At 72.7% G+C, this 52191-nt stretch carries 62 protein-coding genes (1 of these 62 only partly in view); 33 read left to right on the top strand and 29 right to left on the bottom strand.

Annotated elements, in window-relative coordinates:
* The 3 genes in view from ACKUB9_RS05240 to ACKUB9_RS05230 are tightly spaced (at most 14 nt apart) and all read left to right on the top strand, a layout consistent with a single transcriptional unit that may run on beyond the window.
* Positions 1–395: the 3' portion of a YceI family protein gene (locus ACKUB9_RS05240; protein ID WP_407520022.1), read on the top strand. 214 nt of this gene lie to the left of the window's left edge; the window shows 395 of its 609 coding nt (coding positions 215–609); the start codon falls outside the window, past its left edge; its stop codon occupies positions 393–395.
* A 14-nt stretch (positions 396–409) separates the two neighbouring features.
* Positions 410–1018, top strand: a complete 609-nt coding sequence (locus ACKUB9_RS05235; RefSeq protein WP_407520021.1) for a cytochrome b — start codon at positions 410–412, stop codon at positions 1016–1018.
* Positions 1015–1608 carry a YceI family protein gene (locus ACKUB9_RS05230; protein WP_407520020.1) on the top strand — a complete coding sequence of 198 codons (594 nt, stop codon included), beginning with the start codon at positions 1015–1017 and terminating at the stop codon, positions 1606–1608. The genes ACKUB9_RS05235 and ACKUB9_RS05230 overlap by 4 nt, the downstream gene beginning before the upstream one ends.
* 492 nt (positions 1609–2100) lie before the next feature.
* Here ACKUB9_RS05230 and fae read toward each other — a convergent pair whose 3' ends face one another.
* The 7 genes from fae to ACKUB9_RS05195 form a co-directional block, all read right to left on the bottom strand.
* Entirely contained in the window at positions 2101–2616 is a 516-nt protein-coding gene (gene fae, locus ACKUB9_RS05225) for a formaldehyde-activating enzyme (protein WP_238233316.1), read from the bottom strand.
* A gap of 212 nt (positions 2617–2828) precedes the next feature.
* Entirely contained in the window at positions 2829–3731 is a 903-nt protein-coding gene (locus ACKUB9_RS05220) for a triphosphoribosyl-dephospho-CoA synthase (RefSeq protein WP_407520094.1), read from the bottom strand.
* 17 nt (positions 3732–3748) lie between these two features.
* Entirely contained in the window at positions 3749–4663 is a 915-nt protein-coding gene (locus tag ACKUB9_RS05215; protein ID WP_407520019.1) for an ATP-grasp domain-containing protein, read from the bottom strand.
* 47 nt (positions 4664–4710) lie between these two features.
* Positions 4711–5685, bottom strand: a complete 975-nt coding sequence (mch, locus tag ACKUB9_RS05210; protein WP_407520018.1) for a methenyltetrahydromethanopterin cyclohydrolase — start codon at positions 5683–5685, stop codon at positions 4711–4713.
* A 116-nt stretch (positions 5686–5801) separates the two neighbouring features.
* On the bottom strand, positions 5802–7040 hold the full coding sequence (locus ACKUB9_RS05205) for an ATP-grasp domain-containing protein (RefSeq protein WP_407520017.1): 1239 nt from the start codon (positions 7038–7040) through the stop codon (positions 5802–5804).
* Between the two features lie 23 nt (positions 7041–7063).
* The gene (locus ACKUB9_RS05200) at positions 7064–7957 is read right to left on the bottom strand and encodes an NAD(P)-dependent methylenetetrahydromethanopterin dehydrogenase (protein WP_407520016.1); all 894 of its coding nucleotides are present in this window, start codon (positions 7955–7957) and stop codon (positions 7064–7066) included.
* Positions 7958–8071: 114 nt separating this feature from the next.
* Positions 8072–9022 (bottom strand): beta-ribofuranosylaminobenzene 5'-phosphate synthase family protein, encoded by a 951-nt coding sequence (locus ACKUB9_RS05195; RefSeq protein ID WP_407520093.1) that lies wholly within the window; start codon positions 9020–9022, stop codon positions 8072–8074.
* A gap of 333 nt (positions 9023–9355) precedes the next feature.
* Between ACKUB9_RS05195 and ACKUB9_RS05190 the strand changes: the two genes are divergently transcribed.
* The 19 genes from ACKUB9_RS05190 (at position 9356) to ACKUB9_RS05105 (ending at position 23188) form a co-directional block, all read left to right on the top strand.
* Positions 9356–10468 carry a formyltransferase gene (locus tag ACKUB9_RS05190; protein WP_407520015.1) on the top strand — a complete coding sequence of 371 codons (1113 nt, stop codon included), beginning with the start codon at positions 9356–9358 and terminating at the stop codon, positions 10466–10468.
* Complete coding sequence (locus ACKUB9_RS05185) at positions 10462–12093, top strand: formylmethanofuran dehydrogenase subunit A (protein ID WP_407520014.1); 1632 nt, start codon at positions 10462–10464, stop codon at positions 12091–12093. Before ACKUB9_RS05190 ends, ACKUB9_RS05185 begins: the two co-directional genes overlap by 7 nt.
* A 2-nt stretch (positions 12094–12095) precedes the next feature.
* A complete protein-coding gene (fhcD, locus tag ACKUB9_RS05180) occupies positions 12096–13031 on the top strand; it encodes a formylmethanofuran--tetrahydromethanopterin N-formyltransferase (protein WP_407520013.1) in 936 nt (311 codons plus the stop codon).
* A 24-nt stretch (positions 13032–13055) separates the two neighbouring features.
* Positions 13056–13859 (top strand): formylmethanofuran dehydrogenase subunit C, encoded by an 804-nt coding sequence (locus ACKUB9_RS05175; RefSeq protein WP_407520012.1) that lies wholly within the window; start codon positions 13056–13058, stop codon positions 13857–13859.
* 165 nt (positions 13860–14024) lie between these two features.
* Entirely contained in the window at positions 14025–14309 is a 285-nt protein-coding gene (locus ACKUB9_RS05170) for a BrnT family toxin (RefSeq protein ID WP_407520011.1), read from the top strand.
* Positions 14287–14601, top strand: a complete 315-nt coding sequence (locus tag ACKUB9_RS05165) for a BrnA antitoxin family protein (RefSeq protein ID WP_407520010.1) — start codon at positions 14287–14289, stop codon at positions 14599–14601. Before ACKUB9_RS05170 ends, ACKUB9_RS05165 begins: the two co-directional genes overlap by 23 nt.
* Before the next feature lie 61 nt (positions 14602–14662).
* Positions 14663–16222, top strand: coding sequence for a sensor histidine kinase (locus ACKUB9_RS05160; protein WP_407520009.1), 1560 nt, complete (start codon positions 14663–14665; stop codon positions 16220–16222).
* Positions 16223–16270: 48 nt separating this feature from the next.
* On the top strand, positions 16271–16975 hold the full coding sequence (locus ACKUB9_RS05155) for a response regulator transcription factor (protein WP_407520008.1): 705 nt from the start codon (positions 16271–16273) through the stop codon (positions 16973–16975).
* A gap of 243 nt (positions 16976–17218) precedes the next feature.
* A complete protein-coding gene (pqqA, locus tag ACKUB9_RS05150) occupies positions 17219–17308 on the top strand; it encodes a pyrroloquinoline quinone precursor peptide PqqA (protein ID WP_012335429.1) in 90 nt (29 codons plus the stop codon).
* A gap of 72 nt (positions 17309–17380) precedes the next feature.
* Positions 17381–17470, top strand: a complete 90-nt coding sequence (gene pqqA, locus ACKUB9_RS05145) for a pyrroloquinoline quinone precursor peptide PqqA (protein ID WP_012335429.1) — start codon at positions 17381–17383, stop codon at positions 17468–17470.
* A gap of 72 nt (positions 17471–17542) precedes the next feature.
* Positions 17543–17632, top strand: a complete 90-nt coding sequence (gene pqqA, locus ACKUB9_RS05140; RefSeq protein WP_012335429.1) for a pyrroloquinoline quinone precursor peptide PqqA — start codon at positions 17543–17545, stop codon at positions 17630–17632.
* A gap of 72 nt (positions 17633–17704) precedes the next feature.
* Positions 17705–17794: a pyrroloquinoline quinone precursor peptide PqqA gene (pqqA, locus tag ACKUB9_RS05135; protein ID WP_012335429.1), complete on the top strand. Its 90-nt coding sequence runs from the start codon at positions 17705–17707 to the stop codon at positions 17792–17794.
* A gap of 43 nt (positions 17795–17837) precedes the next feature.
* Positions 17838–18737 (top strand): pyrroloquinoline quinone biosynthesis protein PqqB, encoded by a 900-nt coding sequence (pqqB, locus tag ACKUB9_RS05130; RefSeq protein ID WP_407520007.1) that lies wholly within the window; start codon positions 17838–17840, stop codon positions 18735–18737.
* Between the two features lie 144 nt (positions 18738–18881).
* Positions 18882–19682: a pyrroloquinoline-quinone synthase PqqC gene (gene pqqC / locus ACKUB9_RS05125; RefSeq protein ID WP_490390946.1), complete on the top strand. Its 801-nt coding sequence runs from the start codon at positions 18882–18884 to the stop codon at positions 19680–19682.
* Entirely contained in the window at positions 19679–19975 is a 297-nt protein-coding gene (gene pqqD / locus ACKUB9_RS34460; protein ID WP_490390945.1) for a pyrroloquinoline quinone biosynthesis peptide chaperone PqqD, read from the top strand. The genes pqqC and pqqD overlap by 4 nt, the downstream gene beginning before the upstream one ends.
* A gap of 10 nt (positions 19976–19985) precedes the next feature.
* A complete protein-coding gene (gene pqqE / locus ACKUB9_RS05120; RefSeq protein WP_407520006.1) occupies positions 19986–21125 on the top strand; it encodes a pyrroloquinoline quinone biosynthesis protein PqqE in 1140 nt (379 codons plus the stop codon).
* The gene (locus ACKUB9_RS05115) at positions 21122–21820 is read left to right on the top strand and encodes a hypothetical protein (RefSeq protein ID WP_407520005.1); all 699 of its coding nucleotides are present in this window, start codon (positions 21122–21124) and stop codon (positions 21818–21820) included. Before pqqE ends, ACKUB9_RS05115 begins: the two co-directional genes overlap by 4 nt.
* A complete protein-coding gene (locus ACKUB9_RS05110) occupies positions 21801–22166 on the top strand; it encodes a hypothetical protein (protein WP_407520004.1) in 366 nt (121 codons plus the stop codon). The genes ACKUB9_RS05115 and ACKUB9_RS05110 overlap by 20 nt, the downstream gene beginning before the upstream one ends.
* Positions 22167–22264: 98 nt before the next feature.
* Positions 22265–23188, top strand: coding sequence for a cyclase family protein (locus tag ACKUB9_RS05105; RefSeq protein ID WP_407520003.1), 924 nt, complete (start codon positions 22265–22267; stop codon positions 23186–23188).
* Positions 23189–23191: 3 nt separating this feature from the next.
* Here the strand turns inward: ACKUB9_RS05105 and ACKUB9_RS05100 are convergent, their stop codons facing one another.
* Entirely contained in the window at positions 23192–24016 is an 825-nt protein-coding gene (locus ACKUB9_RS05100) for a quinoprotein dehydrogenase-associated SoxYZ-like carrier (RefSeq protein WP_407520002.1), read from the bottom strand.
* Between the two features lie 314 nt (positions 24017–24330).
* Between ACKUB9_RS05100 and folP the strand changes: the two genes are divergently transcribed.
* The 5 genes from folP (at position 24331) to ACKUB9_RS05075 (ending at position 26818) form a co-directional block, all read left to right on the top strand.
* Positions 24331–25116, top strand: coding sequence for a dihydropteroate synthase (gene folP / locus ACKUB9_RS05095; RefSeq protein ID WP_407520092.1), 786 nt, complete (start codon positions 24331–24333; stop codon positions 25114–25116).
* A complete protein-coding gene (gene folB / locus ACKUB9_RS05090) occupies positions 25113–25481 on the top strand; it encodes a dihydroneopterin aldolase (RefSeq protein ID WP_407520091.1) in 369 nt (122 codons plus the stop codon). The genes folP and folB overlap by 4 nt, the downstream gene beginning before the upstream one ends.
* Positions 25474–25953, top strand: coding sequence for a 2-amino-4-hydroxy-6-hydroxymethyldihydropteridine diphosphokinase (gene folK / locus ACKUB9_RS05085; protein ID WP_407520001.1), 480 nt, complete (start codon positions 25474–25476; stop codon positions 25951–25953). Before folB ends, folK begins: the two co-directional genes overlap by 8 nt.
* A 116-nt stretch (positions 25954–26069) precedes the next feature.
* Positions 26070–26354, top strand: a complete 285-nt coding sequence (locus ACKUB9_RS05080) for a hypothetical protein (protein ID WP_407520000.1) — start codon at positions 26070–26072, stop codon at positions 26352–26354.
* Complete coding sequence (locus ACKUB9_RS05075; protein WP_407519999.1) at positions 26351–26818, top strand: PIN domain-containing protein; 468 nt, start codon at positions 26351–26353, stop codon at positions 26816–26818. The genes ACKUB9_RS05080 and ACKUB9_RS05075 overlap by 4 nt, the downstream gene beginning before the upstream one ends.
* 118 nt (positions 26819–26936) lie before the next feature.
* Here the strand turns inward: ACKUB9_RS05075 and ACKUB9_RS05070 are convergent, their stop codons facing one another.
* From ACKUB9_RS05070 to ACKUB9_RS05035, 8 genes are all read right to left on the bottom strand, one after another.
* Positions 26937–27482 carry a PQQ-dependent catabolism-associated CXXCW motif protein gene (locus ACKUB9_RS05070; protein WP_407520090.1) on the bottom strand — a complete coding sequence of 182 codons (546 nt, stop codon included), beginning with the start codon at positions 27480–27482 and terminating at the stop codon, positions 26937–26939.
* The gene (xoxJ, locus tag ACKUB9_RS05065; RefSeq protein ID WP_407519998.1) at positions 27482–28345 is read right to left on the bottom strand and encodes a rare earth element methanol dehydrogenase accessory protein XoxJ; all 864 of its coding nucleotides are present in this window, start codon (positions 28343–28345) and stop codon (positions 27482–27484) included. Before xoxJ ends, ACKUB9_RS05070 begins: the two co-directional genes overlap by 1 nt.
* Positions 28345–28956: a c-type cytochrome, methanol metabolism-related gene (locus tag ACKUB9_RS05060; RefSeq protein ID WP_407519997.1), complete on the bottom strand. Its 612-nt coding sequence runs from the start codon at positions 28954–28956 to the stop codon at positions 28345–28347. The genes xoxJ and ACKUB9_RS05060 overlap by 1 nt, the downstream gene beginning before the upstream one ends.
* 137 nt (positions 28957–29093) lie before the next feature.
* Positions 29094–30896: a lanthanide-dependent methanol dehydrogenase XoxF5 gene (gene xoxF5 / locus ACKUB9_RS05055; protein ID WP_407519996.1), complete on the bottom strand. Its 1803-nt coding sequence runs from the start codon at positions 30894–30896 to the stop codon at positions 29094–29096.
* A gap of 415 nt (positions 30897–31311) precedes the next feature.
* Positions 31312–32298 carry a quinoprotein relay system zinc metallohydrolase 2 gene (locus ACKUB9_RS05050; RefSeq protein WP_407519995.1) on the bottom strand — a complete coding sequence of 329 codons (987 nt, stop codon included), beginning with the start codon at positions 32296–32298 and terminating at the stop codon, positions 31312–31314.
* Positions 32299–32312: 14 nt separating this feature from the next.
* Positions 32313–33053 carry an ABC transporter ATP-binding protein gene (locus ACKUB9_RS05045; RefSeq protein ID WP_407519994.1) on the bottom strand — a complete coding sequence of 247 codons (741 nt, stop codon included), beginning with the start codon at positions 33051–33053 and terminating at the stop codon, positions 32313–32315.
* On the bottom strand, positions 33034–33768 hold the full coding sequence (locus tag ACKUB9_RS05040) for an ABC transporter permease (RefSeq protein ID WP_407519993.1): 735 nt from the start codon (positions 33766–33768) through the stop codon (positions 33034–33036). Before ACKUB9_RS05040 ends, ACKUB9_RS05045 begins: the two co-directional genes overlap by 20 nt.
* Positions 33769–33802: 34 nt before the next feature.
* Entirely contained in the window at positions 33803–34780 is a 978-nt protein-coding gene (locus tag ACKUB9_RS05035) for an ABC transporter substrate-binding protein (RefSeq protein WP_407519992.1), read from the bottom strand.
* Positions 34781–34999: 219 nt separating this feature from the next.
* Between ACKUB9_RS05035 and ACKUB9_RS05030 the strand changes: the two genes are divergently transcribed.
* Complete coding sequence (locus ACKUB9_RS05030) at positions 35000–35377, top strand: 4a-hydroxytetrahydrobiopterin dehydratase (RefSeq protein ID WP_407519991.1); 378 nt, start codon at positions 35000–35002, stop codon at positions 35375–35377.
* A 6-nt stretch (positions 35378–35383) separates the two neighbouring features.
* Here the strand turns inward: ACKUB9_RS05030 and ACKUB9_RS05025 are convergent, their stop codons facing one another.
* The 5 genes from ACKUB9_RS05025 to ACKUB9_RS05005 form a co-directional block, all read right to left on the bottom strand.
* On the bottom strand, positions 35384–35605 hold the full coding sequence (locus tag ACKUB9_RS05025; RefSeq protein WP_407519990.1) for a hypothetical protein: 222 nt from the start codon (positions 35603–35605) through the stop codon (positions 35384–35386).
* A gap of 115 nt (positions 35606–35720) precedes the next feature.
* Complete coding sequence (gene sorU, locus ACKUB9_RS05020; RefSeq protein ID WP_407519989.1) at positions 35721–36065, bottom strand: SorU family sulfite dehydrogenase c-type cytochrome subunit; 345 nt, start codon at positions 36063–36065, stop codon at positions 35721–35723.
* Positions 36062–37282, bottom strand: a complete 1221-nt coding sequence (gene sorT / locus ACKUB9_RS05015) for a SorT family sulfite dehydrogenase catalytic subunit (RefSeq protein WP_407519988.1) — start codon at positions 37280–37282, stop codon at positions 36062–36064. Before sorT ends, sorU begins: the two co-directional genes overlap by 4 nt.
* Positions 37283–37388: 106 nt before the next feature.
* Positions 37389–38261, bottom strand: coding sequence for a metallophosphoesterase (locus ACKUB9_RS05010; protein ID WP_407519987.1), 873 nt, complete (start codon positions 38259–38261; stop codon positions 37389–37391).
* The gene (locus ACKUB9_RS05005; protein ID WP_407519986.1) at positions 38258–38869 is read right to left on the bottom strand and encodes a cation efflux transmembrane domain-containing protein; all 612 of its coding nucleotides are present in this window, start codon (positions 38867–38869) and stop codon (positions 38258–38260) included. The genes ACKUB9_RS05010 and ACKUB9_RS05005 overlap by 4 nt, the downstream gene beginning before the upstream one ends.
* A gap of 150 nt (positions 38870–39019) precedes the next feature.
* On the opposite strand from ACKUB9_RS05005, the gene croR reads away from it, so the two are divergent.
* Complete coding sequence (gene croR, locus ACKUB9_RS05000; RefSeq protein WP_407519985.1) at positions 39020–39484, top strand: 3-hydroxybutyryl-CoA dehydratase; 465 nt, start codon at positions 39020–39022, stop codon at positions 39482–39484.
* A 33-nt stretch (positions 39485–39517) separates the two neighbouring features.
* Positions 39518–40327 (top strand): TrmH family RNA methyltransferase, encoded by an 810-nt coding sequence (locus tag ACKUB9_RS04995; RefSeq protein WP_407519983.1) that lies wholly within the window; start codon positions 39518–39520, stop codon positions 40325–40327.
* A gap of 49 nt (positions 40328–40376) precedes the next feature.
* Here the strand turns inward: ACKUB9_RS04995 and ACKUB9_RS04990 are convergent, their stop codons facing one another.
* Positions 40377–40814: a hypothetical protein gene (locus ACKUB9_RS04990; RefSeq protein ID WP_407519982.1), complete on the bottom strand. Its 438-nt coding sequence runs from the start codon at positions 40812–40814 to the stop codon at positions 40377–40379.
* Between the two features lie 167 nt (positions 40815–40981).
* Here ACKUB9_RS04990 and crtI point away from each other — a divergent pair, with 167 nt between their 5' ends.
* The 3 genes from crtI (at position 40982) to ACKUB9_RS04975 (ending at position 43445) form a co-directional block, all read left to right on the top strand.
* Positions 40982–42556, top strand: a complete 1575-nt coding sequence (crtI, locus tag ACKUB9_RS04985) for a phytoene desaturase family protein (RefSeq protein ID WP_407519980.1) — start codon at positions 40982–40984, stop codon at positions 42554–42556.
* Positions 42553–42972, top strand: coding sequence for a DUF2141 domain-containing protein (locus ACKUB9_RS04980; RefSeq protein WP_407519979.1), 420 nt, complete (start codon positions 42553–42555; stop codon positions 42970–42972). The genes crtI and ACKUB9_RS04980 overlap by 4 nt, the downstream gene beginning before the upstream one ends.
* A 242-nt stretch (positions 42973–43214) precedes the next feature.
* The gene (locus ACKUB9_RS04975) at positions 43215–43445 is read left to right on the top strand and encodes a hypothetical protein (RefSeq protein ID WP_407519978.1); all 231 of its coding nucleotides are present in this window, start codon (positions 43215–43217) and stop codon (positions 43443–43445) included.
* A 79-nt stretch (positions 43446–43524) separates the two neighbouring features.
* On the opposite strand, the gene ACKUB9_RS04970 is transcribed toward ACKUB9_RS04975, so the two are convergent.
* From ACKUB9_RS04970 to ACKUB9_RS04940, 7 genes are read right to left on the bottom strand one after another with little or no spacing between them, the layout of a single operon-like run.
* Positions 43525–44229, bottom strand: a complete 705-nt coding sequence (locus tag ACKUB9_RS04970) for a response regulator (protein ID WP_407519977.1) — start codon at positions 44227–44229, stop codon at positions 43525–43527.
* A complete protein-coding gene (locus ACKUB9_RS04965; protein ID WP_407520089.1) occupies positions 44226–46943 on the bottom strand; it encodes an ATP-binding protein in 2718 nt (905 codons plus the stop codon). Before ACKUB9_RS04965 ends, ACKUB9_RS04970 begins: the two co-directional genes overlap by 4 nt.
* A gap of 9 nt (positions 46944–46952) precedes the next feature.
* A complete protein-coding gene (locus ACKUB9_RS04960; RefSeq protein WP_407519976.1) occupies positions 46953–47558 on the bottom strand; it encodes a K(+)-transporting ATPase subunit C in 606 nt (201 codons plus the stop codon).
* 20 nt (positions 47559–47578) lie between these two features.
* Positions 47579–49669, bottom strand: a complete 2091-nt coding sequence (kdpB, locus tag ACKUB9_RS04955) for a potassium-transporting ATPase subunit KdpB (RefSeq protein ID WP_407519975.1) — start codon at positions 49667–49669, stop codon at positions 47579–47581.
* 59 nt (positions 49670–49728) lie between these two features.
* Positions 49729–49917 (bottom strand): hypothetical protein, encoded by a 189-nt coding sequence (locus ACKUB9_RS04950; protein WP_407519974.1) that lies wholly within the window; start codon positions 49915–49917, stop codon positions 49729–49731.
* Positions 49918–49919: 2 nt separating this feature from the next.
* Positions 49920–51635 (bottom strand): potassium-transporting ATPase subunit KdpA, encoded by a 1716-nt coding sequence (gene kdpA / locus ACKUB9_RS04945; protein WP_407519973.1) that lies wholly within the window; start codon positions 51633–51635, stop codon positions 49920–49922.
* A 22-nt stretch (positions 51636–51657) separates the two neighbouring features.
* A complete protein-coding gene (locus ACKUB9_RS04940) occupies positions 51658–51747 on the bottom strand; it encodes a K(+)-transporting ATPase subunit F (RefSeq protein ID WP_407519972.1) in 90 nt (29 codons plus the stop codon).
* Positions 51748–52191 lie beyond the last annotated feature (444 nt).

Genomic DNA, 52191 nt, shown 5'->3' with positions numbered 1-52191 from the left:
CGAAGAACCCGGCCGCCGCGACGCTGTCGATCAGGATCCCGGTCGAGTCGGTGAGCACCACGAGCGCCAAGCTGACGGGCGAGCTCAAGGGCGAGCAGTGGCTCGACGCGGCGAAGTACCCGGAGATGACCTTCGTCTCGACCAAGGTCGCGCCCGTGGGCAAGGACAAGGCCAAGGTGACCGGCGACCTGACCCTGCACGGCGTGACCAAGCCCGTCACCCTCGACGTCACGCTGGTCGGCGCGGGCGTGAACCCGCTCAACAAGAAGGTCACGGTCGGCTTCGAGGCCACGGGCGTCCTGAAGCGCTCCGAGTACGGGGTGAAGACCTACCTGCCGATGATCGGGGACGACCTGCAACTGACGATCGACGGCGCGTTCGAGCGCCGCGACTGACCGGATCTGCGATCATGGCCGCCACCGCGCGCGGCAGGCGCTACTCGATCGTGGCGATCCTGCTCCACTGGGCCAGCGCCCTGTGCGTGCTCGTCCTGATCGGGATGGGCCTCGTCATGACGCACGCGGCCCTGGCGCCGATGCGGCAGTTCGAGCTCTACCAGTGGCACAAGTCCCTCGGGATCACGGCCCTGGCCCTGACCGCGCTGCGGCTCGCGTGGCGCGCGGCCCATCCGGCACCCCCGCTCCCGGCCGCGATGCCGCGGCCGGAGCGCTGGGCGGCCTCGTCGACCCACGTCCTGCTCTACCTCCTGCTGGTCGGCCTGCCGCTGACCGGCTGGGCCGTCGTCTCGCTCTCGCCGTTCAACATCCCGACGGTGCTGTTCGGCGCCCTCCCCTGGCCGCACCTGCCGCTGGCGGAGGTTTTTTCCGATCCGGCCTGGGCCGAGGGCGTGGTGAAGCGGGTGCATGCCTACGGCGCGTGGCTGCTGACGGCCTTCCTAGTCCTCCACGTGGCCGCGGCTTTGCGCCATCACCTCATCCTGCGCGACGACACCCTGCGCCGGATGCTGCCTCTTCCGGCGGCTCCATCGCGCTCCGAACCCATGGGTACGACCCGATGATGTCTCTTGGTCTCCGGCTCGGCATGGCCGTCGCGCTGCACAGCGCCGTGCTGCTCGGCGCCGCGCTGCCGGCGCTCGCTGCCGATTGGGCGGTCGACCCGGCCCGCAGCTCGATCCGGTTCTCCGGCGTTCAGGTCGGGACGGCCTTCAGCGGCCGCTTCGAGCGCTTCGAGGCCCGGATCGCCTTCGATGCGGAGAAGCCCGAGGCGGGCCGCGCCACGGTCCTGATCGACCTCGCCAGCGCGCGGACGGGCGATGCGCAGCGGGATCAGGCCCTGCCCCAGAAGGACTGGTTCGACGTCAGGTCCGTTCCGCAGGCCCGGTTCGAGGCGACGCGGTTCGTCGCCAGGGGCGGCGGGGACTACGATGCGGTGGGCACGCTCACGATCCGCGGGGCGAGCCGCCCTCTGACGCTGCCGTTCCACCTGGATCTGGACGGCGGGCAGGCGCGGGCCACCGGCCGCGTCACCCTGGTGCGGACCGATTTCGGCGTCGGTCAGGGGGCCTGGGCCTCGGGTCAATGGGTCGGCCTCGATGTCGGCGTCGACATCGATCTCGTCGCCCGTATCCAGGCTCCTGCCGGGCAGTAGCGGGCTCGGACCGGCGCGCACGGTCGCTGACGGTGTGGCGGCCGGCAATGGTCTGCGCGTGGCGTTCACCAGCTTGCCGAAGCCGACACCGACGACAGGGTCTTGCCACGACGTTGCGTGCCGGAACTCCCACTGTCCCGGACGACTGCAGCATCAGCGGAAGGAGATCCGGGAGCCAGCACAAGACGTCGCGAAGCATCTGCCTTGGCAACGGTGCTGAGAGTCGGAGCCGCTTCGCGGCACATCTTTCCTGGGTCCCGGATCTCCTTCCACTTCGTTTCAGTCGTCCGGGAAAAGGGAAGGGTATGACGGCCGTGGGCGCTTCCGTGCCGCCTGCGTCGCGATCCCCCAAACGGAACGGGAGGGCCGAAGCCCTCCCGCAAGATCGCGTCAACGTCCGAGGAAGATGGAGGCCAGTCGCTGGAACAGCCCCTTCGGTGGAGGCGGTGGGGGCGGCGGTGGGGCCGCGTGCTGCTCCGGACGGTTTCCTGTCTAGGAAACGTTGGCGGCGAAGGGGTGCTGCGCGGTCTTGTACTGCTGCGTGACCTCGGCGGCGGTCGGCGAGCCCTTCACGGCGCGCTCGATCGACAGCTTCGTGGCCTCGTAGTTGTACTTCTCGATCTTCGCGTCGTCGGCGGCTTCCCAGTGGATGAACACGCCGACCAGGATGTAGAGATCGTCCGCCTCGCTCGCCGGGATGGTGCCCTCCGACACGCAATCCTGCACGGCCTTGGCGACGGCGTGCTGGGCCGGGCCGAACATCTGGACGGCCTGACGGGCGTCGTTGATGGTGACCTTGTTGAACAGCAGCGTGTTGGGCTTGCACGGCAGGTTCGGCGCCACCACCGCGAGCAGGCTGGTGAAGCCGTGCTTGTTGTTGGTGAGGCTGTTGCAGAAGGCGGTCTCGGCGGCGCTGCCGCGCGGGCCGATGATGAGGTCGATGTGGGCGACCTCGTTGCCGTCGCCGACGAGGGCCTCGCCCACCATCACCTTGTTGATCGTCGCCATGCGGGGTTTCTCCCAGGAGTCGATGAAATCAGCCGCTCCCCAAACGGGCGCAGCTCTGAACCCGCCATCCTTGTTGCGGCGTCCGGCTGGCGCCGAACCGGTTACCCGGACAGCGCGCGGACCCTACAGCGGTGCCGGACATCGAACAAGCCGCCAAGTCCGCGGAGCATCACGATTTTCGCCAATATTGGCGGCACCAGCCGAGGGTCCGATTAGGACTTATTGGCAGGTTGCCTTTCGGTCGGTTCAACCTTCGGAACTTCGCCGGCTTTGCTGCGCAGCAGCATGTCGAGGAAGAGCGTCGCGACGGTCAGATCGGCGCTGGTTCCGGGATTGAGACCGGCCTGTTTGAGGTGCCGGTCGTGGGCCATCAGGGCCTCCACCGCCCCCTCCCCCAGCGCGAGACCGGCCAGCGCCGCCTGCGCCTCCGCCCGGACCGCCTCCGCCCGCGCGGGGCCGTACTTCCGGGCGATGTGGCTGTCGGGAAAGGCCGTGAGGTAGGCGAGGTGGACGGCCGTGGTGGTCCAGGGCTCGGCGAGGCCCTGCGCCCGCGCGCGGGCGAGGGCCGGCAGACCCGTTTCGAACAGGTCGGCGAAGTCGTTCACGTAGGCCTGCGCGATGCGGTCGCGGGGCGCCGCCTCCGCCATCGCTTCGCCCAAGGGCGGCGGCGGGCCGCCCGCGGCGACGTCGTGGCGTGCCGCGCGCCCGAGCCCCCCGGGATTGGCCAGCCGGATCGCCGCGAACACGCCCGCCGCATCCTCAGCGTCGAGCCCGCCGAGGATGGCGCGCAGGCCCTCCCGCAGGGGGCCGGGCCGCTCGGCCGCGGCGGCGAGCGGCGCGCAGAGCAGCACGATGCCGAGGTTGGTGTTCTGGCCCACCCGCGCGAGGGTGGCGGCGACCGCCCCCTCGACCCGCGCCCCGACCCGGGCGCCCGCCCGCGCGAGCGGGCCCGCCGAGACCGCGGCGCTCGCCTCGAAATCGGCGAGCGTCATGCGGTGGCCCGCGGCGTAGACGTGGACGTTGCCGACCTTGAGCGCCGCCAGTTCGGCCCGGCAGGCCGCCCGGTAGGCCTCCGCCACCGCCACCGGCGCGAGGGCGGGCGCCCCGTCCGTCATGGCCGTCATCGGGCCGGTCACCCCTGCGCGACGAGGCGGGGGCCGGGCGCCCGCGCCCGCACCGCCGCCAGGAAGCCCCGCGCCACGGTCTCGGCGATGTCGACCGCCGTCACCTGCTGCAGGCCCGACCATGCCGGCATGCTGTTGACCTCCAGCACGAGGAAGCCGCCCTCCCCGTCCTCCACGAGGTCGATCCCCGTGTAGTCGACCCCGACCGCGCGGGCGGCGGCCTCGGCGAGGTCGGCGGCGCGGCCAGGGATCGCCCAGGGCAGCGGCCGCCCGCCCCGGTGCACGTTGGTGATCCAGCCGTCGCCCTCGCGGATCATGCCCGCCACCGCGCGCCCGCCGCAGACGAAGACCCGGTAATCCTGCCACGCCCCGTCGCGCCGGGCGATGTAGCGCTGCAGGTAGTAGACGCGGCCGACGAGTTCCTCGGGCGGCAGCTCCTCGGGCCGCTCCACGAGCTGGAGCCCTTCCCCTTGCGAGCCGAACAGGGGCTTGAGCACCAGCGGCCGGCCGGGGCCGGCCTCCCGCGCCACCAGGGCGGCGGCGGCCTCGCGGCGCGAGAGCACGAAGGTCTCGGGGGTCGGGATGCCGTGGCGCGCGAGCAGCAGGCTCGTCATCGCCTTGTCGACGGAGCGCTCGATGGCGGTCGGACTGTTCCACACCACGGTGCCGGCGGCCACCAGCGCGTGCAGCACGCCGAGCCGCAGCGTCGTCGCCTCGAAGGTGCCCCCCGCGATGGTGCGCAGCAGGACCCCGTCCGGCAGGCCGTCGAAAAAGCCCAGCACCCGCAGCGGCTCGCCCGCCCCCGTCGCGATGGTCACGTCGGCGAGCGAGACCAGCACCGGCTCGGCCCCGAGCCGGGCCAGCGCCGCGCCCAGGCGCGCCTTGTGCCAGGCGCCGTTGTCGGCCGCGAGGGCGATCCGCATCCGAGAAAGTCTCCTGATCGGGACGGCGCAGCCTCCCTGCGGGCGGCTCAGCCGAAGGACCGCGCCACCATCTCGGGCATCAGCCGGCCGGCGCGGTGGCTCGTCCCGGTGCGCACCGAGGTCACCACCACCTCGGCCGGGCTGAAGAGGTGGGAATCGATGGCGTAGAAGTCGCCGTTGAAGCGCGCGAAGATCTCCGCGAAGGGCGCGCCGTGGTCGCGCGAGGTCGTGCTCGGCAGCGCCTCGGCGAGGCCCCGGGCGGCGGCATCGTCCGCATCCACGTAGAGCTGCACCCGTCCGCCGTAGATGATGGCGTCGTTGGTGCGGCCCATCGCCTGGATGAAGTCCGGATGGGGCGGGCTCAACGGGGCGGCGCCGATCCCGTCGACGATGGCCGTGAGGTCGAAGCCCACGGAGTGCGCCTTGTGCAGGGCCACCTCCAGCACGCGGGCCACCACCTGGGTCGAGCCCGCGAGGCTCTGGGTCGGCGCGTAGATGAAGGTCACGTCCTCCGGCTTGACGCTGGCGGCCTCCGCCACGCGGGCGACGACGGCGGCCGGCGGCGGGCTGGCGGATTCGAGCACCAGCGCGATCTGCGCGGCGTTGTCCCGGTAACGAAGTTCCTCGAACAGGTGCTCCACCGCGGCGGCGGCGCGGCCGGGGCCGGAGCCGAGGGCGAAGAAGCCGGACGAGCCGCCCTCGTCCTGGAGGCTCCAGCCGGCGTACTGGCTGCCTAAGCAGGCGAGCACCGGATCGGCCGCGTGCACGGTCACCGTGAAGGGCCACGCGGCCACCGGGCCGGCGGGCGCCACCGTGACGGTGCCGAGGCCGCCGAGGCAGATCTCGGCGATGCGCCGGCCGGCCTCGATCGAACCGAGGGCGCCCGCGCCCGCATCGACGAGGCGGGCCTCGCCGCGGTTCGCCGTCACGGCGAGGCGCAGCCGCGGGGCGTCGGTGACCAGGGCCTCGACGAGGGGCGTCGCCAGCGCGTTGACGCTCGGGCGGACGGTGGTGGAACTCATGACGGGATCTCCCTCGGGGCGTCGTCCGGTGAGGTGCCGCCGCAGGCGCTGCGGGCGGACGGTGACCTAATCAGGTTTGGGAACGAGGTCCCAGGATTTTTCCGCGGGATCGTCCGTCACCACCCCGCGGCCCAGCCCGTCTCCGCGGCGGAGGACGCCTCGTCCCTCCCCGCACGCCCCGCCGGGTGCGCCCGGTCCACCGCCAGGAAGGCACCGGGCAGGAGGGCGCGCACGGCCGCGAGACGAGGGGCGAGGGCGTGACGGGCCGCGGCGGCGTCGCGCCCGGCGGCCCGCACCGTGCAGACCGGGGCGCCGGCGGCGATGCGGCTGCCGGGCCGCGGCCGGTCCATCACGAAGTCCGGCCACGCCAGCGGCGGCACGCCCTCGAGGGTCCGGTCGGCGTAGCAGATCCGGGTCGCCGCCGCATCCGCCGGCGGGACGAGGTCCGGCCCGAGCCGCCCGCAGGCGGCCTCGATGTGGCGGGCGAGCAGCGGCGCGGCGCGGCGGTCGAGCACGTCGAGGGTGGCGCCGGGACGCGGATTGATCTCGAGCAGCCACCACGTCTCGCCGTCCACCGCGAGGTCGGCGCTCGCGAGGCCGCACAGCCCGGTCTCCGCCACCAGCGCCGCGACGGCAGCGGTCGCCGCGGCGCGCACGGGGGCCGGCATGTCGCCCGGATCGACCGCGCCGGCGTAGCGGAAGGGGCGCGCCCGCGTCGGCGCCGCCCATTGCGCGGTCGCGGCGAGCACCCGCAGGGCGCGCCCGTCCGCCAGGATGTTGAGCGAGAGCGCCCGCCCCGGCACGCGGCGCTGCAGGTAGGCGCCGGGCGGCGGCGGCCCGGCGGGGGCCGGCCGGATGTGTCCGCCCCCCGAGCCGCCCCGCCGCTTGAGCAGCCAGGATTCCGGATCCGGGACGGCCGCGAGGGAGACCGGCGGGTGGGGGATGCCGAGCCGGGCGCAGAGGCCGGCGAGGTGCAGCGGGTCCTTGAGGCGGCGCACGCAATCCGGCGCGGCGCCGAGCAGCCGGTGGCGGGCGGCGATGGCGGCCATCAGGGCGGGCGCGCCCTCGAAGCCGCTGCCGAGCACCACGCCGAGCGGCGTGCCGGCCGCACCGGCGAGATCGTCGAGGGCCGCGAGCAGGCTGCGGGCGCCCGGCCCGGCGCCGAAGCGGCCCGTCACGAGGCGGTGGGCGGCGGCGAGCGCGAGCGTGTCCGCGTCGCCGAACAGGTCTGCCACGAAGGGGCGCAGGCCCGCCCGCCGCGCCGCCGCGGCGAGCGCCCGCCCGGACTGGGCCGCGATCAGGACCGCATCGCCCTGCCGTGCCATCCCCTGCCCCGCCATCCCCTGGCCTGCCATGCCCCGGCCCGCCGATCCCGCCGTCAGCCGGCGATCTCGACGGCGAGCCGAAAGGCGTCGCGGAAGTCGAGGCAGAGGGGCTCGGACGAGTCCAGCATGCGCCGGAACAGGCCGGCCTGGGTCCGGTACTTCACGTCGCCCACCGCGAGCGCGCCGATGCCGACCCCGCGCCCGCCCGGCAGCGGCGCGCAGGCGGCGTTGACGTCGATCCCGGCGATGCCGGCCGGCGGCACGGCGTTCACGTCGGAGGCGACCTTGAGCCTCGGCGCGTGGTCCAGATCCTCCGCCGACAGGATCGCCACCCCGGCGGGGCCGGCCGACAGGATCACGTCGGCCTCCGCGATGGCCGCGCGGCGCGCCTCGGCGCTGGAGCCGTCCACGGCCTCGACCGCGATGTCGAAGCGCCACATCATGGTGGCGGCGATCTTGCCCACGCGCTCCTGCCCGTCATGCCCGACCAGCACCGGGCGGGCGCCCTCCAGCGCCCCGATCACCGCCGCCACGTAGGCCACCACCCCGGCGCCGCCGAAGATCACGATGCGCTGCTGCGCCAGCCCGGCGGAAAAACGCTCGCGCAGCGCCTTGTGGACGAGGGCCACCATGGCGGCCCCGGTGGTGAAGGAGCCGGCCGGGTCGGCGAAGATGTGGTTGGCGAAGGGCGGCACGAACGCCTTGCGCGCCCGGTCCATCATGTCGAGGGCTTCCTCGGCGTTCTTGCCCGCGATGAACACGCCGGTGCGCACCCCGTCCTGCGGGCTGCGTGAAAAGATCGAGTCCTGCACGAGCGGCCCGACCTCCGCCAGCGCGACGCCCGTGTAGGCGGTGAGCACCTCGAACCCCGCATCCGCCGCCATGTTCACGTCGAACGGGCTCATGTGCTTGAGGGGGGTGAGCATGTGCAGGATCGAGCGGGCCATGACGGGACTCTCCTGATCGGGGCGACGGAAGCGCAGCCGTCCGGCCGGAACAACCACGCTCTCGCCCCGCCTTCGATCCGTACTTTCGGGCAGACGGCGGGTTCCGGGCGGCCCTCAGGCCGCCGTGACGGAGGCGCCGTGGTTGCGCCCGCGCGCCACCAGCACGGTGAGGGCCGGGTGGTTCGCCCGCAGGCGGGCCGCCAGCGCCTCCGCCTCCGCGGGCGAGGCGGCGAGCGCGAAGCCGGTCGGCCCCCACGAGGACTGGCCGAAACCCGCGACCCCGAGCGCCTCCACCTCGGCCAGAGCCGCCGCCACGGCCCGGCTGGCGAAGCGCCCGCCCTGGTGGGGGGCGAAGTAGTCGCCGATGCGCCGCTGGATCTCGGTGACGCCGCGCCCGAACGGCTCGGCCGCGCCCGCCACGGCGGCCGGCAGCACCTGCATCAGCACGATGCGGCAGATCTCGGCCGCCTCGTCCGCGGGAAAGCGCGGCAGGGCCTGGAAGGCGTGGCGCTCCTCCGCGCCGTGCACGCCGGTCGCTCCGGGATCGAGCAGCAGCACCACGCGCCACACCTCCGGATAGGCGAGGCGCGACACGACCGGCGGCGGCGCCCCGCTGGCGTCGCGCCCGCCGTCCACGATCAGCCCGCCGGTCACGAAGGCGGCGAGCCCTACCCCTGAGCGGTTGCCCCGGTCGAGGATTGCCGCGAAGGCCTCGGGCGAGAAGGGCGCCCCGTGCAGCCGCGCGAGCCCGGCCGCGACGCTGAGCGCGAGCTGCGTGCCCGAGCCGAAGCCCGCATGGGCCGGGATCACGTCGTGCAGGGCGAAGGCTCCGGCGGCCGGCACGCCGAGCTGCCGGGCGGCCGCCTCCGCGGCGGCGCGCACGCGGCCGTGCTCCGCCTCGGCCGCTCCGTCCCCCGTGACGACGAGGCGGTCGGAGGGCGCCACCGTCAGGTCGATGCCGGGCGCGTCGAGGGCGAGGCCGATGCTGCCGAAGCGCCGGCCGAGGCCGCCGTGGAGATCGAGGAAGCCGAAATGCAGCCGGGCCGGCGCGCGAACCCGCACGATCCCCTGCGGTGTGCCTGCCGCGTCCGCCAACCCCTACCCCTGCCCGCGCCCGAGGAACCCGCCCGCACGGTCTCCGGCGCGCTCACGCGCCTCGGGCAGGACGGCCACCGACTGTCCCACATCGCCCGCCGCCAGGGCAACGCGGCCGGTGCCGAGAAATTCTGAAGCCGCCGGCCCCGACTTTCAGGGGGACTTGCCTGCCCGGACACCCGGATGCAAACGTGCCGGACCGCCCGGGCGATGCTCGGCCGCGGTCTCCGCGCGACAGGACGGCGAGCAACGCCGCGGCGGATCAGGAAGCCGGTCCGGTGCCGGCGAGGGTTGCGAGGGCGGATGACAGCCTGGGTCAAGGGCCAAGCGGCGGATCCCGACGCGGCGATCACGGCGGCCGCCGGTCTGCTGCAGGGCGCCCGGGCGCCGGTGATCGCCGGTCTCAGCGCCGAGGTCGCGGCCTTGAGCGCCGCCTTCCGGCTCGCCCGCGCGCTCGGCGCCTCCCTCGATCCCGCCGCCTCGCCCGGCCTCTACGCCGATCTCGGTGCGCTCGCGGCCGGCGGAGCCATGACCACCACCCCGGCCGAGGCAGTCGGGCGCGCCGACCTCGTGCTGGTCCTGGGCGAGGGCGCCGCCGGCGCACCGATCCTGGCCGACCTCGCGGCGTCCGGCCCGACCCGCGGGCGGGCCGCGGGGGCGCCCCGCACGATCCTCTCCCTCGCCGCCGGCCAGGGCGCCGATTACGCGGCGGGCGAGGCGGGCCTGCCGGCCGCGATCGGACTCCTGCGGGCGCACGCGGCGGGGCGGATGGCCGGCGAGGCGCCGCTCGCCGACCTCGCGGCGCGGCTGCGCGCCGCCCATTACGCGGTGCTGCTCTACGACCCGGCCGAGACCGGCGCGCTCGGCGCCGAGATGCTGAACGGCCTCATGCGGGACCTCAACGAGACCACGCGGGCCTTCGCCCTGCCCCTCTCCGACCCCCATCAGGGCCGCGCCATCGCGCAGGTCGCCGCCTGGACCACCGCGCAGGGGCCGCGGGTGGGGTTCGGCCGCGGTTTCCCGGAGCACGATCCCTGGCGCTTCGACGCCGCCCGGCAGGCGGCGGCGGGCGAGGCCGACGCGGCGCTCTGGCTCGCCTCCCTGCCCTGCCCCCGCCCCGACTGGGTGCGGGCGCTGCCCGGCGTCGCGCTCCTCGGCGCAACGCCGGCCGAGCCGGTCACCGGCGGCGAGGCCGAGGTGGTGATCGCGGTCGGCGTGCCGGGCGAGAGCCACGGCGGCGCCCTCTGGCATCCGCGCCGGGCCGCCATCGCGTGGCAGCCGGCGGCCCAGGATACTGCCCTGCCCGCCGCCCTGCCCTCCGCCGCGGCGGTGCTCGGCGCCCTTCACGCCCGCCTCGCGCCTGCCCAGAATCCACCTACGGGTCACCCCGTCCAGGAGCGCTCCGCCCCATGCTGACCCGTATCCGAGGCGGCCGGGTGGTCGATCCGACCGCCGGGCGCGACGCCGTCGGCGACGTCTGGATCGAGGACGGCCGCATCGTCGCGGCCTCCGACCGCACGCCCGACCACACCCTCGACGCGCAGGGCTGCGTCGTGATGGCCGGCGGCGTCGAGGTTCACTCGCACATCGCGGGCGGCAACGTGGTGCTCTCGCGCCTGCTCCTGCCGGAACTCGGACTCGCCGAATCCGCCGACGCCCTCAACCCGCACGGGTCGGGGTCCGAGATCGGCGCGCTCTACGCCCGCATGGGCTACACCACCGCGGTCGAGCCGGCGATGCCGCCCGCGAACGCGCTGGCGACCCAGCTCGAACTCGCCGACATCCCGCTCCTCGACCGGGCCGGCCTGTGCGTGATGGGCAACGACGACCACCTGCTCCAGCTCCTGCGCGACCGGGCCGGGGCGAACGCCGTGCGCGACCTCGTGGCGCTCAACCTCGCCACCACCCGGGCGCTCGGGGTCAAGGTCATCAACGCGGGCGGCGCCGAGGCCTTCAAGGACGGGGCGGTGCGCTTCGCCCTCGACGACGAGGTGCCGGCCTACGGCCTCACCTCGCGACACATCCTCGACGGGCTGCTCACCGCCGTCGAGAGCCTGGGGGTGCCCCATCCGCTGCACGTCCATTGCAGCAATCTCGGCCTGCCGGGCGCCGACGACAGCTTCATCGAGACGCTGGAGGCGGCGGAGGGCCGGCGCATCCACTTCGCGCACGCGCAGTTCTACGCCTACGCGGCGGTCGATCCGCAGAACCCGCTGGGCGGCGGCTTCACCTCGGCGGCGCCCCGCCTCGCCGAGGCGCTGGCCCGCCATCCCCACGCCACCCTCGATGTCGGCCAGGTGGTGTTCGGGCAGACCTGCACCATCTCGCTCGACGTCCTGCGCCAGTTCGCCGGCCGGAAGGGGGCGAGCCCGAAGAAGTGGATCGTGAACGCCGGGGACGCGGAGGGCGGCGGCATCGTCCCGTTCCGCTACCGCGACCGCGGCCCGACCTCCTCGCTGCAATTCGCCATCGGGCTCGAACTGATGCTGCTCTCGCCCGATCCGGAGCGCACGATCCTGACCACCGACCACCCGAACGGCGGCCCCTTCACGGCCTATCCGCGCATCCTCCACCTCCTCATGGACAAGGAGACCCGCGACCGCGAGCTGGCGAGCCACCCGAAGGTCGCGGCCGAGCGCTCGGGGCTGCACGCGCTCACCCGCGAGTACAGCCTCAGCGAGGTGGCGCAGCTCACCCGCTCGGGGCCGGCCAAGCTCCTGGGGCTGTCAGACCGCGGGCACCTGCGCCCCGGCGCGCGGGCGGATATCGCGGTCTACCGCGACCAGCCCGACCGCACCGCGATGTTCTCCGCCGCCCACCGGGTGTTCAAGGACGGGATCGTGATCGTGGAGGACGGCGCGGTGACCGCGCAGCGCGACGGGCGGACGCTGAGTCTTTCGGTCGAGGCCGATCCCGGCATGGCCCGGCGCACCGACGCCTACCTGCAGGGCCGGTTCGGGGCCGGACTCGACGCCTTCGCGGTGCCCGACGCGGCCTTCGCGGAGGACCACGCCTTCGAGCCCGTGGGCCTGCGGGGCTGACGATGGCGGACCTCACTCTCAACGGCATCCGGGTCGAGGATACCTTCGCGGAGGCCTTCGACATGGCGGGCACGGCCCTCGTGCTCACCGCCGAGACGCCCGACTGGGCGATGATCGCCGCCACCACCATGACGGGCTTCGCCACCTCGGTGATCGGCTGCGGGGCGGAGGCCGGCATCGACGCGGTGCTGGCGCCGGAGGAGACGCCGGACGGGCGCCCCGGCGTGCGCGTGCTGCTGTTCGGCTTCGATGCCGGGGGGCTGAAGGCGCAGCTCCTCAAGCGCGTCGGGCAATGCGTGCTCACCTCGCCGGGCAGCGCGGCCTATGCGGGCATCGCCTGGGACGACCCCCACCGCGGCAAGGCGATCACGCTCGGCGGCGCGATCCGGATGTTCGGCGACGGCTTCGCGGTGGCCAAGCGCATCGGGGGCCGGCGCTTCTGGCGCACGCCCGTCATGGACGGCGAGTTCCTGTGCGAGCATTCCGTGCCGACCATCGAGGGGGCGGTGGGCGGCGGCAACCTGCTGTTTCTCGGCCGGGCCTTCGCCGACACCCTGACGGTGGCCGAGATCGCGGTGGCGGCGGCGCGCGCCGTGCCGGACGTGATCCTGCCCTTCCCGGGCGGCATCGTGCGCTCGGGCTCGAAGGTCGGGGCGCGCACCAAGGGCATGATGGCCTCCACCAACGACGCCTATTGCCCGACCCTGAAGGGCCGGGCGGGCTCGGCCCTGCCCCCGGAGGTCAACGTGGTGCTGGAGATCGTCATCGACGGGCTCTCGGCGGCGGCGATCTCGCGCTCCATGCGGGCGGCGCTCCACGCCGCCACCGCGGCCGGGGGTGATCTCGGCCTCGTGGCGGTCACGGCCGGCAACTACGGCGGCAATCTCGGGCGCCACCACTTCCACCTGCGCGACCTCGTCGACGGGGCGGCGGCATGAGCGTCCCCCCATGAGTGTCCTCGCATGAGTGTCCTCACCCTGCGCCACGCGCCGCCGGAGCGGCTCGACCTTTCCGGCATCAATCCGGCCCGGCTCGCCGGCCTGTCGGAGGCCGAGGCCGCGCGGCTGCCGGTCGGCACGAGCCGCCTCGGCCTCGTCCTCGGCGACTGCTTCGCGCTGGCGCTCGACGGCGGCGAGGAGCTGCGCCTCGCGGGCGGCTCGGACCGGCTCGACCGGATCGGGGCGGGGCTCGCGGGAGGCACCATCACGGTCGAGGGCGATGTCGGCCAGCGCCTCGGGGCGGGCCTGCGTGCGGGCGCGATCCGCGTCGCGGGATCCGCCGGCCCCTTCGCGGGCACCGGGGCCACGGGCGGCCTCATCACGATCGATGGCGATGCCGGCGAGGGTGCGGGCGGCGCCGTGCACGGGGCCATGGGCGGCCTCGACGGCGCGACCCTCGTCATCGGCGGCCGGGCGGGCGACCGGCTCGGCGACCGCATGCGCGGCGGCCTGATCGTCGCGGAGCGCGCGGGCGACCTCGCGGGCGCCCGCATGGTCGCCGGCACGCTGGTGGCCGGCACGATCGGCGACCATCCGGGCTACGGCATGCGCCGCGGCACGCTCCTCGTGGAGCGCCACGGCGCCCTGCTGCCGACCTTCGTGGAGACCGGCACGCAGGACCTCGTCGTCCTGCGCCTGCTCGCCAAGGCTCTCGACGCGCTGTCGCTCGACCCGCGCTTCGCCGCCCTGGCCCGCGCCCCGCTCGCCCGCCGCGCCGGCGATCTCGCGACCCTCGGCAAGGGGGAGCTGTTCACGCCGCTGGGGTGATCTCGGCCCGAGGCGGTCGGCGTCACCTTGAGGCGTATTGCGGCGTCATCATCCCGTTCGCCTTGCAGACCGTGCATCAGCCCTTGTGTCGAGGGACGGCTGGGCCGTGTCGGTCGCGAAGGCGAGCCGCTTGTGCCCGCTTATTCCTGTAGCTACGGTATTGCAATGCGGATCGTGTGGGATGAGGCCAAGCGGGCGGCGAATCTCGTCAAGCACGGTTACGACTTCGCGGAGTTCGCGCGGGCGTTCGATCGTGACACCGCCCTGACGCTTCCGACGGCGGCGAGCCGCCTGGGGCGGGTCCGATACCTCCTTCTGGGGACGTGGAACGAGACGCGGGTCGTTGCGGTGATCACGTCTCCGCTCGGACGCGAAGCCTTGTCCCTGGTGAGCGTCCGCACGGCCAGTCCGCAGGAAAGGGAAGCTTATGAGCGCCACGCCCAAGGGTGAATTGCCGCCTTCCGGCTACACGCAGGCCGATTGGGATGAGGTGTCCGACACGCCCGAACTGACGCCGGAGCAGTTGGCCGGCCTGCGTCCGGCCAGGGAGGTTCTGCCCCCGGAGGTGTTCGACGCGCTGCCTCGCCGTGCGGGACGGCCCCGATCCGGATCCGCCAAGGTGCTGCTCAGCCTGCGCCTCGACCGAGATATCGTCGAGGCGTTCAAGGCGACCGGTCCGGGATGGCAGACCCGGATGAACGACGCGCTGGCGCGCGCCGCGCGCGACCTCGACGCGGCCTGACGAACCCGGCCGATCACGCGCGCCCGCCGCCGTGCCAGAATGCGGCGAGAGGGAGGGCCGGATGGGGTCCCTGCGGGTTCGGTTCGGGTTGTTGGTCGGGAGCGCGGCCGCGCTCGTGGTGCTGACCGCGGGGGCGCTGGTCTGGTCGCTCTACGCGGCGGAACGCACGCTCGACGCCACGCTGGCCGCGCAGGTGCGCCTCGAACTCCTCGCCGAACTCTCCGGGCGCCTGACCGAGTTCGGGCTCGCGGCCGTGGAGGCGGTGGGGGACAACCCGAGCCGGCCGGAGCGCCTCACCAACGCCCGCAACGACGTCGACCGGGCGCTCAACGCCGTGGACGAGGGCCTGAGCCGCGCCATAGCCGGGAGCGGCGCCTTGCTCGACCGCATGCAGTACGCCACCCGCTCGCGCCCGCTCTCGCGCCTGCGCGCCGCCCGCGCCATGCTCGACCGGCAGGTGGCGCAGATCCAGCGCGAGCCCGACCCGGCCAAGCGCTCGGACGGGATCCGCGGCGCGCTCAACGCCTTCGGGGCGGTGACGGGCCAGCCCCTCACCTTCCTGGTCGAGGCCGAGCGCCGGGCCGTCGAGGCCTCCGCCGCCGAGGTACGGGCGCTGACCCTGCGCCTGCGGGCGATCGCGCTCGCCATGGCGGGGCTCGCCGTCATCGTGCTGGTCCTCGTCCACCGCACCCTGACCCGGCCGCTCCTCAAGCGCATCGAGGACATCCGGGCCGGCGCGAGCGCGATCGGGCGGGGTGAGCTCGACACGCGGCTCCCGGTGCGGACCCGCGACGAGCTCGGCCTGCTCGTGGCGAGCTTCAACCGCATGGCGGCGCGGCTCAAGCGTCGCGAGACGCGCGTGGCCGCCGACCGGGCCGTGCTGGAGGAGACGGTGGCGCGGGCGACCGCCGACCTGCGTGCCGCCAACACCCGGCTGGAGGAGATCGATCGCTCCCGCCGCCGCTTCTTCGCCGATGTCAGCCACGAGCTGCGCACGCCGCTCACCGTCATCCTCGGCGAGTGCGATCTCGCGGCGCGCTCCCCCGAGACGCCCGATTCCTTCCGGCCCGTCATCGCCACCATCCGCAAGCGGGCGCTGCGCCTGCACCGCCGGGTGGGCGACATGCTGCGCATCGCCCGCTCGGAATCCGGCCAGATCGAGCTGGAGCGCCGCCCGGTCGGCCTCGCCTCCGTCCTCGCCGAGGCGGTGGAAAACTGCGCCTCGGAGGCGCAGCGCCGCCGCATCGCCCTCGCCTTCCACCCGAGCGAGTCGGATGTCGAGATCCGGGCCGATCCCGAGTGGCTGCGCCAGGTCGTCGAGGGGCTGATCGACAACGCGCTGCGCCACGCCGCCGGGGCGACGCGGGTCTGGGTCACCCTCGCGGCGCGGCCCGGCGGCGCCGCGGTGACGGTGGCGGATGACGGCGCGGGCTTCCCGCCCGACGCCGAGAGCCTGTTCGAGCGCTTCCGCCGCGGCGGCAATTCTTCCCCGGCGCAGGGGTTCGGCATCGGATTGGCACTGGCGCGCTGGGTCGTCGAACGCCATGATGGCGTCATTCGCCTCGGGTCGGGCGGTCCGGGCGAGTGCGGTGCCCGGGTCAGCCTGGAACTGCCCGCATGACGGCCGGAGACCGGCGAGCACGGGAGGACGCGGCGTGAGCGAACCCGCATGACGAGCGTGCTGATCGTCGAGGATGACGGCGACATCCGCGCCATGCTGGCACGGGGCCTGAGCGCCGAGGGGTTCTCGGTCAATCTCGCGGGGGGCGTCGACGAGGCGCTGGCGGCGGCGCGCGAGCGCGTGCCGGAGGCCGTGCTCCTCGACATCATGCTGCCGGACGGCTCGGGCCACGACGTCTGCCGCTCCCTGCGCGAGGGCGGCTATCCGGGGACGATCCTCTTCCTGAGCGCCAAGGACGAGGTCAGCGACCGGGTCGACGGCCTCGCCCTCGGGGCCGACGACTACATCGTCAAGCCGTTCTCGTTCGACGAATTGCTGGCGCGCCTGCGCACCCACCTGCAGCGCCGCCGCGCGGCCGGCGAGCCGCGCACCCTCGTCACGGCCGGGCGCCTCTCCCTCGACTTCGCGACCCGGCAGGTGCGCTTCGGCGACACCACCGCCCGGCTCACGCAGCGCGAGGCGGAGCTGCTCAGCATCCTGATGGAGCAGGCCAACCGCCCGGTGAACCGCGGCGACATCTTCGACCGGCTGTGGGCGAGCCAGGGCGGCCTGTCGCTCAACGTGGTCGACGTCTATGTCGGCTACCTGCGCACCAAGCTCGGCGACATCGCCCGGCTCGGCGGCCCGACCATCGTCACGGTGCGGGGCAAGGGCTTCCTGCTCGACCTGCGCGAGCCCGGCTTCCGGCACTGACGCTAAAGCGCCATCCCTCACGAAATTGTTTGGGGCACGATCCTTCACGGCTAACCCCGCGCCGATCCGGCACAATAAGACCACTCTATGAGGGGACGGCCACGCTGCGCGCCTCGGTCCGGAAAAATACCTCTTGCACTTCGGATCGGGATTGCCGATATATCCCTGGTGACAGAAAACACTGTCATCTCAACATCTTAGGATCCTCTTAAGGAGGATCCCCCCAAGCCAAGGAGACGCATCATGAAGTGGGCTCTGCCGGTTGTCGCCGAAGTCTGCGTCGGCATGGAAGTCACCAGCTACGAGTCGGCCGAGATCGATCCCTTCAACTAAGGGATTCGCTCCGGTCCCTCCGGCGGCCACGCTGCCGGGGGATCCTTTTCGCAAGCCTCAAGGAGATACGCCATGAAGTGGGCTCTGCCGGTTGTCGCCGAAGTCTGCGTCGGCATGGAAGTCACCAGCTACGAGTCGGCCGAGATCGATCCCTTCAACTAAGGGATTCGCTCCGGTCCCTCCGGCGGCCACGCTGCCGGGGGATCCTTTTCGCAAGCCTCAAGGAGATACGCCATGAAGTGGGCTCTGCCGGTCGTCGCCGAAGTCTGCGTCGGCATGGAAGTCACCAGCTACGAGTCGGCCGAGATCGATCCCTTCAACTAAGGGATTCGCTCCGGTCCCTCCGGCGGCCACGCTGCCGGGGGATCCTTTTCGCAAGCCTCAAGGAGATACGCCATGAAGTGGGCTCTGCCGGTCGTCGCCGAAGTCTGCGTCGGCATGGAAGTCACCAGCTACGAGTCGGCCGAGATCGATCCCTTCAACTAAGGGATCTCCGGCCTGAGGATGCTGGCGCCGACGCGAGACGGTCATGCAGGCGATCATCCTCGGCTCCGCGGCGGGTGGCGGGGTTCCGCAATGGAACTGCCGCTGCCCGATCTGTGCGATGGCCTGGGCGGGCGACCGCCGGGTCCTCCCCCGTACCCAGTCGAGCCTCGCGGTCTCGCCCGACGGTGAGCGCTGGCTCCTGGTGAACGCCTCGCCGGACATCCGGCAGCAATTCTTCGCGACCCCCGCCCTGCATCCGCGCCACGGTCTGCGCCACTCGCCCGTCGAGGCGGTGCTGCTCACGAACGGCGACGTCGACCACGTGGCGGGCCTCCTGACCTTGCGCGAGGGGCAGCCCTTCCGGCTCCACGCCACCCGCAGCATCCTCGATTCCATCTCCGCCAACCGCGTCTTCGACGTGATGGCGGCCGGCATCGTGACCCGCAGCGAGGTCGCGCTGGACGAACCCTTCTGGCCGGTGCCGGGCCTCTCCGTCACCCTGTTCGCGGTGCCCGGCAAGGTGCCGCTGTGGCTGGAGGACGGAACCCCCGAGATCGGCGCCGAGACCGAGACCACGGTCGGCGCGATGATCGCCGCCAACGGGCGCCGCCTCGCCTATGTGCCGGGCTGCGCCCGGGTGACGGACGGCCTCAAGCGGCGCCTGTCCGGGGTCGACGCGCTCCTGTTCGACGGGACCGTGCTGGCCGATGACGACCTGATCCGGGCCGGCGTCGGCACCAAGACCGGCTGGCGCATGGGCCACGTGCCGATGACCGGCGAAGGCGGCGCCATCGCGGCGCTCGCCGACACCGACCTCGGCCGGCGCATCTTCGTGCACATCAACAACACCAATCCGGTGCTGGTCGAGGAGTCGCCGGCCCGCCGGGAGGTCGAGGCGGCGGGCTGGACCGTGGCCCATGACGGGCTGACGCTGAGCCTGTGAGGCACGGGTTCCCCGTTGCCTTGTGACCGAAGTCGCCCTTGACCGCCGCGGCCCACGCCGCCACCTCGGGCACGGGGAGGATCGGAGCCGCGAAGCGCTCCGACCACGACAACGAAAGCCGACGATCACGCCATGACCGCAGCCATGACCGCAGCTCTGTCCATCTCCCTTCCGGTCGCTCCCGCGGGCAGCGAGGACCGCCTGCTCGGCCCCGCCGAGCTGGAGGCGGCCCTGCGCGACATCGGCGCGCGGCGCTACCACAACCTGCACCCGTTCCACCGCCTGCTCCACGACGGCAAGCTGAACAAGGATCAGGTCCGGGCCTGGGCGCTCAACCGCTACTACTACCAGGCGATGATCCCGGTGAAGGACGCGGCGGTGCTCGCCCGGATGCCGGACGCGGCCCTGCGCCGGGTCTGGCGCCAGCGCATCGTCGACCATGACGGCGACCACGAGGGCGACGGCGGCATCGAGCGCTGGCTCAAGCTCGCCGAGGGCGTCGGCTTCGACCGCGCCTACGTGCTCTCGACGAAGGGCATCCTCTCGGCGACCCGCTTCTCGGTCGAGGCCTACGTGCATTTCGTGGCCGAGCGCTCGCTGCTCGAAGCCATCGCCTCCTCGCTCACCGAGATGTTCTCGCCGACCATCATCTCCGAGCGCGTCGCCGGGATGCTGAAGAACTACGACTTCATCACCAAGGAGACGCTGGCCTATTTCGACAAGCGCCTCACCCAGGCGCCCCGCGACGCCGATTTCGCCCTCGACTACGTGAAGCAGCACGCAACCACGCCGGCCCTGCAGCGGCAGGCGATGGAGGCGCTGACCTTCAAGTGCAACGTGCTCTGGACGCAGCTCGACGCCCTCTACTTCGCCTACGTGGCCCCGGGGATGATCCCGCCGGACGCGTGGCGGCCGGGCGAGGGGCTGGTGGAGGGCCGCGCGTGAGCCTGACCCCCGACGACGTGCCGCGCCTGCCGCGCGGGGTGCGGATGCGCTTCGACGGCGTGCGCGGCGCCCACGTGCTGCTCGCCCCCGAGCGCACCTTCGACCTCGACCAGAACGCCGTGGCGGTTCTTTCGCTCGTCGACGGCGCGCGCAGCATCCGGGCGATCGCGGAGGCGCTGGCCGCGCAGTACGACGCGCCGCGCAGCGTCATCGAGCCCGACGTGATCACCATGCTGAACGGCCTCGCGGAGCGGCGCGTGCTCGACACGGCGCCCGCCGCGCCGCCGGCGTGAGGACACCGCCATGAACGCCGTCACCCCCTCCCTTCCTGCGCCGATCGGGCTCCTCGCGGAACTCACGCATCGCTGCCCGCTGCGCTGCCCCTACTGCTCCAACCCGCTCGAACTCGACAAGCGCTCGGGCGAACTCGACCTCGCCACGTGGCAGCGGGTGCTGACGGAGGCGGCGGGCTTAGGCGTGCTGCACGTCCATCTCTCGGGCGGCGAGCCGACGGCGCGCCAGGACATCGTCGAGATCACCAAGACCTGCGCGGATCTCGGCCTCTACTCGAACCTGATCACCTCCGGGGTCGCCGGGGCGATGGGGAAGCTCGACGCGCTCTACGACGCGGGGCTCGACCACGTGCAGCTCTCGATCCAGGCGGCCGAGGCGGCGAACGCGGAAAAAATCGGCGGCCTCAAGAACGCGCAGCCCCAAAAATTCGCCTTCGCCGAGCGGGTCGTGGCGCTCGGCCTGCCGCTCACCCTCAACGCGGTGATCCATCGCGGCAACATCCACGAGGTGCCCACCATCATCGACCTCGCGGTGAGCCTCGGCGCGAAGCGCCTGGAGGTGGCCCACACCCAGTATTACGGCTGGGCCTACGTCAACCGCGCCGCCCTGATGCCCGCCAAACCCGACGTCGACCGCTCGATCCGCGTGGTCGAGGAGGCGCGCGAGCGCCTGAAGGGCCGCCTCGTCATCGATCTCGTGGTGCCGGATTATTACGCCAAGTACCCCAAGGCCTGCGCGGGCGGCTGGGGCCGGCGGCTGATGAACGTCACGCCCGCCGGCAAGGTGCTGCCCTGCCACGCCGCCGAGACGATTCCCGGCCTCGAATTCTGGAACGTCCGCGACCGCTCGCTCGGCGACATCTGGGCCCATTCGCCGGCCTTCCAGGCCTATCGCGGCACCGCCTGGATGAAGGAGCCCTGCCGCTCCTGCGACCGGCGCGAGAAGGATTGGGGCGGCTGCCGCTGCCAGGCGCTGGCGCTGGCGGGCGACGCCGCGGCCACCGACCCGGCCTGCTCGCTCTCGCCGCTCCACGCCAAGGTGCAGGCGCTGGCGATCGCCGAATCCGCGCTGGAGACCGCGCCCGACTACCAGTACCGCACGATCGGCGGGGCGCCGGTCGTGGCCCAACCCGAGGGAGTGACCGCGTGAGACCTCTCCGTCTCGCCCTGCTGGCCGCGCTGCTCGCCGGCCCGGCCGCCGCGCAGGCCGAGCCGCCGCAGCCGGCCGCGCCCGGCACCGCCGCCCCGAGCGCCGTCGACCTGCTGTTCGACGACAACCACTTCGAGAAGGCGGGCCCCGGCAGCACGATCCTCTACCGCTACAACCGCTTCAGCGGCATCAAGGACGGGCCGTTCGGCCCGCCGGTCGAGGACACAGTGCGCGAGATCGTGGCGGCGGGGCCGAGCCCGGAGACGCGCAACCTCACGGTCGAGGCCTATACGGGCGAGCGCCGCCTGCCGACCGCCCACTACGAGAACATGTCCGGCAACCCGCTGCTGGCGCAGTTCCTCGAATATCACACCCTCGACATGGGCAAGGCGCTGAAGGGCAACCCGCGCTACCTGAAGAACGCCATCCGCAAGGCCCTGCGCGACTCCGCCAGCGTGAGCCCCGCCGAGGTCGAGGTGCAGGGCGTGAAGCAGAAGGGCTGGCGGGTCGAGATCCGCCCCTTCCAGAACGATCCGGTGAAGGACAGGCTGCGCGGCTTCGACACCCTCACCTACACCTTCGTGGTCTCCCCTGCCGTTCCGGGTGAGATCGTCTCGATCGACGTCCGGGCGACGGCGCCCGACGGGGGCATGCTGTACCGGGAGACCCTGACCTATGAGCCGAGCGTTGGGTAAGGGCCTGCTCGTCGCGGCCTGTCTCCTCGCGGGGGCGGCCGCCGCGCGGGCCGAGGACAACGACTACCCGACCGAGGCACGGGCCGACTACGTCTTCGGCTGCATGGCGGCCAACGGCCAGACCCGCGAGGCCCTGCAGAAATGCGCCTGCTCGATCGACGCGATCGCGGCCCTGCTGCCCTACGACAAGTACGTCCAGGCCTCGACCATCCTGTCCATGCGCCAGGGCATCGGCCAGCGCTCGAACGAGTTCCGCTCCACCAAGCTGTTCGACGACAAGGTCGCCGAGCTGCGCCGCGCCCAGGCCGAGGCCGAGATCCGCTGCTACCGCGCGAGCGTGAACTGACGGCCGGGGGAGACGGCCAAGGGAGACGGCTTGGGGATTGCGGCCGGCGCCGCGCTGACCCACTCTCCCGGCGGACGAGGCCGGGCGGAGCGATGACGATGACGGCGAGACTGGCCCTGCTCGCGCTGGCGGTCGCCGCGGCCTGGCCCGCCCGTGCGGACGACACCTCGCTCTGGGCGCTCTACGACACGACGCTCCGGCACGCGAAGTACATCGACCTCACGCATCCCTTCGCTCCGGTGCAGCCGGTCTGGCCCGGATTCGCCAACGCGACCGTCCGCCCGGCCGAGGCCGGCCGCACCATCCCGGGCTACGTCGAGAAGGGCGAGGTCTTCACCTACGAGAAGCACGGCTTCGTCGCCACCGCCTACGACCTGCCCACCGACCAGTACGGCACGCAGCTCGATCCTCCGGCCCACTGGAACCCGCGCGGCGCCACGATCAGCGACCTGCCGGCCACCTACACGCTGCGTCCCCTGGCGGTGATCGACATCACCCCCCAGGTCGCTCGCGACGAGGGCTACCACCTGCAGGTCGCCGACATCGCCGCCTGGGAGGCCAAGCACGGGCGCATCCCCGAGGGCGCGGTGGTGATGGTGCGCTCCGACTGGTCGAAGCGCTGGGGCGAGACCGAGCGCTTCCGGCAAAAGCCCTTCCCGGGCGTGAGCCTCGCGGCGCTGCAGTTCCTGCACCGCGAGCGCCGGATCCTGTTCCACGGCCACGAGCCGCTCGACACCGACACCACGCCGAACCTGGAGGGCGAGGCGTGGCTGATGCACAACAACTTCGCGCAGGCCGAGGGCGTGGCCAACCTCGACAAGGTGCCGGAGGCCGGCGCCCTGATCGCGATCGGCTTTGCCAAGCCGCTCGGCGGCACCGGCGGCTACGCCCGCTACGTGGCGATCGCCCCGCCGGGCTGGCGCGAGGGCGTGAGCGTGACGCAGGTGCCGGGCGCACCCCTGCCCGAGCAGGCCGCACCCCTGCGGCGCGGCCCCGACGGGGTGATGCGGCCGGCCCCGTGAGCCTCAGCTGCCGGAGGCCGGGAAGGTCTGCGTGAAGGTGTTGCCGTCCGTATCCTTGGCGGCGACCGTCACCGGCTCGCCGTTGCCCGCGAAGCTGAAGCGGAAGGTCGGGTCCTCGCTCACCGAGATACCGCCGGTCATCGAGAAGAGCGGCGTGTCGCCCTGGCGGACGCTCAGCGACTCGACGAACCACGCCGGCGTGTAGAGCCGCGTGACCTGGTCCATCTGCAGCCCCGAATTGTTCGGGTGGCGCACCTGCACCTGGGCCTCGCCCCGGTCCGCGAAGGCGCGGAAGCGCATCTTGCCGAGATTGGCCTTGGCCTCGACCGGGTCCTTGACGGCCGGCGCCGAGCACCCTCCCGCCGCCTTCACGTAGGCCTTGGTCATGTAGAGGGCGCCGTCCTGCGTCTCGGCGATCGCCCGGACGTAGGAGTAGGAGTTCACCCGGATGCGGGTGGAGAGGTCGAAATGGCGCTGTGCGGTCGGGAACGTGATGGTGCCGACCACCGGGGCCGGGTTCTCGTCCACCACGAGCGTCAGCGCCTTGACGGCCCGCGCGTCGCCCTCCGGCAGCGCGATCCGCACCGTGACCGGCACGATCGCCGCGTCCTCCGCGCGCCTGGGCGCCTCCAGGGTCAGCACGCCGGCCCCGTCCCGGATCGGCCGGTCGCCCGTGACGCTGGCACGCAGCTCGGTCCAGGCCGCCTCCGCCCGGCCCTCGTCCTGGGCCTGAGCCTGAACTGGGGCGCCCGCCGCCATCGCCACCAGCGCGAAGCCGGCCAGCGCCGACCGGCCGGCCGGCCCCCGCCACCATACCGCTCTCGTCATCGGGCTCTCCTCATGGGCGTCCTCCGGGCGCAATGTCCCCGCGGCCGGCGCCGCCGCATCCTGAATTATCGTGCAATATAGGCCTTTCGCCCCACCGGTGCCATGCGCCATCGGGCCGAGATGCGCCGGCGCGCGGGCCGACGCGGCCGCCTCGCCGGATCGTGACCCGGACTGATCGGGGCGTTGCGCAGGCGCCGCGATCCGTCCTAAGCCCGGGGCCTCGCCCCGCGCGCCCCTGCGAGGATTCCGTGACCGCGCCCGAAGCCTCCGCCCTCGCCGCCCTGCTGCCGGATCTCGGCCGGCGCACGCTGGTGATGGGCATCCTCAACGTCACGCCCGATTCCTTCTCGGACGGAGGCCGCTTCCAGGACCTCGACGCCGCCCGGGCCCAGGCCGCGACCCTGGTGGCGGAGGGCGCCGCGCTCCTCGACATCGGCGGCGAGTCGACCCGGCCCGGCCACGTGCCGGTGTCCGCCGAGGAGGAGCAGGCCCGGGTGCTCCCCGTCATCGCGGCGCTCGCCCCCGCCCTGCCCGTCCCGATCTCCATCGACACCTACAAGGCCGCGACGGCCGAGGCCGCCCTGAAGGCCGGCGCCCGCATCGTCAACGATGTCTGGGGGCTCCAGCGCGATCCCGACATCGCCGCGGTGGCCGCCGCCCACGGCGCCCCCGTGATCGTGATGCACAACCGCGAGAGCGTGGATGCGAGCCTCGACATCGTGGACGAGATGAAGTGGTTCTTCGACCGCTCGCTCGCCATCGCGGCCAAGGCCGGCATCCCCGCGCGCGACATCGTGCTCGATCCCGGCATCGGCTTCGGCAAGAGCTGGGAGCAGCACCTCGACGCCGTCCGGCGCCTGCCCGAACTGCGCGCCCTCGGCTTCCCGCTCCTCGTCGGCATTTCTCGCAAGTCGCTGCTCGGGCGCATCCACAACACCGGCACGGCCCCGGCCGACCGGCTGTTCGGCTCGCTCGCCGCTCACGTCGTCGCGGCGACGCTCGGGGCCGACATCGTGCGCGCCCACGACGTGCGCCCCCACGTCGAGGCCTGCCAGGTGGTGGACGCCCTGCTGCGGCGTGGCGCCGCCGGGGTCGCCTGATGGACCGCATCCTCGTCCATCGCCTCGCGGTCTTCGCCCATCACGGCGTGCTGGAGGAGGAGAACCGCCTCGGCCAGCGCTTCTACCTCTCGCTCGACGCCCGCCTCGACCTGCGCGAGGCCGGCACCCGCGACGACATCGCCGCCAGCGTCAGCTACGCCGACCTCGCGGCGCTGGCCGCCCGCATCGCCACCGAGCGGCGCTTCCGGCTGATCGAGGCCCTGGCCGAAGCCATCGCCGCCGAGGCGCTCGCGGCCTACGCGGTCCTCGACGCCATCACGGTGCGGGTCGACAAGCCCGCCGCCCCCGTCCCGGCGATCCTCGACGGGGTCTCGGTGGAGATCACGAGGCAGCGGCGTGGCTGAGGCCTATCTCGGGCTCGGCAGCAATCTCGGCGACAAGGCCGCGATGCTGGCCCGCGCCATCCGGGACCTCGCCGCGACGCCGGGCCTCCGGGTCACCGCCCGGTCGCGCTTCTACCGTACGCCCCCCTGGGGCGACACCGACCAGGACTGGTTCCTGAACGCGGCGGTGGCGGTCGAGACCGACCTGTCGCCCCACGCCCTGCTGGATGCCTGCCTCGCCGTCGAGGCGCGGCTCGGCCGGGTGCGCGCGCGGCGCTGGGGGCCGCGGGTCATCGACATCGACGTGCTCCACTATGCCGGCGCCGCGGTGGAGGACGAGCGCCTCGTGCTGCCCCACCGCTTCGTGCGCGAGCGCGCCTTCGTGCTGGTGCCCCTCGCCGAGATCGCCCCCGACCTCGTCATCGGCGGCGAGACCGTGACGCAGGCCCTCGCCAGGCTCGACGCGACCGGCATCGTGCCCTGGCCGGCCTGATCCCGGACCGGATCGCAGGGCGGGGCGCAGGCAGGTGTCTCGACGGCCTGTCCGCGGATGCTATCCTGCCTGCGTCCAACCCCTTCGCGGCTGGACGCGCCGACACGGGGTCGAACGTGGACGTCAAGCAAGCCGTTGCTCAGGCGCGAAGCTATCTGTCCTCGGTTTTCGCCGATGAGGACGTGGCCGAGATCAGGCTCGAAGAGGTCGAGTTCGACGCCAGAGACGATGCCTGGATGATCACATTGAGCATTCTTCGTCCGAGCATCGTCGATAAGCATCCAAAGATTGCGACGGCGATGGGGACGGCGCCGTTGACGCGCAGCTTCAAGGTCGTGCGCATCCCGAACGATGGGAACGAAATGCCTTCGATCAAGATTCGGGCGCTCGTGGAGGAATGAGGCGGCCGATCATTCTCGACACGCAGTTGATGGTTCTTCTCGTTGTTGGAATGACTTCGATACACATCATTCCGAAGCATAAGAATTTGACGGCCTTCACGATTGACGATTTCGAATTGTTGAGCCTTTTGATCGGCGCGGAGGCGGAGCTTATACTGCTTCCCAACACCGTTTCCGAAGCCGCCAACCTGCTCAGGCAGCACAAGAATCCTGAGAGGACGCGCATCATGCAAGTCTTTGCCGAATTGATAAATCAGCATGAAGAAAGATATTTTGAGAGCGCCTTGGTGGTGAAGATGAAGAATTACCTGCGTCTCGGCATCACGGATGCGGCCATATTGAAATGTTGCGACGGGCAATGTGAGATATTGACTGCCGACGTTGAGCTGTATGTTGCTGCAGCAAACGAGGGCATGCGGGTGGTGAATTTCAACCATAAGCGCGAGGATTTCGGTTTGATCTGACTCTCCCGGCAGAAGCGAGCAGATCTCCTGGCCGAGCGACCATCCTGCGCCGCAACGCCCAGCAGGGGGCGCCGCCCCCTGCACCCCGCCAGAGGGCCTTCGCCCCTCTGGACTCCCGCTATTTCTCCGGCTGGAGGCGTTCGAGCGGGAGCGCCGCGTCGCTCCAGCCGTCGGTGCCGTCCGGGAACCAGATCACCCGGGTGTAGCCGAGGGCCAGCGCGCGCTTGGCCGCGTTCCACGACATCCAGCAATGGCGCAGGCAGAAGAAGACCATCGGCCGCGCGCGATCACCCCCCGTGAGCCGCTCCAGCGCGGACCGGAAATAGGCCTCCGTCTCGGGCGCCAGCCCCCCGAAGCCGGTATTGGCGAGCCAATGGGCGTTCGGGATGCTCTCGTGCGGGGGATCGCGCCAGATCGTGCCGGGCGGCAGCTGGGCGGGGCGGGGCGGGCGCGGCATCACGTCGATGAACAGGGTGCCCTGGCGCCACAGCGCCTCGGCCTCGTCGGCCCCGATCACCCTGGCGCCCGCGAGCGTCGCGGGCGTGGGGGCGCGGTACTGATCCTCGCGGTAGTCCGAGGGCTCGGGCGGCGGCGCACCGGCGCGGGCCGCGGTGGCGCTGAGGAGCGCGGCGAGCGCGAGGGCGGCGGCCCTCACGGCCGGGATCACGGCTTCGACTCGCCCGCGGGCGTGGCCAGCCGGTTCTCCTCCTCGTCGAGGAGCGGCACCGCGTAGTCGCGCAGCACCTGCTCGATCTCGGCCTTGCGCTTGCGCAGCGCCGTGTTGAGGGTGCGCTTCCAGTCGTTCTCCTCGTGCCGCACGCCCATGCCGATCCGGTAGGTCAGCGCCGGCCGGTCGGGTTCCCGCAGCAGGGGGACGACATCCATCGGCACCCCGCTCTGCCGGGCGAGCCAGCCCGCCGCCGGCCCCCACAGCACGGCGGCGTCGATCGTCTTCCCGGCGAGGTCCGCGATGATCTGCGCCGCCACGGTCTGGTGCGGGTTGCCCGGGTCGAACTGGTAGGGCGCGTAGGCCTTCATGGTGCTGACGAGCCCGACCTCGCCCATCCGGTTGACGGGCGGCGTCCCGGCGACGATCCCGATGGTCCGGCCCTTCAGCTTCGGGTCGTCGAGGGCCGCGACGCCCGTGAAGTCGCCGCGCCGCGACACCAGCACGTAGGCCGAGCGGTAATACGGGTTGGTGTGCTGCACGAGGTCGCCGCCGAGCGCCGACCCGATGATCACGTCGCACAGCCCCGACCCGAGGGTGTTGCGCACGAAGCCCGGCCCCTGCGTCAGCCAGTAGCTGCGCAGCTTCACCTTCAGCTCGTCGGCGAGGATCGCCGCGATCCTGTTCTCGAACCCCTCCCCCTTGCGGTCGGAGAAGGGCATGTTCCCGGGATCGGCGCAGACCCGCAGGGCGTCCGTGGTGACGAGGTCGGGCAGGTGCTGCGCGGCGGCACCCCGCGGGCCTGCTGCCGCGAGCAGGACCGCGAGACCGGCCGCCAGCCGGGAGGCGCGCCGCGCCATCAGCCGCCCAGGCACTCCTTCTCGGCCTTCTTGGCGGCCTCGGGCTTGTCCTCCTTGTCGGAGGGACGCACGCGGCCCATGGCGCCGGACGCGCGGGCGCGCAGGTAGACGTAGAGGTCGTCCGCGTAGCACATCACGTTCTTGTTGTCGCCGAAGGCCGGCATGACCTGCTGCTGGGACGCGCTGATGTCCTGCTTGCCGCCGACCAGGATGCCGATGAACTCCTCGTAGGAGAGGCGCTTGAGCGAATCCTTGAGGGCGGGCGCGTAGGTCGAGCCCATGCCGTCCGGGCCGTGACAGACGTGGCACTCCGCGTGGTAGCGGCGGTAGCCGGAATACGCGTACCAGTCGAACTTCTTGCCGGTGTCGGTGACGTGGAAGGTCGGATGGCCCTCGGCGTCGAAGTACTTGCCGTCCTCCACCTTCACGGCCTGCGCCTTGTCGAGGACCTTCTGGTCCACTTCGGCGGACTTGTCGTTCGGGTTGAGCGAGTTGGCGAGCGCCGGATCGGCGGGTTTGGCACCCTCAGCATATACGGCAACCGTCGCGACGGTTGCTAGGGCGAGGCCGGCCAGGACGGGCCGCAGTGCGGAGGTGCTGAGGTGACGCAACGGACGTTTCTCCCTGAAGTCCGGCCGGGCACAGGTTGCGGGCGGCCCGCCGGTTCGCTGAGAAGCACTTCATCATAAGGAAGCCGGCGCGGAAACCCGCGCCGGCCTGACTTAAGTACAGGTGAACCTGCGACCGATTAGTTCGGCAGCGTGAAGACGGTGAGCTGACCGCCGAGGTTCGTGTAGTTCGAGAGGGCCGCGTAGCCGCCCACCGCGCCGAGACCGGCGTTCGGGTCGGTCAGGCCGGCCGCGAGGCCGATGCCCGCCCAGCCGCCGACGCCCGACAGGACGGCGATGTGCTGCTTGCCCTTGTGCTCGTAGGTCATCACGTTGCCGATGATGCCCGACGGGGTCTTGAACTTGTAGAGTTCCTTGCCCGTCTTGGAGTCGACGGCCTTCAGGTAGCCCTCGAGCGTGCCGTAGAAGACCACGTCGCCGGCGGTGGCGAGCGCGCCCGACCACACCGAGAACTGCTCCGGCACCGACCACTTGATCTTGCCGGTCACGTTGTCCCAGGCGATGAAGTTACCCATGCCGCCGTGCGAGCCGGGGGCCGGGTACATCGACAGGGTCGCACCGACATAGGGCTGGCCCGGGGTGTAGCTCACCCGGAACGGCTCGTAGTCCATGCAGACGTGGTTGGTCGGCACGTAGAACAGCTGGGTCTTCGGCGAGTAGGCCGCGGGCTGCTGGTCCTTGGTGCCGAGAGCCGCCGGGCAGATGCCCTTCGAGTTCACGTCCTCGCCGTTCTGCTCGGTCGAGTACTTGGCCACGACCAGCGGACGGCCGTAGGTCTTGGACGACTTGTCCATGTCGACCTTGGTAGCCCAGTTCACCACCGGATCGAACTTCTCGGCGACGAGGAGTTCGCCGTTCGCCCGATCGAGGGTGTAGCCGAAGCCGTTGCGGTCGAAGTGGGTCAGCAGCGGACGCTCGCGGTCACCGACCTTCTGATCCGAGAGGATCATCTCGTTGATGCCGTCGAAGTCCCACTCGTCGTGGGGGGTCATCTGGTAGACCCACTTGGCCGTGCCGGTGTCGACGTCACGGGCGAAGATGGTCATCGACCACTTGTTGTCGCCCGGGCGCTGCTTCGGGTTCCAGGTCGAGGGGTTGCCCGAGCCGTAGTACATCAGGTTGAGCTTGGGGTCGTAGGAGAACCAGCCCCAGGTGCAGCCGCCGCCCTGCTTCCACTGATCGCCTTCCCAGGTCTTCAGCGAAGAGTCCTTGCCGACCGGCTTGCCGAGATGGGTGGTCTTCTCCGGGTCGACCAGCATCTCGCCGTCGGGACCCATCGAGTAGCCGCGCCAGACCTGCTTCCCGTCCTTGAGGTTGTAGGCCGTGACGTGGCAGCGCACGCCGTACTCGCCGCCCGAGATGCCGACGATGACCTTGTCCTTGACCGGCAGCACGGTCGCGGTGTTGGTCTCGCCCTTCTTCGGGTCGCCGTTGACGACGGACCAGTTGACCTTGCCGGTCTTGGCGTCGAGCGACACCAGCGTGGTGTCGGCCTGGTGCAGCAGGATGGCGCCGTCGGCGTAGGCCAGACCACGGTTGACCGTGTCGCAGCACATCACCGGGATCACGTTCGGATCCTGCTTCGGCTCGTACTTCCAGACGATCTTGCCGTCCTGGTTGAGGTCGAGCGCGTACACGATGTTCGGGAACGGCGTGTGCACGTACATCATGTTGCCGACGACCAGGGGCGAACCCTCGTGGCCGCGCAGAACGCCCGTCGAGAACGTCCAGGCCACCTGCAGGTTCTTGACGTTGCCGGTGTTGATCTGGTCGAGCTTCGAATAGCGGGTGTTCGCGTAGTCGACAGTCTGAAGAACCTGCTGGGCCGGATTGGCGATCTGCTTCATCAGATCGTCGTTCGCCAGGGCTGGCGTGACGCCCAGGACACCTGCGCTCAAGGCTAAGAGATGGACCGCTCTCATGGATTCCTCCGACAGATGCGTCACGGGCCCTGCCCCCGGACGGGACATGACAGCAACGACCTGCTGTTTGCGCTTGGGGACGTCTTTGAGCTTCGGCAGCGTGTCACAACAGGCTGTGTCGGGTGCCCCCACTGTTCTTGGGTTTAGGGCACGCCATGTTTGCGAACCGGTCCCCGCCCTCCCCTGGCGGTGCCGTTGAAACCGAAGCTGAAGGAACTCTAAGAGAAAAATAGGCGCCGTCAACAACGATCCGGGGCTGGAAGCGGCCGTTTCCGGGTGAAACAGGGGTGACTTAAGTACGAATTCCCCTGTGTGTTGCTTTGCACAACGTAAATGCTGCGCTGCGGTATCAACTACTTGTGTAGAGCCCGGCAGAATCGCCCGCGAGGGATGGGGCCGGGCCGCCGCCGCAGCGTCACTCCCATTCCAGTTCCTGGTAGGCGGTGGTGGCGTTGCGCGCGTTGAAATCGGCGAACAGGGACCAGTTCCCGGCCTCGCCCCGGGCCGCCTGTCCGGCCTCGCCGATGGGGCGTCCCTCGCGGATCATCCGGCGCAGCTCGGCTTCGAGGGTGGCGAGGTAGCGGTCGATCGGTCCTGCCGCCGCCGGCCAGGGCAGCGAGGCCGGGCCGTGGCCCGGCACCACCCGGGCGGCGGGCTCGGCCTTCAGCCGTCCGAGCACCGCGATCCAGCCGGTGATGCGCCCGTCCAGGGCCGGCACGTGCCCGACGAACAGGAGGTCGCCGAGGAACCACGTGTCGGTGGCGAGGTCGCGCACCGTGAGGTCGCTGTTGGTGTGCGCGGTCGGCCACGCGTCGAGGCGCAGCCGCCGCCCGCCGAGGTCGAGCTCCCGGGTGTCGGCGACGAGGAGGGTCGGCGGCACGATGCGGGTGCCCGCGAAGGCGGGGCCGACCAGTTCGGCATTCGCCTGCAGGTAGCCCGCGGCGCGGGCCGACAGCGCCTCGGGCAGCGCCCTGTGCCCGACGACGATCGCGCCCTCCTCCACGAAGGCGGCGTTGCCCAGCAGGTGGTCGGGGTGGACGTGGGTGTTGATGACGTAGCGGATCGGCAGCGCGGTCCGCGCCCGCACCGCCGCGAGGAGCCGCCGGCCGGCCGCGAGGCTGCCGCCCGTGTCGATCACCGCGACGGCCTCGCTCCCGATCACGAAGCCGACATTGGCGATGGCGCCCGCGTTGTCGCGGGCGGCGAGCGCGTAGGGCGCCGCGTAGACGAACACCCCGGGCGCCACCTCCTGCACCGGCAGGGGCGCCTCCGCGGCGGCGGCGGGCTGCGCCTGCGCCCGGTCCGGGGCCGCGAGCACCGGCGGCGCCGGGGCGAGCAGGAGCGCCGAGAGCGCCAACCGCGCCAAGCGCGCCGAGGCCGGTGGGGGGAGCGCGAGCCGCATGGACGGTCTCCGGGTCAGGCGGCGACGGTGGCGGGGAAGCGCGCCGCGAGGTCCTGGCGCACGCCGTCCGCCCAGGCCCGGTTGCGCTCGGCCCGCGGGGTGGCGAGCGGCACCGCCGCGGCGAGGCTCGCGGGCCGGGGCGTCAGGAGCAGGAGCCGGTCGGCCACCTCCAGCGCCTCCGGCACGTTGTGGGTCACCATCAGCACGGCGGCGCCGCGCCGCCGCGCCGCCGCGAACACCACCCCCCGCAGGGCCGCCGCCGCGGTGTCATCGAGGGAGACGAAGGGCTCGTCGAGCACGAGCAGGCGCGGCTCGATCGCCAGCGCCCGGGCGAGCGCCACCCGCCGGGCCATGCCGAGCGAGAGCTCCCGCGGGTAGCGCCCGCGCCAGGGGCCGAGGCCGAGTTCGTCGAACAGCGCGTCGAGGGAGCGCCCCCGCTCGGGCCGCGGCAGGGACAGGCGCACGTTCTCCTCGACGCTGCGCCAGGGCAGGAGCCGCGGCTCCTGGAAGACCATGCCGCTGCGCATCCGGGCGGGATCGGGCGTCACCGTGCCCTCGAAGTCGCGGTCGAGGCCGAGCAGGATGCGCAGCGTGGTGGTCTTGCCCGCCCCCGAGGGGCCGATCAGGCAGACGGTCTCGCCCGGCCGAACCGTGAAGGCGAGGTCGCGCACCGCCTCGACGGAGCCGGAGCGCGACGCGTAGGCCTTGCGGCGGATCGCGACCGAGAGGGCCGGGTCAGCGCCAGCGTCGGGCATGGGCGTCGAGGGGCTGGAGCAGGAGGGCGTCGGCGACGAGCATCACCGCGCTGAACACGAGGCTGTAGCCGAACAGGGCCGTCACGTCGAAGAGCTGGAAGTAGTAGGAGATGGCGTAGCCCACCCCGTTCGGGCGCCCCAGCAGCTCCACCACCAGCACGATCTTCCAGGCGAGCGAGAGGCCCGAGCGCGCCGCCGCCACCGCGAAGGGTTCGAGCTGCGGCAGCAGCACGTGGCGGATCCAGGTGCGGCGGTCGTACCGGAAGGTCCGCGCCATCTCCTCCAGGCCCGGATCGAGGCCGCGCGCGCCCTCGCGCATGATCACCGCGACGTTCGGCATCTTGTTGAGGGCCACCGCCAGGATCGCGGCGGTCTCGGTCAGGCCGAGCCAGATGTAGGCCAGGACGGTGATCACCAGCGCGGGCGTGTTGAGCAGGACGAGGAGCGGCGTGTCGAGGAGCCGGTCGGCGGAGCGGGAGCGCCCGAGCAGGATGCCCAGCAGCGCTCCCGTCGCCATCGCGAGCAGGAACGAGGCCGCCACGCGGGCGAGCGTGATGCCGACGTTGCGCGGCATGTCTCCGCTCTGCGTCTCGCGCACCACGAAGGCCGCCACCGCCTCGGGCGACGGCAGGGTCCGCAGGTCGGTGAAGCGCGAGGCCAGCCACCAGGCCAGCAGCAGCAGCAGCGCCGAGAGGAGACGGGTCGCGAGCGCCATGCCGGCTCACGGCCCCGCCGGGCGCGGGCAGGCCTCAGCCATTGGGCGCGCCGTCGAAGTACAGCCCCTCGGGCAGCGCGGTCGCGGCGCCGACGAGGCGCTCGCCTCCGAGCCGGGCCAGCACCGCGTAGAGCCGCTCCGCGTCGGCGCGCTCGGCCGCGATGGGCCGGCGCGGGATGCCGGCCAGAAAATCCCGCCGCAGCGCCGCGAAGGTCGCCTCGTCCTCCGCCGCCATCAGCGGGCGCACCGTGGCCCAGGCGCCCTCGTCCGCCGCCAGCGCCTCCTTGGCCTGCCGCGAGGCCCGCGCGAAGGCCGCCACCGCGCCGGGCCGGCGCTGCAGCAGGCTCTCCTCGAAGACGTAGCCGAGGAGCGCGATCGGCCCCTCCACCCCGAGCGAGCGGGCGATCTCGTCGGCGGTGATCAGCCGCCGGAAGCCCTTGGCCTCCAGCCGCGCGCAGAAGGTCCAGTAGAGGAGCGCGGCGTCGAGTTCGCCCGCCTGGAGCTTCTGCATCAGCAGCGGGGGCGCCCCGAAGGCGGGCCGCGCCGCGCGGTCGAGGTCGATGCCCTCCCGCTCCAGCGCCCGCGCCTTGAGGAGGAGCCAGGTCTTGTCGAGCGCGCCGCCCGCGACCCCGAGGCGCTTGCCCGCGAGGTCGGCGACCGAGCGCAGCGGGCTGTCGCTCGCCACCATCAGGGCGCCCTCAGTGCTCGAATAGGGCAGGAACTTCACCGGCCGCCCCTCCGCCCGCAGGCGGGCCGCCCAGAGCAGGTCGGACACGATCGTGTCCACCTGCGCGCCCTGGAACGCGATGCGGGCGGCGTCGTTGCCGGCGAGCTTCAGGCTGTCGAGGGAAAAACCCTGCGCGGCGTCGAACCCGCGCTCCTTGATCAGGGCGGCCTCCCACGAGACCGTTCCGAAGGGCAGAACGCCCACCCGCAGCGCGCCGCCCCCGGCCGCGCGAAGCGGCAGAGGCCAGAGCGCGGCCGCGGCCAGCAGCCCGCGCCGTGAGAGCATGGCGCACCTCCCCCTCGTCCGAGCGCCCGCCGGGCGGCCGCGTGTGCGTCGGAGGTAAGGACCGCCGCCCCCGCTGTCCACCGCGACCGCTTGCGCAACGCCGCGCGAGTCTTCACCTTTTCGGCATGACCCGCCGCCCCTCCTTTGGGGGCAGGCCGCCCCGGCGGGCACCCGTACTTTGGTCAGCCGCCCGTCGGCCATCCGGACGAGGAGACGCCCATGTCCGCCACCCGCGACGCCGTCCTGGACCCGAGCCAGATCCCCGAGCGCATCGCCCGCGATCTGCCCGCCTGGCACTACGAGGACGGCTGGATCAAGCGCACCTTCAAGACCAACGGCTGGAAGGGCACCCTGATGGTGATCAACACGGTCGGGCACCTCGCCGAGGCCGCGTGGCACCATCCCGACATCACGGCCTCCTACGCCTGGGTGGAGGTGCGGCTCACCACCCATTCGGCCAAGGGCCTGACCGAGAAGGACATCGCGCTGGCGCGCAAGATCGAGGAAGTGGTGGGCTGGCAGCCGGGGCTGGAGGGCGGCGCCCTCGAAGGCACGCCTACCGACCCGCGCTTCGCCTACATCAAGTACGACAGGTAGGCGGCCTCATTCGTCCGGGCGGATCCGCCGGCACTGCGTCTTCAGGTAGGCCGTCCGGCCGATCCCCTCGCGCACCTCCGAGCGGGCGATGATCTCCTGCCAGCCGGTGGCGCAGCCCATCTCGTTGCCCACCCGCGTCTTGAACACGTCGGTGGCCGTCGCCTCGCCGCAGGACTGGACCGGGACGGTGCTGGCGCAGATCAGCACCACCGCCAGAAAACCGCTCATGCAAAACCGCCCATGCAAAACCGCTCTTGGGAATCCGTTCAGCGCGGGGCCCTTGGGGACCCCGCACCACGGCGCGGTCCCGGCCCGCGCCAAGCCCCATGACGGCCGGGCGCGCTCACCGCGCCCGGCCCGCCACCGTCGCGACGTAGTGGGCGACCGCCTCGACCTGCTCGGGAGACAGGTCCTCGAAGGCCGGCATCACCCCGATGCCGTTGACCACCGCCGCCTTCACCCGCGCGGCGTCGGGCTTCAGGCCGTCGAGGGCGGGGCCGACCTGTCCGGTCGTTCCGGCATCGGCCAGCGCGTGGCACAGCCCGCAATGCGGATCGGCCAGCTCGACGAAGACCTTGCGGCCGAGATCGAGCGCCGGGTCGGCGCGGCCGGGCGCGGGCGCGAGCGGCAGGAGGAGCACGGCTGCCAGCCCCGCGCGGGGCAGCCGGCGCACGGCGCGGGCCCTCACGTGGCGGTGATCTCCACGGCCGGGCCGCGCCAGCCGTTGTGGCTGTAGCCGCCGCCGTTCGCGGGCGTGCTTTCGGGCTGCACGGCGCCGGTCGCGTCAGTGGCGCGGCTCGCCAGGAGGTGGCGGCCGGGGGGCAGGTCGACCGGGAGCACGAACAGCCGCCACGCGAAGCGGCCGAGATCGGGACCGACGAACGCGGCGGGTTTCCACGTCGCCCCGCCATCGACCGAGACCTCGACGCCGCGCACCGCGTTCACGCCCCCGAAGGCGACGCCCGCGACCTGCACGCGGCCGGCCGCGACGCGCGTGAGCGGCGTGGTGATCCACGAGCGCACCGGCTGCTCCCAGACCGGCGGCTGGGTCGGCGCGGGTTTCTCGCCGACGCCGTGCATGCGGTAGCTCGCCGCCTGGATCTTCGCGTCGGTCTCGGCCGGGGTCAGCGCCACCGCCTTCACGTACTTGACGTTGTTCACCCCCGAATAGCCCGGCACGACCATCCGCAGCGGGCCGCCATGGGCCAGCGACAGGGGCTCGCCGTTCATCTCCCAGGCGAGCAGCACGGTATCGAGGGTCGCGAGCGGCACCGAGCGCTCGACCACGATGTCCCGCGGCTTGAGGCCGGGCGGGATCTCTTCGCCCCCGGTGCCGGTGATGAAGCGCATGCCGTCCGCCGGACCGCCGAGGGCCTCGACCACGGCCCGCAGCGGCACGCCGCTCCAGATCACGCAGCCCGCCGCGCCGACCGTCCAGGGCGTGCCGCTGATCTTCTGGCCCCCCGTCAGCGCGTCCTGGAAGTATTTGCGCCCGTTGCCGGAGCATTGCAGCACGGTCGCGACCGATTCGAGCCCGAGCCCCTTGAGCTCGCCGAGCGTGAGCGTGCGCGGCTGCTTCACGCCGCCGATCTCCACCCGCCAGGCGTCGCGGTCGGCGACGATCGCGGCGGGGGGCGGGTTCACGTTGTTGCGGATGTAGAGCCGGTTCGCCGGCGTGATGAGGCCGGTGCCGAACGCCTCGCGCCGCATCTCCAGGGTCTTGTCGGAGTGGACGATCAGCTCGTCGCCCTCCTTCCAGGCGACGTAATCGGGCAGCGCGGCCGCTTTCTTCTCCGGCGCCTTCTCCTGCGCTGCCGCCGTCCGCGGGCCGGCGAGCCCGGCCGCCACCGTGCCGGCCGCACCGGCCAGCAGCGTGCGCCGACGCAGGGTCGGGGTGTCGCTCATCACGTCCGTCTCCTCCCGTGCGGCATCGTCTGGGCCGTGACGGCCCGCGCTGCCTTGGGCCGCACTCTGCCACCCGGGTGCGGGGGCGTCCAGATTCGCGCCGGACTCACACCGCCACGATCAACGCCGGGTCGCAGCCCGCGCCCTCCACCGGGTTCGCGACGCAGCGCGTGCCGTGCAGCACCATGTCGTGGCCGGCGTGGAAGTGGCCGGAGATCCAGGCCGCCGGCCGATCGGCGGGCGGCAGATCGGCCAGCAGCGTCGTGGCGTAGAAGGCCGGCACCCACCAGGGCACGCCCGGCGCGTCGCGGTAGCGGTCCGCGGCCTCGGCGATGGGCGGGTGGTGCGTGACCGCGACGGTCGGGCCGGCCTGCGGCCGGGCGAGCGCCGCCACGAGGCGCGCCCGGTCCTCGGCATGGGCCGCCATCGCGGCCCGCGGGGTCCAGGCGGTGCCGTCGCCCTGCCGGATCGCCCGGTACTCGCGCGAGCCCGTCACCGGGTCGGTCATGCGGGCGGCCGCGAAGGCGACCGGATCGGCGGGGCGGTCGGGCGCGTCGGGCGACAGCCAGCGCCCGGCGAGCGACCAGTCGCTCCACAGGGTCGCGCCGACGAAGCGCACGCCCTCGATCACGGCAGCATGCCCCGCCCGCAGCAGCGCGACCCGGGTGCGGCCCGCGGCGGCGTTGGCCTCCCGCACCGCCGCGTCGAGGGCACCCAGCAGCTCCGGCGCCGTGCGGGGATCGCCCGCGGGCGCGTAATGCTCGTGGTTGCCCGGTACCAGCACCAGCGGGCGCTCGCCCGCGAGCGCCAGGAGCACGGCGAGCCCCCGCTCCGGCTCGCCCTCCCAGACGTCGCCCGCGCAGACCAGCACGTCGAAGGGCGCGGCGGGCGCCGGGATGTCGGCGGGACGGCGGCGCTCCAGATGCAGGTCGGAGATGGGCAAGAGCCGCAGGGGCCGGCGCGGATGGGCCGCTTTCATGCGGAGGGGGCCTCGCCGCGGGCCGCGCGTCCCTCGGCGCGGGCGGCCTCCCAGACCTCGCGGGCGGCATCCGCGTTGAGCGCGGCGATGCCGAGGCCGACCACGAGGTCGGGCCAGGGCGAGAGGGTCGCAGCGGTCACGAGGCCCGCCGCGATGATCGCGAGGTTGGCGTAGGCGTCGTTGCGCGCCGACAGGAAGGCCGCCTTGGTCAGGCTGCCGCTGCCGCCGCGGTGGCGGGCCAGGATGAGCGCGCAGGTGACGTTCACGGCGAGCGCGCCGAGGCCCGCCAGCGTCAGCGGCACGGGCGCGGGGGGAGCGAAATCCGCGATCTTCTGGTAGGCGGTCCAGAGCGTGGCGAGGCCCGGCACGAGCAGGATGCCGGCCATCACGGTGCCGAGCTTCGCCCGCGCCGCGAGGCTCCAGCCGAGCCCGGCCAGGATCAGCAGGTTGAGCGCCGCGTCCTCCAGGAAGTCGACGCTGTCGGCGATGAGCGCCACCGACCCGATGGCGAGCGCCACCGCGGCCTCGATCCCGAAATAGCCGAGGTTGAGCGCCGCCACGAGGCCGACGGCCCGGCGCAGGCCGGAGGATTCAGGGCTGGGGGGCACGGGCCTTCTCCGTGGCGGGACCGGCGCGTCTATGCCCCGCCGGCCCGCGCAAGGCCAGGGCGCGAGCGGCCCCTGCCCTCAACCTTTCGCCACTGGATTCCCGGTTTCCCCTGTGCAATGCCGGCCTCAAGGCGACAGGGAGAGATGCCGATGCTGCCCGAACTGCGCGTTCTGTACTTCGAGGACCTCGCCGTCGGGATGGCGGAGACGCTGACGAAGACCATCTCGTCCTCGGACGTGGTCGGCTTCGCGGAGATCACGGGCGACCGCAACCCGATCCACCTCTCCGAGCATTTCGCGGCGCGCACGCCCTTCGGCACCCGCATCGCCCACGGCCTCTACACGGCGGGCCTGATCTCGGCGGTGCTCGGCACGCGGCTGCCGGGGCCGGGCGCGGTCTATATCAGCCAGAGCCTGAACTTCCGCGCGCCCGTGCGCATCGGCGACACGGTCGAGGTCACGGTCGAGGTGGCCGAGCTGGTGCCCGAGCGGCGGCGCGCCCGCCTCACCTGCACCTGCGCGGTGAACGGCGAGACGGTGCTCGACGGCGAGGCGCTGGTGAAGGTACCGGCCAAGGCCGAGGCCGACCCCCTGGCGGCACGCACCAAGGGCTGAGACGCGCTGAGACGGGCCGAGCCCCGCACGGCCTTGCGCCCGATCCCGCTCGACGACCCCGCCGACCCGCGGCTCGCTCCCTACGCGGCGATCCGCGAGCGCGACCTCGTGGGCCGCCAGGGCCGGTTCGTGGCGGAGGGCGAGGTGGTGCTGCGGGTGCTGCTCTCCGGGCGCTCGCGCTTTTGCGCCGAGTCGGTCCTGCTCGCGCCCGAGCGCCTGCCCGCCCTGGAGGCGGCGCTCGCCGCCGCGGGCGACATCCCGGTCTACATCGCGGCCCGCCCGGTGATGAGCGCGGTCGCGGGCTTCCCGATCCACCGCGGCGTGCTGGCGATCGGCCGCGGCGGCCCCGTGTCCGATCCGGACGTGCTCGTGCCGGACGGGCCGGCGCTCCTCCTCGGCCTCGTCGGCCTGACGAACCACGACAATGTCGGCGGGCTGTTTCGCAACGCCGCCGCCTTCGGGGCGGACGGCGTGCTCATGGACGGCGCCACCTGCGACCCGCTCTACCGCAAGGCGATCCGGGTCTCGGCCGGCACCAGCCTCACGGTGCCGTACGGGCGGGTGCCGGACGGGGCGGCCCTCCTCGATGTCTGCGCCCGCCGCGCCCTCGTGCCGGTGGCCCTCGCCCCGGGGGGCGAGGACATCGCGGCCCTGCCGCCCCTGCCCCGCGCGCTCCTGCTGCTCGGCACCGAGGGCACCGGCCTGCCCGAGGCCCTGATGGCGCGGGCGCGCCGCGTCGGCATCCCGATGGCGCCGGGGGTCGATTCGCTGAACGTCGCGGTGGCGGGCGCGGTGGCGCTCCACCGCCTCGGCGGCGGGCGACTGACGTCGCCGGGGCGTTGACGCCGCCTCGGCGGCTGGCGCCGCCGAGGCGGCGCTGAAGGGCGGCGCCTCACCGCCCCGGCAGCGCCTCCGGCACCGTCTCGGCCTCCGCCGTGTCGCCGTGAATCGCCTCGCGGATCAGCCGATCGGTGGTCTCGGCGAAGTAGGCCGACAGCTCCTCGTGCAGGGCGGCGAACTGGGGCCAGACCACCGCGTCGAAGAACGAGCGCGGCGCGCGCACCATCACGGTGGTGCGCCGCTGGCGGGCGTAGCGGTAGGGGCGCAGGCCGTAGCGGCGGCACAGCGCCAGGAAGAGGCTCACCGACCACGCATCCGGCAGCGAGAGCTTCAGCTCGGTCGCGGGCTCCCGGTGCCCGGCCTCGGCGAGGCGCCCCCGCAGCCGCCGCACCGCCGCCTCCGCGGCGTCGCGCTCGCCGGGCGTCGCCGCGCCCGCGAGCAGCGCCTCGGCCTTGCCCAGCCGCTCGCGCAGCCTGTCCTCGATCGCCATGCAGCCCCCTGTTCGCGCCGCCCCTGAGGCGCATGGCCCGGCGCCCGGCGCAAGGGCAGTCCGGCGCGCGACAAAGGGTGCCAATTGCCGGGCCCGCGCGCAGCCCCAAAACTAGGCCGTACGGGGGAGATCCGGGTTGTCCGGATCAGACGTGCAGGAGTTCGGCGTTGCTTCAGCCGCGGGATGGGTACCGCATGGTGTCGGGGCGGCATGCGGTGGTGGTCGGTGCGGGCCCGGGCGGGCTCGCCGTCGCCCTGCTCCTGGCCCGGGAGGGCGTTCAGGTCACGCTGATCGAGAAGGATGCCTGCGTCGGCGGGCGCACCCGCACGGTGACGGCGCCGGGCGGGTACAAGTTCGACATCGGGCCGACCTTCTTCCTCTACCCGCGCATCCTCGCCGACATCTTCGCCTCCTGCGGCGAGCGGCTGGAGGACCATGTCCGGCTGGAGCGGCTCGACCCGCTCTACCACCTCGTCTTCGAGGGCGGCGGCGAGATCCGCTCCTCCCCGGACGTCGCCCGCCTCAAGGCCGAGATCGCCCGCATCGCGCCGCAGGACGCCGCCCAGGTCGAGCGCTACCTCGCCGACAACCGGGCCAAGCTCGAAGCCTTCCGGCCGGTGCTGGAGCAGCCCTTCGACACGCTGCGCAGCCTCGTCTCCCCGGCGATGCTCTCCGCCCTGCCGCTGCTGCGCCCGCACGCCACCGTCGACCGGGACCTGCAGCGCTACTTCAAGGACCCGCGCGTCCGCCTCGCCTTCTCGTTCCAGACCAAGTACCTCGGGATGTCGCCCTTCCGCTGCCCGAGCCTGTTCACCATCCTGAGCTTCCTCGAATACGAGCACGGGGTGTACCACCCGGTGGGCGGCTGCGGGGCGGTGTCGGAGGCGATGGCGGGGCTCGCGCGCCGGCTCGGGGTCGACATTCGCCTGGGCACCAGCGTCGACCGGGTGCTGTTCGAGAACGACCGGGCGGTGGGCGTCGAGGCCGGGGGCGAGCGAATCGCCGCCGACGGCGTGGTGGTGAACGGCGACTTCGCCAAGGTGGTCCGCGCCCTGGTGCCGGAGCGCCACCGCCCGCGCTGGCGCAACGCCAAGCTCGACAAGGCCCGGCTCTCCTGCTCGACCTTCATGCTCTATCTCGGGCTGGAGGGCGGCATGCCGCCCGCGCTCGGCCACCACACGATCCTGCTCGCCGAGGATTACCGCCGGAACATCGAGGAGATCTCCACCGGCATCCTGCCGATGCAGCCCTCGGTCTACGTGCAGCACGCGGGCTACACCGACGGCGGCATGGCGCCGCCCGGCCATACCAGCCTCTACGTGCTGGTGCCGGTGCCGAACCTGCGCGCCGGGATCGACTGGGCCGAGATCCGCCCCGCCTACCGCCGCCTCGTCCTCGACCGCCTGAAGCTGCTCGGCCTGCCCGACATCGAATCGCGCATCCGCTACGAGCGCGTGGTCGACCCGACCGACTGGCGGGACGAGTTCGCGGTGAACGAGGGGGCGACCTTCAACCTCTCGCACGACCTCGGGCAGATGCTCTACTTCCGGCCCCATAACCGCTTCGGGCCGGGCCTCTACCTCGTCGGCGGCGGCACCCATCCGGGCTCCGGCCTGCCGGTGATCTACGAGGGCGCGCGCATCACCGCGCGGCTCCTCCTGCAGGATCTCGCGCGCGAGCGCCGGACCGCCCCGCCGGCGCTCGCGCCCCTGAGCGTCGCGCCGACCGGGGAGGCGTCGTGAGACTGCCTGTCTGCCTCGTCGCCTGCGCGCTCGCCGGGCCTGCCGCCGCGGCGGGCGTCACGGTGACCGTCGACGGCGTGCAGCCGGGGACCGGGCGCGTCTTCGTGGCGCTGTGCGTCGGCGGCCTGTCGGAGGAGGCCTGCCGCATCGGCGAGAGCGCGCCGGCGTCCGCGCCGACCCTGCGCTTCGGCTTCGCGAACGTGCCGCCGGGTGTCTACGCGGTGGCCGCCTACCAGGACCTCGACGGCGACGGGCGCCTCGCCCGCACGCCGCTCGGCCTCCCGCGCGAGCCCTACGGGTTCTCGAACGGGGCCGGGCGCGGCGGCCGGCCGGATTTTTCCGCCGCCGCCTTCACGCTCGCCGAGCCCGGAGCCGCCCTGCGGGTCCGCCTGATCCAGGCGCTGCCGCGGCGCTAGAGCAGGATCCGATCGCGTGGCGATCGGATCCTGCTCCAGGCTTTCGATAGTGTCGCATTTTCTGCGACGAACCGGTCACCACTTCGTCGGAAAATGCTTGAGCAGGGCCGCCGGGCGTTCCCCGCCGGATCCTGATGAGATGCTGATGGGATCGCATCCGCATCCCGCTCGAACCCTTATGCCCCTTCGTCCAGCTTCGGGGGCGCGGTCCCGCGCCGGATCGCGTCAACCCCGGACATCCGATGTCGCCCCTCCTCCACGTCGCCCCCCCGGCTGAGCCCCCGCCCGGCGAGCCGTCCCGCTTCATCGTCGGCCAGGATCCGCAGGGCCACTGGGTCGCCGTCGAGATCCACGGCCGCGCCGGCGGCCTGTTTCGCAGCCGCACCGACGCGCTGCACTACGCCGAGGACGCCTGCGGCCACCGGCCCGATGCGGTGGTGGTGTCGGGCGAGCGCATCGCGCTGCCGCTCTGAGCCCCTCGGTCCCCTCAAGGAAGACCGCGGGATCCCCTCTCCCGGGGAGGGGTTCCCCGCGCTTCACGCGGCGATGGGGCTAGGGCGACGATGTCTTGGGAGCGTCGTCGGGCGCCTTGAGGCGGTAGCCGACGCCGGTCTCGGTGAGCAGGAGGCGCGGGCGCTCCGGATCGGCCTCCAGCTTCTGCCGGAGCTGGCGGATGTAGACGCGCAGGTATTGCGGCTCGGAGGAGACCGAGACCGCGTTCATCAGCTGGGCGTGGGTCAGCACCTTGCCGGCATGCAGCACCAGCACCCGCAGGAAGTCGTATTCCCGCGGCGTCAGCTTGATCTCGGCCCCGTCGACCCGGACGATCCGGCGCACGAGGTCGACGCTGAGGCCGTCGACCTGGAAGACCGGGCGCTCGCCCTGGGCGGTGATCTGATGGCGCAGGGCCGTGCGCAGGCGCGCGAGCAGCTCGGCCATGCCGAACGGCTTCGTCACGTAGTCGTCCGCCCCGAGGTCGAGGGCCTCGACCTTGCCGGATTCGTCGTCCCGGCTCGACAGCACCACCACCGGCAGGCTGGGGAAGCGCTCGCGGATGGTGCGCAGCAGGTCGTGGCCGCGCAGGTCCGGCAGGCCGAGGTCGAGGATGACGAGGTCCACCCGCTCGCGCGCGAGCAGGTCGAGGGCGCTGCGGCCGTTCGGAGCCTCCAGGATCGCGTAGCCCTGCGTGGCGAGGCCCGTGCGCAGGAGCCTGCGGATCGGCGGCTCGTCGTCGATGACCAGGATGGCGTGGCTCATGCGGCGATGCCCTCCGCGGCGCCGGCCTCCGGAACCGGCAGGCTCAGGACGAAGCAGGCCCCGGCGCGGTCCGGCCGGTTGGCCGCCGTCACCGTGCCGCCCATCGCCTCCACGAAGCCGCGCGCGATCGCAAGCCCGAGCCCGGTGCCGGCCCGGACGCGGTCGCCCTTGCGGGCGCGGTAGAACTTGTCGAACACGCGCTCCACGTCCGCCTCGGGCAGGCCCTCGCCCTCGTCCAGCACCGCGATGCGGACGAACCGGCCCTCGCGGCGCGCCCGCACGGTCACGGTCGAGCCCTCGGGGGCGTACTTGGCGGCGTTGTCGAGGAGGTTGACGAGCACCTGCTCGAACAGCACCGGATCGAGGCGCAGCGTCGGCAGGTCCGCCGGCACGTCGACCGCGACCCGGTGCCGGGCGAGCACGGCCTCCACCCGGCGCAGGGCCGTGTCGACGCTCTCGCCCACGTCCTGGGGGGCGAGGTTCGGGGCCACGGCCCCGGCTTCCAGCCGCGTCATGTCGAGCAGGTTGGCGATGAAGCGGTTCAGCCGCTCCGCTTCCTCGATCACGGTCGCGAGCAGATCGGCCTTGGCCTGCGCCGAGAGCGCCGCGTCGAGGTCGCGCAGGGTGCTGGCCGCCCCGAGCACGGAGGCGAGCGGCGTGCGCAGGTCGTGGCTGATCGAGGTGAGCAGCGCCCGGGCGAGGCGGTCGGTCTCGGCGGCGCGCTCGGCCCGGTCGAGATCCGCCACCAGCCGCACCCGCTCGATGGCGAGCGCGCCCATGTCGGCGAGCGCGTCGAGCAGGCGCCGGCCCTCCGGCGTGAGGATCGGCCCGGTGCCGTCCGCGTCGAGGCCGATCACCCCGACGCGCCCGCGCCCGGTGCGCAGGGGCAGGAAGAGCCGGCGGGCGCCCGGCAGGGTGTCGGCGCCGCGGCCCGCCGGCCGGTCGTTGTCGAAGGCCCAGCGCGCGGCCGCCGCGTCCGCCGCATCGAGGCTGTCCTCGGGCGGATAGCCGGCCTGGACCGGCAGGCCGTCGCCCTCCGGCAGGAGCAGCACGACGCGGACGCGGAGCATCGCGGCCACCTGGGCGCAGGTGGCCCAGAGCACGTCGTCCAGCGAGCCGCAGCCCGCGAGCTTGCGGGAGAAACCGTAGAGGCGCTCGGTGGCGCGCGCATTGGCCTGGGAGACGGCGGCGATGCGCTGCGAGCGGGCGGCGAGGTTGGAGACCAGCACGGCGACGCCGCCGAACAGGAGGAAGGCCGCGATGTTCGTGGGATCGGCGATGGTGAAGGTGTAGATCGGCGGCAGGAAGAAGAAGTTGTAGGCGAGCGAGGCCGCCACCACGGCGGCGAGCGACGGGCCGAGGCCGAAGCGCCCCGCCACCGCGACCACCGCGGTGAGCAGGAAGAGGTCGGCGTTCTCGACGCCCGCATAAGGCTGGAGCAGCAGCGCGACCCCGAGCCCGGCCGCCGTCGCGAGGAGCGCGAGCGCGTAGGGGTGCGGTCTCCAGGCCGCGGCAGCGGGCGCCGTCGCCACGCGCTTCCCTGAGGCCTGGGGCGCGTCCAGCGCCTCGCCGGCCACCACGTGGACGCTGATGCGGCCGCTGCCGCGCACGAGGTCGTGCACGACCGAGCCGTTCATCAGCTCGAAGAGCCACGAGCGCGTCGCCTTGCCGACGACGATGTGGTTCACGTTGGCCGAGCGGGCATAGGCCAGGATGTCCTCGGCGATGCGCCGCCCGCCCGGGATCGTGACCGCATCGCCCCCGAGCCGGTCGGCGAGCCGCAGGGTCTCGGCGAGGCGGTCGCGCTCCGCCTCGCCGAGCGAGAGCGAGCGCGGCCCCGCGACGGTGAGCGCCGTCCAGGGCGCGTGCAGGCGGTCGGCGAGCCGCTTGGCGTAGCGCACGAGACCGGCCGCGCGCGGATCCTCGTTCACGCAGACCAGCACCCGCTCCCCCGCCCCCCAGGGGCCCGCGATGGCGTTGGCCCGCATGTGGCTGAGCAGTTCGTCGTCCACCCGGTCGGCGGTGCGCCGGAGCGCCAGTTCGCGCAAAGCCGTGAGATTGCCGCGCGAGAAGTAGTGCCGCAGCGCCCGCTCGGCGTTGGCCGGCACGTAGACCTTGCCCTCCCGCAGCCGCTGGATCAGGTCGTCGGGGTTGAGGTCCACCACCTCGATGTCGTCGGCCCGGTCGAGGATCCCGTCCGGCACGGTCTCGCGGACCCGGATGCGGGTGATGGCGGCCACCACGTCGTTGAGGCTCTCGACGTGCTGGATGTTGAGGGTGGTGAGCACGTCGATGCCGGCGTCGAGCAACTCCTCCACGTCCTGGTAGCGCTTCGGGTGGCGCGAGCCCGGCGCGTTGGTGTGGGCGAGTTCGTCCACCAGCGCGAGCGCCGGGCGGCGGGCCAGCAGCGCGTCGAGGTCCATCTCCTCCAGCACGGTGCCGTGATAGGGCACGCGGCGGCGCGGGATCACCGCGACGCCGTCGAGCAGGGCCTCGGTCTCGGCCCGGCCGTGGGTCTCGACGATGCCGGCCACCACGTCGGCGCCGGCCTTCAGCCGGGCGCGGCCGACGGTGAGCATCTCGTAGGTCTTGCCGACGCCCGGCGCGGCGCCGAGGAAGATCTTGAGCCGGCCGCGCGTCCGCTCCTCCCGGCGCGCCGCGTCGAGCAGGGCGTCGGGCGAGGGGCGGTTCGGATCACGGCCGGCTTCAGGCATCATCCCTCCTCAGCGGCGGGCCAGGTCGTCCAGAGCGAGGTTGAGCGCCAGGACGTTGACGCGCGGCTCCCCCAGCACGCCGAGGGTGCGCCCCCGGATGTGGGCCTCCACGAGGGCGCGGAGCGCGTCCTCGGGCAGGTTGCGGGCCCGGGCGACGCGCGGCACCTGGAACAGGGCGGCCTCGGGCGAGAGGTCCGGGTCGAGGCCCGAGCCGCTCGTCGTCACGAGGTCGACCGGCACCGGCCGGCCCGGATTCTCGGCCTTGAGCGCGTCGAGATCCCCCCTCACCCGCTCGGCGAGCGCCGCGCTGGTGGGGCCGAGGTTGGAGCCCATCGAGTTCGCGGCGTTGTAGGGCGCCGGCACGGTCTTGGCAGCATCGGCCGGGTCGGGCGCCGTCGTGGCCGAGGGACGGCCGTGGAAGTAGCCGGCGCCGGTGAAGGACTGCCCGATCAGGCCGGAGCCGACGATGCGGCCGTCGCGCTCGATCGGGCTGCCCGCGGCCTGCGCCGGGAAGATCGCGCCCGCAAGGCCGGTCATCGCGAGCGGATAGGCGAGGCCCGTGATCGCGCTCAGGGCGACGAGCAGCACGAGGGCGGGGCGAAGCGGGTTCGGCATGGGAAAAATCTCCGTGATCGTCAGGCGAGGTGCAAGGCGGTGACGGCGAGGTCGATGAGCTTGATACCCGCGAAGGGCACCAGGATGCCGCCTAAGCCGTAGACGAGGAGGTTGCGCCGCAGGAGCGCGGCGGCCCCCACCGCCCGGTAGCGCACGCCCCTCAGCGCCAGCGGGATCAGCGCCACGATGATCAGCGCGTTGAAGATGATCGCCGACAGGATGGCGCTCTGCGGCGAGGCCAGGCCCATCACGTTGAGCGCCTGCAGCTGCGGGTAGAGCGTCAGGAACATCGCCGGGATGATGGCGAAGTACTTCGCCACGTCGTTGGCGATCGAGAAGGTGGTGAGCGCACCGCGGGTCATCAGCAGCTGCTTGCCGATGCCGACGATCTCGATGAGCTTGGTGGGGTCGGAATCGAGGTCGACCATGTTGCCGGCCTCGCGCGCCGCCACCGTGCCGGTGTTCATGGCCACGCCGACATCCGCCTGGGCGAGCGCGGGCGCGTCGTTGGTGCCGTCGCCGCACATGGCGACGAGCTTGCCCGCTCCCTGCTCGCGCCGGATCAGGGCGAGCTTGTCCTCCGGCGTGGCCTGGGCCAGGAAGTCGTCGACGCCGGCCTCCGCCGCGATGGCGGCGGCGGTCATCGGGTTGTCGCCGGTGATCATCACGGTGCGGATGCCCATGCGGCGCAGCTCCGCGAAGCGCTCGCGGATGCCCCCCTTCACGATGTCCTTGAGGTAGACGACCCCGAGCAGGCGGCCGTCCCTGGCCACCGCGAGCGGGGTGCCGCCCGCCTTGGCGATCGCCTCCGCGGCGGCGCGGATCTCCGCCACCGCCTCGGTCTCGGCGGCCGGGTGGTAGGCGAGCGCCGCGTTCGAGCCGCGGCTCGCCGCCGGCCCGCCGGACAGGGCGGCGATCACGGCCTCGACCGCCCCCTTGCGGATGGACGAGCCGTCGAGATCGACGCCCGACATGCGCGACTGCGCCGTGAAGGGCACGAAGGTGGCGTTGAGCGCCGCCATGTCGCGGGCGCGCAGGCCGTAGCGCTCCTTGGCCAGCACCACGATGGAGCGGCCCTCCGGGGTCTCGTCGGCGAGCGAGGCGAGCTGGGCGGCGTCGGCGAGATCCTGCTCGGAGACGCCGCGGACGGGCCGGAACTCCGTCGCCTGCCGGTTGCCGAGCGTGATGGTGCCGGTCTTGTCGAGAAGCAGCGTGTCGACGTCGCCCGCCGCCTCGACGGCCCGGCCCGACATGGCGAGCACGTTGAAGCGCACCAGCCGGTCCATGCCGGCGATGCCGATGGCCGACAGGAGCGCGCCGATGGTGGTGGGGATGAGCGTCACGAACAGGGCGACGAGCACGATCACCGGGATCGACCCGCCCGCGTAGGACGCGAAGCTCGGGATCGAGGCCACCGCGAAGACGAACACGATGGTCAGCCCCGCGAGCAGGATGTTGAGCGCGATCTCGTTGGGCGTCTTCTGGCGCGCGGCGCCTTCCACCAGCGCGATCATGCGGTCGACGAAGGTCGAGCCCGCGGCGGCGGTGATGCGCACCTTGATCTCGTCCGAGAGCACCTGCGTGCCCCCGGTCACCGCCGAGCGGTCGCCGCCGGATTCGCGGATCACCGGGGCGGATTCCCCCGTGATGGCGGCCTCGTTCACGGAGGCCACGCCCTCGATCACCTCGCCGTCGGACGGGATCAGGTCGCCGGCCTCGACCAGCACCACGTCGCCGACCTTCAGGCTGGTGCCGGGCACGGTCTCGTAGGCCCGGCCCCGGCCGGTGAGGCGCTTGGCCGTCATCTCGGTGCGGGTGCGCCGCAGGGAATCGGCCTGGGCCTTGCCGCGCCCCTCGGCCAGCGCCTCGGCGAAATTAGCGAAGAGCAGGGTGAACCAGAGCCAGAGGACGATCTGGCCGGAGAAGAACAGGTCGCCTCCGCCCGCGATGAGGTCGCGGACGAAGAGGACGGTGGTCAGCGCGGCCACGACCTCGACCACGAACATGACCGGGTTGCGGATCATGGCGCGGGGATCGAGCTTCCTGACGGAGCCGGCGAGCGCGGGGCCGACGAGGGCGGCGCTGAACAGGGAGGTTTCTTGACGGGACATGGGTGTGGTGTCCGGAAAGGGCCGGGAGGGGCGGCGCTCGCGGGCGCCGCCGGGTTCGGTCAGGGAGCGGGCGCGCCGGTCGCGAGCGCGATGGCGGCCCAGACGGTCAGGCTGCCGAGCAGCGCGAGGCCGGCCAGCGCGAGCACGACGTCGGTGGTCCGCAGCAAGGACCGGTCGTGCGGGCGGACCGGGCGGGGGCGGTGGCGGGCGAGGCCGCGGCGCAGCCGCGCGGAGTACGAGACGGGCATGCTCAGCCTCCCGCCGCGAAGGTCTGCCCGGCCGCGCCGGCGAGGTGCTCGACCACCGGACCCAGCGCCAGGGAGGGGAAGAAGGTCAGGCCGCCGACGATCAGGATGACGCCGACGAGCAGGCCCACGAACAGGCCGCCATGGGTCGGGAAGGTGCCGGCCGAGGCCGGCACCGTCTTCTTGGCCGCGAGCGAGCCCGCGATGGCGAGCGCCGGGAGGATGACGAAGAAGCGGCCGACCAGCATGCCGAGCGCCAGGATGGTGTTGTAGAACAGCGTGTTGCCGGTGAGGCCGGCGAAGGCCGAGCCGTTGTTGGCCGCCGCCGAAGTGAAGGCGTAGAGGATCTCCGAGAAGCCGTGCGGGCCGGCATTCGCTGGACCGGCGAGGCCGGCGGGCAGCACGGTCGCGAGCGCGGTGAGCCCCAGCATCATCAGCGGCAGGCAGAGGATGGCGAGCATCGCCATCTTGACCTCCCGCGCCTCGATCTTCTTTCCGAGGTACTCGGGCGTGCGCCCGACCATCAGCCCGGCGACGAAGATCGCCACGATGACGAAGACCAGCATGCCGTAGAGGCCCGCGCCGACGCCGCCGACGATGATCTCGCCGAGCTGCATGTTGACGAGCGGGATCAGGCCGCCGAGCGCCGTGAAGGAATCGTGCATGGCGTTGACGGCGCCGCAGGAGGCCGCCGTCGTCACCACCGCAAAGAGCGCTGAGGCCACGATGCCGAAGCGGACCTCCTTGCCCTCCATGTTGCCGCCGGTCAGGCCGAGCCCGTTCAGCACGGAGCTTCCTGACGCTTCGCTGGCGTAGGTGACGGCGACCCCTGCCACGAACATCACCGCCATCGCGCCGAGGATCGCCCAGCCCTGGCGCTCGTCGCCGACCATGCGGCCGAAGACGTTGGTGAGCGCGGCGCCGAGCGCGAAGATCGAGACCATCTGCACGAGGTTCGACAGCGCGGTCGGGTTCTCGAACGGGTGGGCGGCGTTGGCGTTGAAGAAGCCGCCGCCGTTGGTGCCGAGCATCTTGATGGCGACCTGGCTCGCCACCGGCCCCACCGCGATGGTCTGCCTTGCCCCTTCGAGCGTGGTCGCCTCCAGCGAGGGCGAGAGCGTCTGCGGCACCCCCTGGGAGACGAGGAAGAGCGTGTAGACCACGCAGAGCGGAAGCAGCACGTAGAGGGTGCAGCGGGTGAGATCGACGTAGAACGAGCCGACGGTGCGCGCCGAGGCCCGGGAGAGGCCGCGGATCAGCGCCACGGCGAGCGCGATGCCGGTGGCCGCCGAGAGGAAGTTCTGGGGGGTGAGCCCCAGCATCTGCGACAGGTACGAGAGGGTGCTCTCGCCGCCGTAGTTCTGCCAGTTGGTGTTGGTGACGAAGCTCGCCGCCGTGTTGAAGGCGAGGTCCGGCGCCACGGCCGCCATCCCGGCCGGGTTGAGCGGCAGCGCCGCCTGCAGCCGCAGCACCGCGTAGAGCAGGACGAAGCCGAGCAGATGGAAGAGCAGCAGGGCGAGGCCGTAGCCGCGCCAGGTCTGCTCGTGGCGCGCGTCGATCCCGGCCGCGCGGTAGAGCCCGCGCTCGACGGGGCCGAGCACGGGCGAGAGGAAGGTGCGCTCGCCGGTGAAGACGCGCGTCATGTACCAGCCGAGCGGCTTCACGAGCGCCAGCACGACCGCGCTGAACAGCGCGATCTGGATCCAGCCGTTGAGAGTCATGGTGGGAGGTCCGTCGGGCCGCTCAGAACCGCTCGGGGCGGACGAGGGCGCAGGTGAGGTAGACGAGGAGGCCGGCCGCCACGACGGCGCCGAGCGCGAGGTCGAGGGTCATGCGCGGCCCTCCCTCACAGGCGTTCGCACAGGGCGACGTAGCCGGCCGCGAGGCCGAAGAAGGCGACGCCCGCCGCGATGAAGACGATGTCGAGCATGGGGATGCGGTCCGGTTCGGCCGGTCGCGTCACGGGCGACCGACTGTCCGGAATGTGGCCTCGACCCGCGTTAGGGTTCGAGAGCGGGCGGGCGGCGATCTTATAAGGATCCCATCAGGATCGGCCGGTCCGGACGGGCCTGCGCGAGGGGATCGTCCGGAATGCGGCGCGCCGCCCGGGAGGCCGCCGGGGTGAGGGGCGGGCGCGCCGATCAGGCCTCCTCGCCCGGGGCCGCAGGCCTGTCCAGGGAAAATTCCTCGACAAGGATGGCGCGGGGAACCCCTCTCCCGTGCGGGAGAGGGGCAGGGGATCGAAGATCCCGCGTGAGGGTCCAGGTGGAGCCGCAG

The organism is Methylobacterium oryzisoli, assembly GCF_046557895.1.
Lineage (GTDB): Bacteria > Pseudomonadota > Alphaproteobacteria > Rhizobiales > Beijerinckiaceae > Methylobacterium > Methylobacterium oryzisoli.
Note: the sequence above shows the minus strand (reverse complement) of the source record. Positions and strands in the feature narration are given on the sequence as shown.

What these genes read in the sequence shown, in the direction of transcription:
- ACKUB9_RS05235 (WP_407520021.1), top strand. Translation starts at nt 410, where the DNA reads ATGGCCGCCACCGCGCGCGGCAGGCGCTACTCGATCGTGGCGATCCTG.
- ACKUB9_RS05230 (WP_407520020.1), top strand. Translation starts at nt 1,015, where the DNA reads ATGATGTCTCTTGGTCTCCGGCTCGGCATGGCCGTCGCGCTGCACAGC.
- fae (WP_238233316.1), bottom strand. Translation starts at nt 2,616, where the DNA reads ATGGCGACGATCAACAAGGTGATGGTGGGCGAGGCCCTCGTCGGCGAC.
- ACKUB9_RS05220 (WP_407520094.1), bottom strand. Translation starts at nt 3,731, where the DNA reads ATGACGGACGGGGCGCCCGCCCTCGCGCCGGTGGCGGTGGCGGAGGCC.
- ACKUB9_RS05215 (WP_407520019.1), bottom strand. Translation starts at nt 4,663, where the DNA reads ATGCGGATCGCCCTCGCGGCCGACAACGGCGCCTGGCACAAGGCGCGC.
- mch (WP_407520018.1), bottom strand. Translation starts at nt 5,685, where the DNA reads ATGAGTTCCACCACCGTCCGCCCGAGCGTCAACGCGCTGGCGACGCCC.
- ACKUB9_RS05205 (WP_407520017.1), bottom strand. Translation starts at nt 7,040, where the DNA reads ATGGCAGGCCAGGGGATGGCGGGGCAGGGGATGGCACGGCAGGGCGAT.
- ACKUB9_RS05200 (WP_407520016.1), bottom strand. Translation starts at nt 7,957, where the DNA reads ATGGCCCGCTCGATCCTGCACATGCTCACCCCCCTCAAGCACATGAGC.
- ACKUB9_RS05190 (WP_407520015.1), top strand. Translation starts at nt 9,356, where the DNA reads ATGACAGCCTGGGTCAAGGGCCAAGCGGCGGATCCCGACGCGGCGATC.
- ACKUB9_RS05185 (WP_407520014.1), top strand. Translation starts at nt 10,462, where the DNA reads ATGCTGACCCGTATCCGAGGCGGCCGGGTGGTCGATCCGACCGCCGGG.
- fhcD (WP_407520013.1), top strand. Translation starts at nt 12,096, where the DNA reads ATGGCGGACCTCACTCTCAACGGCATCCGGGTCGAGGATACCTTCGCG.
- ACKUB9_RS05175 (WP_407520012.1), top strand. Translation starts at nt 13,056, where the DNA reads ATGAGTGTCCTCACCCTGCGCCACGCGCCGCCGGAGCGGCTCGACCTT.
- ACKUB9_RS05170 (WP_407520011.1), top strand. Translation starts at nt 14,025, where the DNA reads ATGCGGATCGTGTGGGATGAGGCCAAGCGGGCGGCGAATCTCGTCAAG.
- ACKUB9_RS05165 (WP_407520010.1), top strand. Translation starts at nt 14,287, where the DNA reads ATGAGCGCCACGCCCAAGGGTGAATTGCCGCCTTCCGGCTACACGCAG.
- ACKUB9_RS05160 (WP_407520009.1), top strand. Translation starts at nt 14,663, where the DNA reads ATGGGGTCCCTGCGGGTTCGGTTCGGGTTGTTGGTCGGGAGCGCGGCC.
- ACKUB9_RS05155 (WP_407520008.1), top strand. Translation starts at nt 16,271, where the DNA reads ATGACGAGCGTGCTGATCGTCGAGGATGACGGCGACATCCGCGCCATG.
- pqqA (WP_012335429.1), top strand. Translation starts at nt 17,219, where the DNA reads ATGAAGTGGGCTCTGCCGGTTGTCGCCGAAGTCTGCGTCGGCATGGAA.
- pqqA (WP_012335429.1), top strand. Translation starts at nt 17,381, where the DNA reads ATGAAGTGGGCTCTGCCGGTTGTCGCCGAAGTCTGCGTCGGCATGGAA.
- pqqA (WP_012335429.1), top strand. Translation starts at nt 17,543, where the DNA reads ATGAAGTGGGCTCTGCCGGTCGTCGCCGAAGTCTGCGTCGGCATGGAA.
- pqqA (WP_012335429.1), top strand. Translation starts at nt 17,705, where the DNA reads ATGAAGTGGGCTCTGCCGGTCGTCGCCGAAGTCTGCGTCGGCATGGAA.
- pqqB (WP_407520007.1), top strand. Translation starts at nt 17,838, where the DNA reads ATGCAGGCGATCATCCTCGGCTCCGCGGCGGGTGGCGGGGTTCCGCAA.
- pqqC (WP_490390946.1), top strand. Translation starts at nt 18,882, where the DNA reads ATGACCGCAGCTCTGTCCATCTCCCTTCCGGTCGCTCCCGCGGGCAGC.
- pqqE (WP_407520006.1), top strand. Translation starts at nt 19,986, where the DNA reads ATGAACGCCGTCACCCCCTCCCTTCCTGCGCCGATCGGGCTCCTCGCG.
- ACKUB9_RS05110 (WP_407520004.1), top strand. Translation starts at nt 21,801, where the DNA reads ATGAGCCGAGCGTTGGGTAAGGGCCTGCTCGTCGCGGCCTGTCTCCTC.
- ACKUB9_RS05105 (WP_407520003.1), top strand. Translation starts at nt 22,265, where the DNA reads ATGACGGCGAGACTGGCCCTGCTCGCGCTGGCGGTCGCCGCGGCCTGG.
- ACKUB9_RS05100 (WP_407520002.1), bottom strand. Translation starts at nt 24,016, where the DNA reads ATGACGAGAGCGGTATGGTGGCGGGGGCCGGCCGGCCGGTCGGCGCTG.
- folP (WP_407520092.1), top strand. Translation starts at nt 24,331, where the DNA reads ATGGGCATCCTCAACGTCACGCCCGATTCCTTCTCGGACGGAGGCCGC.
- ACKUB9_RS05075 (WP_407519999.1), top strand. Translation starts at nt 26,351, where the DNA reads ATGAGGCGGCCGATCATTCTCGACACGCAGTTGATGGTTCTTCTCGTT.
- xoxJ (WP_407519998.1), bottom strand. Translation starts at nt 28,345, where the DNA reads ATGGCGCGGCGCGCCTCCCGGCTGGCGGCCGGTCTCGCGGTCCTGCTC.
- xoxF5 (WP_407519996.1), bottom strand. Translation starts at nt 30,896, where the DNA reads ATGAGAGCGGTCCATCTCTTAGCCTTGAGCGCAGGTGTCCTGGGCGTC.
- ACKUB9_RS05050 (WP_407519995.1), bottom strand. Translation starts at nt 32,298, where the DNA reads ATGCGGCTCGCGCTCCCCCCACCGGCCTCGGCGCGCTTGGCGCGGTTG.
- ACKUB9_RS05045 (WP_407519994.1), bottom strand. Translation starts at nt 33,053, where the DNA reads ATGCCCGACGCTGGCGCTGACCCGGCCCTCTCGGTCGCGATCCGCCGC.
- ACKUB9_RS05040 (WP_407519993.1), bottom strand. Translation starts at nt 33,768, where the DNA reads ATGGCGCTCGCGACCCGTCTCCTCTCGGCGCTGCTGCTGCTGCTGGCC.
- ACKUB9_RS05035 (WP_407519992.1), bottom strand. Translation starts at nt 34,780, where the DNA reads ATGCTCTCACGGCGCGGGCTGCTGGCCGCGGCCGCGCTCTGGCCTCTG.
- ACKUB9_RS05030 (WP_407519991.1), top strand. Translation starts at nt 35,000, where the DNA reads ATGTCCGCCACCCGCGACGCCGTCCTGGACCCGAGCCAGATCCCCGAG.
- ACKUB9_RS05025 (WP_407519990.1), bottom strand. Translation starts at nt 35,605, where the DNA reads ATGAGCGGTTTTCTGGCGGTGGTGCTGATCTGCGCCAGCACCGTCCCG.
- sorT (WP_407519988.1), bottom strand. Translation starts at nt 37,282, where the DNA reads ATGAGCGACACCCCGACCCTGCGTCGGCGCACGCTGCTGGCCGGTGCG.
- ACKUB9_RS05010 (WP_407519987.1), bottom strand. Translation starts at nt 38,261, where the DNA reads ATGAAAGCGGCCCATCCGCGCCGGCCCCTGCGGCTCTTGCCCATCTCC.
- croR (WP_407519985.1), top strand. Translation starts at nt 39,020, where the DNA reads ATGCTGCCCGAACTGCGCGTTCTGTACTTCGAGGACCTCGCCGTCGGG.
- ACKUB9_RS04990 (WP_407519982.1), bottom strand. Translation starts at nt 40,814, where the DNA reads ATGGCGATCGAGGACAGGCTGCGCGAGCGGCTGGGCAAGGCCGAGGCG.
- ACKUB9_RS04975 (WP_407519978.1), top strand. Translation starts at nt 43,215, where the DNA reads ATGTCGCCCCTCCTCCACGTCGCCCCCCCGGCTGAGCCCCCGCCCGGC.
- ACKUB9_RS04970 (WP_407519977.1), bottom strand. Translation starts at nt 44,229, where the DNA reads ATGAGCCACGCCATCCTGGTCATCGACGACGAGCCGCCGATCCGCAGG.
- ACKUB9_RS04965 (WP_407520089.1), bottom strand. Translation starts at nt 46,943, where the DNA reads ATGCCTGAAGCCGGCCGTGATCCGAACCGCCCCTCGCCCGACGCCCTG.
- ACKUB9_RS04960 (WP_407519976.1), bottom strand. Translation starts at nt 47,558, where the DNA reads ATGCCGAACCCGCTTCGCCCCGCCCTCGTGCTGCTCGTCGCCCTGAGC.
- kdpB (WP_407519975.1), bottom strand. Translation starts at nt 49,669, where the DNA reads ATGTCCCGTCAAGAAACCTCCCTGTTCAGCGCCGCCCTCGTCGGCCCC.
- ACKUB9_RS04950 (WP_407519974.1), bottom strand. Translation starts at nt 49,917, where the DNA reads ATGCCCGTCTCGTACTCCGCGCGGCTGCGCCGCGGCCTCGCCCGCCAC.
- kdpA (WP_407519973.1), bottom strand. Translation starts at nt 51,635, where the DNA reads ATGACTCTCAACGGCTGGATCCAGATCGCGCTGTTCAGCGCGGTCGTG.
- ACKUB9_RS04940 (WP_407519972.1), bottom strand. Translation starts at nt 51,747, where the DNA reads ATGACCCTCGACCTCGCGCTCGGCGCCGTCGTGGCGGCCGGCCTCCTC.